The organism is Streptomyces sp. SID9727 (assembly GCF_010550605.1).
Taxonomy (GTDB): Bacteria; Actinomycetota; Actinomycetes; order Streptomycetales; family Streptomycetaceae; genus Streptomyces.
In genome coordinates, this window is record NZ_JAAGNI010000524.1 from 1 (window position 1) to 45,407 (window position 45,407).

The 45,407-nt window shown below is 72.8% G+C and carries 44 protein-coding genes; 23 read left to right on the forward strand and 21 right to left on the reverse strand.

Annotated elements, in window-relative coordinates; all coding sequences use genetic code 11:
- Nucleotides 1–10,980: non-ribosomal peptide synthetase (locus G3I41_RS35440; RefSeq protein ID WP_164404623.1), on the reverse strand; the 10,980-nt coding region annotated here is incomplete at its 3' end.
- 387 nt (nt 10,981–11,367) lie between these two features.
- The gene (locus G3I41_RS35445) at nt 11,368–11,586 is read right to left on the reverse strand and encodes an MbtH family NRPS accessory protein (RefSeq protein WP_164404624.1); all 219 of its coding nucleotides are present in this window, start codon (nt 11,584–11,586) and stop codon (nt 11,368–11,370) included.
- 558 nt (nt 11,587–12,144) lie between these two features.
- Between G3I41_RS35445 and thpR the strand changes: the two genes are divergently transcribed.
- Nucleotides 12,145–12,774: an RNA 2',3'-cyclic phosphodiesterase gene (gene thpR, locus G3I41_RS35450; protein ID WP_164404625.1), complete on the forward strand. Its 630-nt coding sequence runs from the start codon at nt 12,145–12,147 to the stop codon at nt 12,772–12,774.
- Nucleotides 12,775–12,912: 138 nt separating this feature from the next.
- Nucleotides 12,913–13,473, forward strand: a complete 561-nt coding sequence (locus G3I41_RS35455; RefSeq protein WP_164404626.1) for a hemerythrin domain-containing protein — start codon at nt 12,913–12,915, stop codon at nt 13,471–13,473.
- Nucleotides 13,474–13,484: 11 nt separating this feature from the next.
- Here the strand turns inward: G3I41_RS35455 and G3I41_RS35460 are convergent, their stop codons facing one another.
- Nucleotides 13,485–14,012 (reverse strand): hypothetical protein, encoded by a 528-nt coding sequence (locus G3I41_RS35460; RefSeq protein ID WP_164404627.1) that lies wholly within the window; start codon nt 14,010–14,012, stop codon nt 13,485–13,487.
- Nucleotides 14,013–14,154: 142 nt separating this feature from the next.
- On the opposite strand from G3I41_RS35460, the gene G3I41_RS35465 reads away from it, so the two are divergent.
- Nucleotides 14,155–15,708, forward strand: a complete 1,554-nt coding sequence (locus G3I41_RS35465) for an FAD-dependent oxidoreductase (protein WP_164404661.1) — start codon at nt 14,155–14,157, stop codon at nt 15,706–15,708.
- Nucleotide 15,709: 1 nt separating this feature from the next.
- On the opposite strand, the gene G3I41_RS35470 is transcribed toward G3I41_RS35465, so the two are convergent.
- From G3I41_RS35470 to G3I41_RS35480, 3 genes are all read right to left on the reverse strand, one after another.
- A complete protein-coding gene (locus G3I41_RS35470; protein ID WP_164404628.1) occupies nt 15,710–16,831 on the reverse strand; it encodes a peptidoglycan bridge formation glycyltransferase FemA/FemB family protein in 1,122 nt (373 codons plus the stop codon).
- 91 nt (nt 16,832–16,922) lie between these two features.
- Nucleotides 16,923–18,299 (reverse strand): MFS transporter, encoded by a 1,377-nt coding sequence (locus G3I41_RS35475; RefSeq protein WP_164404629.1) that lies wholly within the window; start codon nt 18,297–18,299, stop codon nt 16,923–16,925.
- Nucleotides 18,296–18,949 carry a TetR/AcrR family transcriptional regulator gene (locus G3I41_RS35480; RefSeq protein ID WP_164404630.1) on the reverse strand — a complete coding sequence of 218 codons (654 nt, stop codon included), beginning with the start codon at nt 18,947–18,949 and terminating at the stop codon, nt 18,296–18,298. The genes G3I41_RS35475 and G3I41_RS35480 overlap by 4 nt, the downstream gene beginning before the upstream one ends.
- Before the next feature lie 124 nt (nt 18,950–19,073).
- Here G3I41_RS35480 and G3I41_RS35485 point away from each other — a divergent pair, with 124 nt between their 5' ends.
- From G3I41_RS35485 to G3I41_RS35535, 11 genes are all read left to right on the forward strand, one after another.
- Complete coding sequence (locus G3I41_RS35485) at nt 19,074–19,394, forward strand: gas vesicle protein (RefSeq protein ID WP_164404631.1); 321 nt, start codon at nt 19,074–19,076, stop codon at nt 19,392–19,394.
- Nucleotides 19,395–19,427: 33 nt separating this feature from the next.
- The gene (locus tag G3I41_RS35490) at nt 19,428–19,868 is read left to right on the forward strand and encodes a gas vesicle structural protein GvpA (RefSeq protein ID WP_164404632.1); all 441 of its coding nucleotides are present in this window, start codon (nt 19,428–19,430) and stop codon (nt 19,866–19,868) included.
- Nucleotides 19,869–19,871: 3 nt separating this feature from the next.
- Nucleotides 19,872–20,621, forward strand: coding sequence for a GvpL/GvpF family gas vesicle protein (locus G3I41_RS35495; protein ID WP_164404633.1), 750 nt, complete (start codon nt 19,872–19,874; stop codon nt 20,619–20,621).
- A gap of 1 nt (nt 20,622) precedes the next feature.
- Nucleotides 20,623–20,877 carry a gas vesicle protein GvpG gene (locus G3I41_RS35500; protein WP_164404634.1) on the forward strand — a complete coding sequence of 85 codons (255 nt, stop codon included), beginning with the start codon at nt 20,623–20,625 and terminating at the stop codon, nt 20,875–20,877.
- 7 nt (nt 20,878–20,884) lie between these two features.
- Nucleotides 20,885–21,775, forward strand: a complete 891-nt coding sequence (locus G3I41_RS35505; protein WP_164404635.1) for a histone protein — start codon at nt 20,885–20,887, stop codon at nt 21,773–21,775.
- Nucleotides 21,776–21,781: 6 nt separating this feature from the next.
- A complete protein-coding gene (locus tag G3I41_RS35510) occupies nt 21,782–22,873 on the forward strand; it encodes an SRPBCC family protein (RefSeq protein WP_164404636.1) in 1,092 nt (363 codons plus the stop codon).
- A complete protein-coding gene (locus tag G3I41_RS35515; protein WP_164404637.1) occupies nt 22,866–23,216 on the forward strand; it encodes a gas vesicle protein in 351 nt (116 codons plus the stop codon). The genes G3I41_RS35510 and G3I41_RS35515 overlap by 8 nt, the downstream gene beginning before the upstream one ends.
- Before the next feature lie 19 nt (nt 23,217–23,235).
- The gene (locus tag G3I41_RS35520) at nt 23,236–24,030 is read left to right on the forward strand and encodes a GvpL/GvpF family gas vesicle protein (RefSeq protein WP_164404638.1); all 795 of its coding nucleotides are present in this window, start codon (nt 23,236–23,238) and stop codon (nt 24,028–24,030) included.
- A gap of 2 nt (nt 24,031–24,032) precedes the next feature.
- Complete coding sequence (locus tag G3I41_RS35525) at nt 24,033–24,260, forward strand: gas vesicle protein (RefSeq protein ID WP_164404639.1); 228 nt, start codon at nt 24,033–24,035, stop codon at nt 24,258–24,260.
- Nucleotides 24,257–24,535: a gas vesicle protein K gene (locus G3I41_RS35530; RefSeq protein ID WP_164404640.1), complete on the forward strand. Its 279-nt coding sequence runs from the start codon at nt 24,257–24,259 to the stop codon at nt 24,533–24,535. The genes G3I41_RS35525 and G3I41_RS35530 overlap by 4 nt, the downstream gene beginning before the upstream one ends.
- A gap of 140 nt (nt 24,536–24,675) precedes the next feature.
- On the forward strand, nt 24,676–25,125 hold the full coding sequence (locus G3I41_RS35535) for an Asp23/Gls24 family envelope stress response protein (protein WP_164404641.1): 450 nt from the start codon (nt 24,676–24,678) through the stop codon (nt 25,123–25,125).
- Nucleotides 25,126–25,153: 28 nt separating this feature from the next.
- On the opposite strand, the gene G3I41_RS35540 is transcribed toward G3I41_RS35535, so the two are convergent.
- Together G3I41_RS35540 and G3I41_RS35545 are read right to left on the reverse strand one after the other, a co-directional pair.
- Nucleotides 25,154–26,035 carry an RNA polymerase sigma factor SigF gene (locus G3I41_RS35540; RefSeq protein ID WP_164404642.1) on the reverse strand — a complete coding sequence of 294 codons (882 nt, stop codon included), beginning with the start codon at nt 26,033–26,035 and terminating at the stop codon, nt 25,154–25,156.
- A gap of 144 nt (nt 26,036–26,179) precedes the next feature.
- Nucleotides 26,180–26,782 (reverse strand): NAD(P)H-dependent oxidoreductase, encoded by a 603-nt coding sequence (locus tag G3I41_RS35545; RefSeq protein WP_164404643.1) that lies wholly within the window; start codon nt 26,780–26,782, stop codon nt 26,180–26,182.
- Between the two features lie 195 nt (nt 26,783–26,977).
- Between G3I41_RS35545 and G3I41_RS35550 the strand changes: the two genes are divergently transcribed.
- Nucleotides 26,978–27,148: a hypothetical protein gene (locus G3I41_RS35550; protein ID WP_026171501.1), complete on the forward strand. Its 171-nt coding sequence runs from the start codon at nt 26,978–26,980 to the stop codon at nt 27,146–27,148.
- 128 nt (nt 27,149–27,276) lie between these two features.
- A complete protein-coding gene (locus tag G3I41_RS35555; protein ID WP_164404644.1) occupies nt 27,277–28,470 on the forward strand; it encodes a PP2C family protein-serine/threonine phosphatase in 1,194 nt (397 codons plus the stop codon).
- 12 nt (nt 28,471–28,482) lie between these two features.
- Here G3I41_RS35555 and G3I41_RS35560 read toward each other — a convergent pair whose 3' ends face one another.
- Both G3I41_RS35560 and G3I41_RS35565 read right to left on the reverse strand, forming a co-directional pair.
- Nucleotides 28,483–30,519: a CocE/NonD family hydrolase gene (locus tag G3I41_RS35560; RefSeq protein ID WP_164404645.1), complete on the reverse strand. Its 2,037-nt coding sequence runs from the start codon at nt 30,517–30,519 to the stop codon at nt 28,483–28,485.
- A gap of 35 nt (nt 30,520–30,554) precedes the next feature.
- Nucleotides 30,555–31,868 (reverse strand): ATP-grasp domain-containing protein, encoded by a 1,314-nt coding sequence (locus G3I41_RS35565; RefSeq protein ID WP_164404646.1) that lies wholly within the window; start codon nt 31,866–31,868, stop codon nt 30,555–30,557.
- A gap of 292 nt (nt 31,869–32,160) precedes the next feature.
- Between G3I41_RS35565 and sigJ the strand changes: the two genes are divergently transcribed.
- A complete protein-coding gene (gene sigJ / locus G3I41_RS35570; RefSeq protein ID WP_164404647.1) occupies nt 32,161–33,117 on the forward strand; it encodes an RNA polymerase sigma factor SigJ in 957 nt (318 codons plus the stop codon).
- Here the strand turns inward: sigJ and G3I41_RS35575 are convergent.
- Entirely contained in the window at nt 33,099–33,623 is a 525-nt protein-coding gene (locus tag G3I41_RS35575; RefSeq protein ID WP_164404648.1) for a DUF488 domain-containing protein, read from the reverse strand. The two genes, sigJ and G3I41_RS35575, sit on opposite strands and share 19 nt — an antisense overlap.
- A gap of 11 nt (nt 33,624–33,634) precedes the next feature.
- A complete protein-coding gene (locus G3I41_RS35580) occupies nt 33,635–33,841 on the reverse strand; it encodes a DUF2945 domain-containing protein (protein ID WP_164404649.1) in 207 nt (68 codons plus the stop codon).
- Nucleotides 33,842–33,971: 130 nt separating this feature from the next.
- Between G3I41_RS35580 and G3I41_RS35585 the strand changes: the two genes are divergently transcribed.
- Both G3I41_RS35585 and G3I41_RS35590 read left to right on the forward strand, forming a co-directional pair.
- Entirely contained in the window at nt 33,972–34,742 is a 771-nt protein-coding gene (locus tag G3I41_RS35585; protein ID WP_164404662.1) for a uracil-DNA glycosylase, read from the forward strand.
- A 203-nt stretch (nt 34,743–34,945) separates the two neighbouring features.
- Entirely contained in the window at nt 34,946–35,557 is a 612-nt protein-coding gene (locus G3I41_RS35590) for a DUF4232 domain-containing protein (RefSeq protein WP_343242287.1), read from the forward strand.
- Between the two features lie 27 nt (nt 35,558–35,584).
- Here G3I41_RS35590 and G3I41_RS35595 read toward each other — a convergent pair whose 3' ends face one another.
- From G3I41_RS35595 to G3I41_RS35605, 3 genes are all read right to left on the reverse strand, one after another.
- Nucleotides 35,585–36,208: a cysteine hydrolase family protein gene (locus G3I41_RS35595; RefSeq protein WP_164404650.1), complete on the reverse strand. Its 624-nt coding sequence runs from the start codon at nt 36,206–36,208 to the stop codon at nt 35,585–35,587.
- Between the two features lie 98 nt (nt 36,209–36,306).
- A complete protein-coding gene (locus G3I41_RS35600; protein WP_164404651.1) occupies nt 36,307–37,299 on the reverse strand; it encodes a helix-turn-helix domain-containing protein in 993 nt (330 codons plus the stop codon).
- A gap of 83 nt (nt 37,300–37,382) precedes the next feature.
- Nucleotides 37,383–37,526 carry a hypothetical protein gene (locus G3I41_RS35605; protein ID WP_164404622.1) on the reverse strand — a complete coding sequence of 48 codons (144 nt, stop codon included), beginning with the start codon at nt 37,524–37,526 and terminating at the stop codon, nt 37,383–37,385.
- Nucleotides 37,527–37,652: 126 nt separating this feature from the next.
- On the opposite strand from G3I41_RS35605, the gene G3I41_RS35610 reads away from it, so the two are divergent.
- On the forward strand, nt 37,653–37,841 hold the full coding sequence (locus G3I41_RS35610) for a DUF6381 family protein (RefSeq protein ID WP_164404652.1): 189 nt from the start codon (nt 37,653–37,655) through the stop codon (nt 37,839–37,841).
- 17 nt (nt 37,842–37,858) lie between these two features.
- On the opposite strand, the gene G3I41_RS35615 is transcribed toward G3I41_RS35610, so the two are convergent.
- The 6 genes from G3I41_RS35615 to G3I41_RS35640 all read right to left on the reverse strand — a co-directional run bounded on the left by G3I41_RS35615 (nt 37,859) and on the right by G3I41_RS35640 (nt 41,882).
- Nucleotides 37,859–38,266 (reverse strand): DUF6221 family protein, encoded by a 408-nt coding sequence (locus tag G3I41_RS35615; RefSeq protein ID WP_164404653.1) that lies wholly within the window; start codon nt 38,264–38,266, stop codon nt 37,859–37,861.
- A gap of 98 nt (nt 38,267–38,364) precedes the next feature.
- On the reverse strand, nt 38,365–38,811 hold the full coding sequence (locus G3I41_RS35620) for a nitroreductase family deazaflavin-dependent oxidoreductase (RefSeq protein ID WP_164404654.1): 447 nt from the start codon (nt 38,809–38,811) through the stop codon (nt 38,365–38,367).
- Nucleotides 38,812–38,927: 116 nt separating this feature from the next.
- Nucleotides 38,928–39,641: a DUF4230 domain-containing protein gene (locus G3I41_RS35625; protein WP_164404655.1), complete on the reverse strand. Its 714-nt coding sequence runs from the start codon at nt 39,639–39,641 to the stop codon at nt 38,928–38,930.
- 80 nt (nt 39,642–39,721) lie between these two features.
- On the reverse strand, nt 39,722–40,237 hold the full coding sequence (locus G3I41_RS35630) for a DinB family protein (RefSeq protein ID WP_164404656.1): 516 nt from the start codon (nt 40,235–40,237) through the stop codon (nt 39,722–39,724).
- 42 nt (nt 40,238–40,279) lie between these two features.
- Nucleotides 40,280–41,062, reverse strand: coding sequence for a DUF4389 domain-containing protein (locus G3I41_RS35635; RefSeq protein ID WP_164404657.1), 783 nt, complete (start codon nt 41,060–41,062; stop codon nt 40,280–40,282).
- Nucleotides 41,063–41,216: 154 nt separating this feature from the next.
- Entirely contained in the window at nt 41,217–41,882 is a 666-nt protein-coding gene (locus G3I41_RS35640) for a VanZ family protein (RefSeq protein ID WP_164404658.1), read from the reverse strand.
- 129 nt (nt 41,883–42,011) lie between these two features.
- On the opposite strand from G3I41_RS35640, the gene G3I41_RS35645 reads away from it, so the two are divergent.
- The 3 genes from G3I41_RS35645 to G3I41_RS35655 form a co-directional block, all read left to right on the forward strand.
- Entirely contained in the window at nt 42,012–43,541 is a 1,530-nt protein-coding gene (locus G3I41_RS35645; RefSeq protein ID WP_164404659.1) for an SDR family oxidoreductase, read from the forward strand.
- 67 nt (nt 43,542–43,608) lie between these two features.
- Complete coding sequence (locus G3I41_RS35650; protein ID WP_164404660.1) at nt 43,609–44,982, forward strand: deoxyribodipyrimidine photo-lyase; 1,374 nt, start codon at nt 43,609–43,611, stop codon at nt 44,980–44,982.
- 23 nt (nt 44,983–45,005) lie between these two features.
- The coding region (locus G3I41_RS35655) for a YoaK family protein (protein ID WP_164404664.1) at nt 45,006–45,407 on the forward strand (402 nt) is incomplete at its 3' end.

Here is a 45,407-nt window from a genome sequence, read left to right on the forward strand (position 1 = left end):
GGCCGCGTCCAGGAACGCGGCGGTGCGGACGCGTCCACCGGGGTCGGCGGCGAGCGAGGCGAGCAGGCGGGTCAGGCGGGCGGCGAGGGCGTGCGCGGTGGCGGGGTCGAACAGGTCGGTGGAGAACTCCAGGTGACCGTCGAGCCCGGTGGGCCGGCCCGCGTCGTCGCGGGTCTCCGTGAAGGTGAAGGTGAGGTCGAACTTGCTGATCCCGGTCCGCACGGGCTGCCCGGTCACGGTGAGACCGTCGAGGCCGAGCGCGGTGTCCGCCTGGTTCTGGAGGACGATCATGGTCTGGAAGAGCGGGTGGTGGTCCTGGGCCCGGTCCGGGGCGAGGGCGTCCACCAGGCGCTCGAACGGCAGGTCCTGGTGGGCGTAGGCGGCCAGGTCGAACGCCCGGACCCGGTCGAGCACTTCGGTGAAGGCGGGGTCGCCGGTCAGGTCGGTGCGCAGGACGAGCGTGTTGACGAAGAAGCCCACCAGGTCGTCCAGGGCTTCGTCGGTGCGTCCGGCGACGGGGGTGCCGAGGGGGATGTCCTCCCCTGCCCCGTGCCGGGAGAGCAGAACGGACAGGGCCGCCTGGAGCACCATGAAGAGGCTGCATCCCCGGGCGCGGGCCAGCTCGGCGAGCGCCCGGTGCGTGTCCGCGTCCACCGGGAACGTGAAGGCGTCGCCCCGGTAGGTGAGGACGGCGGGGCGCGGCCGGTCCAGGGGCAGGGCGAGCAGTCCGGGGCTGCCGGCCAGGGCGGTGCGCCAGAAGTCCAGTTGGCGGGCGGCCCTGCTGTCCGCGTCGTCCTCGTCGCCGAGGAGGGCGCGCTGCCAGAGGGTGTAGTCGGCGTACTGGACGCGGAGTCCGGGCCGGTCGGGCGCCTCGCCCCGGCTGCGGTGGCGGTAGGCCTCGCCGAGGTCGCGGGCCAGCGGGGCCAGGGACCAGCCGTCGCCGGCGATGTGGTGGACGAGGAGGACGAGCACGTGGGTCTCGGCGCCGAGGCCGAGCAGCCGGGCTCGTACGGGGAGGTCGGCGCTGACGTCGAAGGCGTGCGCCACCTCGGCGGCCAGCGCCTCGTCCAGGCCGTCCGGGTGGACGGCCCGGGGGGTCAGGTCCAGGTCGGCGTGGTCGGCGGCGAGGACGAGCTGACGCGGCACACCTCCGGTCTCGGGGAAGACGGTGCGCAGGCTCTCGTGCCGCTCCACGACGTCCCTGAGGGCGCGTTCCAGGGCCGGGGCGTCGAGCGGCCCCTCCAGGCGCAGCACCATCGGCACGTTGTAGGTGGGGCTGGGGCCCTCGAACCGGTTGAGGAACCACAGGCGCTGCTGCGCGAAGGACAGCGGCAGCGGGTCCGGGCGGTGCGGGGTGCGCACCAGCGGCAGGGCGGCGGCTTCGGCGCCGTCGAGGGCGGCGGCGAGCGCGGCGGGCGTGGGGTGCTCGAAGACCGCCTTGACCTGCACCTCGACGGCGAGCGCGGTCCGGATGCGGGCGACGAGCCGGGTGGCGAGCAGGGAGTGGCCGCCCAGGGCGAAGAAGTCGTCGTCGGCGCCCACGGCGGGGAGGCCGAGGACATCGGCGACGAGACCGCAGACGATCTCCTCGCGCGCGGTGCGGGCCGCACGCCCGCGTGGCGCGGTGTGCTGTGCGGGGGCGGGCAGCGCGCGCCGGTCCACCTTGCCGTTGACGGTCAGCGGCAGCGCGTCCACCAGGACGAACGCGGAGGGGACCATGTAGGCGGGCAGGGACCGGCCGACGGCTTCGGCGAGGTCGGCCGGGTCGGGGCGGGCCGACCCGGCGGGCACCACGTACGCGACGAGACGGCGGTCGCCCGGGACGTCCTCGCGGACGACGGTGAAGGAGTCGGCGACCCCGTCGCAGCAGGCGAGGACGGACTCGATCTCGCCGGGTTCGATCCGGTAGCCGCGCAGCTTGACCTGGCTGTCGGCACGGGAGACGTAGGCGATCTGCCCGTCCGGGGTCCACTTCACGAGGTCGCCGGTGCGGTACATGCGCCCGCCGTCCGGGTCGAAGGGGTCGGCGACGAACCGGGTGGCGGTCAGGGCGGGCAGACCGGTGTAGCCCCGGGCGACGCCGCGTCCGGCGAGGTACAGCTCGCCCGTGACACCCGCCGGGACCGGGCCCAGCGAGCCGTCGAGCACGTACAGCCGCATGCCGTCCAGGGGCCGGCCGATGGGCGGCGGGCCCGCCGGCAGGTCGGCGGCCACGTCGTAGCGGGTGGCGAAGGTGGTCGTCTCGGTGGGGCCGTACACGTGCAGGACGCGGACACCGGGCGCGGAGCCGGCGACCCGCTGCATGGCGTCGGGCGAGGCGAGTTCGCCGCCCGCGCAGACGAGGCGGAGTCCGGCGAAGGCGCCGGGGTCGGTGTCCGCGATCACGTTGAGCAGGGCGGTCGTCAGGAACACGGCGGTGACGCCCTGTTCGCGGACCGCTTCGCGGAGCGTCCCGGCCTCCAGGACGCCCTCCGGTGCGACGACGACCGTGCCGCCGCGCAGGAGGGGCGCCCACATCTCGAACGTGGACGCGTCGAAGACGTACGCCGAGTGCATCAGGACCGCGTCGGTCGCGCCGTCCCTCCAGGCGGAGTCCTCGGCCAGCGCCGCCACGTCGGCGTGGCTGACCCCGACGCCCTTGGGCAGACCGGTCGAGCCGGAGGTGAACATGACGTACGCGAGCGAGTCCGGGCCGGGCACGGCGGCGGTCCTGCCGGGGGCCGGTGGCGCGCCGCGCAGGACGCGGCCGGTCCGGTCCACGACGAGGACCGGGATGCGGTGGGCCGCCTCCGTGACCCAGGCGGACTCGGCGGCCGGCTCGTCCACGACGAGGACCCGCACGTCCGCCACGTCGGCGACCTGGTCGAGCCGTTCCCGGGGCCAGCGCGCGTCCATCGGCACGTACGCGGCGGCGGCGCGCACGGCGCCGAGGGACGCGGTGACGACGGCCGGTGACCGGGAGAGCAGGACGCCGACGCCGGTCTCAGGGGCCGCTCCGAGGCCGGCGAGGGCGCGGGCGAGCTCGGCGGTGAGGGTGTCGAGCGCGGTGTACGTGAGGGTGGTGTCGTCGCCGGTCACGGCCACGGCGTCCGGGGTGCGGTGGACCTGCGCGGCGAAGAGCGCGGGCAGGGTGGTGTCCGGTGCGGGGGCGGGCAGTTCGCGGCCGGTGCCCCGGTGGGCGGTGCGGTCGCGCTCATCGGGTGTGAGCAGGTCGTAGTCCGCGAGGGGCCGGGCGGGGTCGGCCGCCACCTGTTCCAGCAGCCGCAGCAGGCGTGCCGCCAGGGCCTCGACGGTGACACGGTCGAAGAGGGCGGTGGCGTACTCGATCCCGGCGGTGAGTCCGCCCGCGCCCCGCTCCTCGCCGAAGGCGAAGGTGAGGTCGAACTTGCTCAGGCCGTTGTGGACGAGCCGGTCCTCGACGTCGAGCCCCGGCAGCTCGGGGCGCACGGCGTCCTGGTTCTGCAGGACGAGCATGGTCTGGAAGAGGGGGTGGTGGTTGCGGGCCCTGACCGGGTTGACGCTCTCGACCAGCCGCTCGAACGGCACGTCCTGGTGTGCGTAGGCACCGAGGTCGAACTCCCGCACCCGCCTCAGGAGTTCGGTGAAGGTGGGCGCACCGGACAGGTCGGTGCGCAGGACGAGGGTGTTGACGAAGAACCCGACCAGGTCTTCCAGCGCCTCGTCCGTGCGGCCCGCGACGGGCGTACCGAGGGGGATGTCGTCGCCCGCGCCGTGCCGGTGCAGCAGCGTGGCGACGGCCGCCTGCAGCACCATGAACAGCGTCGTGCTCGACTCCCTTGCCACGCGCATGAGTCCGGCGTGCAGCGCGGGTGGTACGTCGAAGGCGTGCACGCCCCCCGAGGGGTCGGTGGTGGCCGGGCGCGGGCGGTCGAGCGGCAGGTCGATGAGCCCGGGCAGTCCGGCGAGCGCGGTGTGCCAGTGGTCCAGCTGTCCGCGCAGCACGCTGCCGGGGGCGTCCGGGTCACCCAGGACGGCCTGCTGCCACAGGGTGTAGTCCGCGTACTGGATCCCGTCGCCGGTCTCGGGCTCCCGGCCGGCGAGGCGGGCCCGGTACGCGTCGCCCAGGTGGCGGGCGAGCGGGGCGAGGGACCAGCCGTCACCCGCGATGTGGTGCAGGACCAGCACGAGGACGTGGTGGCCGGGCGCGGTGCGCAGCAGCCTGCCCCGCAGCGGCGGATCACTGGCCACGTCGAACGGCTCGTCCACGGCAGCGGTGACGGCCGCCTCCAGCCGGGCCGGGGCCGTGCTCGCGACAGGCAGCCGGGGCGCGACGACATCCGCGGACAGCACCGACTGGTGGGGCACGCCGTCCCGTTCGGGGAAGACGGTGCGCAGCGCCTCGTGCCGTTCCACGACGTCCCGGAGGGCGGCGCGCAGGGCGTCGGTGTCCAGTGGCCCGGCGATGTCGAGCACCAGCGGGATGTTGTACGAGGAGCTGGGGCCTTCGAGCCGGTTCAGGAACCAGAGCCGCTGCTGCGCGTACGACAGCGGCAGCGGGTCGGGCCGCTGGGCGACCGGCAGAACCGGCGGGCGGGACGCCCCCTGGCTGTCCAGGGCCCGGGCGAGCCCGGCGACGGTCGGGTGCTCGAACAGGGTGCGTACGGCGAGGTCGGCACCGAGGACCGCGCGGACCCGGCTGACGACGCGCATCGCGAGGAGCGAGTGGCCGCCCAGATCGAAGAAGCTGTCGTGCGGGCCGACGGCGGGGCGGCCCAGCACATCGGCGAGGATCCCGGCGAGGAGGTCCTCGCGCGGGCTGAGCGTGCCGGAGCCCTCAACCGTGTGCGCGGGCTCGTCGTCCGGCGGGGGGAGGGCGCGCCGGTCCGCCTTGCCGTTGGGCAGGAGCGGCAGCTCGTCCAGGACGACGACCGCGGCGGGCACCATGTAGTGCGGCAGCGCCTCCGCGAGGGCGTCGCGGAGGGCGGCGGGCCGCGGTCCCTCGTCCGTGGTGACGGCGTAGGCGACGAGACGGCGGTCCCCCGGCGCGTCCTCCCGGATCACCGCGCAGGCGGCGGTGACCCCGGGACGGGCGAGCAGGGCGGCCTCGATCTCGCCTGGTTCGATGCGGAAGCCACGCAGCTTGACCTGGTCGTCGGCGCGGGACACGTAGTCGAGCAGCCCGGCCGCGTTCCACCGGACGAGGTCGCCGGTGCGGTACATGCGGGCGCCGGTGCCCTCGAAGGGGTCGGCGACGAAGCGGGCGGCGGTCGGCCCGGGCCGGTGCAGGTAGCCGCGGGCGAGGTTGGGGCCCGCGAGGTAGAGCTCACCGGTGGTCCCGGGCGGGACGGGCCGCAGCCGGGGGTCCAGGACGTAGGCGCGCATGGTGTCGACGGGCCGGCCGATCGGCACGGTCTCGTACGCGGTGTCCGGCGTGGCGGGCACGCGGTGGGCGGTCGCGTCGATGGTGGCCTCGGTCGGGCCGTACAGGTTGTGCACCTCCGTGTCCCACCGCGCGGCCGTCTCCTCGGCGAGGGCGCGCGGCAGCGGCTCGCCGCCGCACAGGACGGCGCGCAGACCGGGCAGGGGTGCGGCGTCGGCGGCCTCGGACAGGACGAGGGCGAGGTGCGAGGGCACGAACTGGGCGAGGGTGACGCCGAACCGGCTCATCCAGGACACCAGCGTGTCCGGTTCCGTGTTGGCTCCGGACGGCAGCACGCACACCTCGGCGCCCTGCGTCAGCGGGAGCCACACCTCCCACACGGAGGCGTCGAAACTGGTGGACGTCCTCGCGAGGACCCGGTCCTGCTGGGTGACCGTCAGGTGTCCCGCCATCCAGGCCATGTGGTTGGCCAGGGCGGTGTGGGTGACGACCACGCCCTTGGGGCGGCCGGTGGACCCGGAGGTGTAGATGACATACGCGGGATCCGCCGGGTGCGGCGCGTACGGGAGCGGAGTGGCGGGCTGCTGGTACGGGGCGTCGATGGCGAGCCGGGGAATGCCGCCCGTGGGTACGTCGCCGGTGGTGAGGACCAGGACGGGCCGGGCGTCGTCCAGCATGTGGCGGATGCGGGCGGGCGGGTAGGCCGGGTCGACCGGCAGGTACGCGGCGCCGGACCTCAGCACGGCCAGCATCGCGACGACGGTGTGCACGGAGGGCCGGGCGGCGATGGCGACCCTGGTCTCCGGGCCCGCACCGCGCTCGCGCAGCGTGTGGGCGAGGGCGTCGGCCCGGGCGTCGAGCTCGGCGTAGGTGAGGTGGGTGTGCGCGTCGCGCACGGCCACGGCCCCGGGTCTCCGCAGGGCCTGTTTCCGGACCGCTTCGGGGGCGGTGAGCACCGGCAGGGGGCGGGACGCGCCGTGTCCTCGGGCGAGGATGCCGTCGCGCTCGGCGGCAGTGAGGGGGTCCAGGTCGCCGATGGGGCGGCCGGGGCCGGTGACGGCCTGGGTGAGGACGTGGGCGAAGCGGGCGCAGAGGGCGCGGGCGGTGGCGGCGTCGAAGAGGTCGGTCGCGTATTCCAGGTATCCGCCGATGCCCCCGGGTGCCTCTGCGCCCTCTGCGGTCCCGGCGGTTTCGGTCAGCGAGAAGGTGAGGTCGAACTTGCTGCCGCCCTGGTGCCGGGACCGGTCGCGGACGGTGATGCCCGGCAGCTCCGGTTCGGCCCGGTCCTGGCTCTGGAGGACCAGCATCGTCTGGAAGAGGGGGTGGTGGTCACCGGAACGCTCCGGGTTGAGGGCCTCCACGATCCGTTCGAAGGGCAGGTCGCTGTGGGCGAAGGCCGCGATGTCGGACTGCTTGACGCGGTCGAGGAGTTCGTGGAACGTCGGCTCGCCGGAGAGGTCGGTCCGCAGGACGACGGTGTTGACGAAGAAGCCCACCAGATCGTCCAGCACCTCGTCGGTGCGTCCGGCCACCGCCGTACCCAGCGGGATGTCGCTGCCCGCGCCGTGGGCGCCGAGCGTCACGGCGAGGGCCGCCTGGAGCACCATGAACGGCGTGCACCCCGCGGTGCGGGCGAGCCGGACGAGCGCGGCGTGCGCCGGGGAGGGCAGGTCGAAGGGGACGGACGCTCCCCGGTGGCTGGGCACGGCGGGGCGCGGCCGGTCGAGGGGCAGGTCCAGCAGGCCGGGGGCGCCGCGCAGCGCCTCCTGCCAGAAGGCGGCCTGCCGGGCGGCGAGGCTGTCCTGATCGGCGGCGTCGCCGAGCAGCCGGTGCTGCCAGAGGGTGTAGTCGGCGTACTGCGCGCGCAGCGGCGCCCAGGCCGGGGTGCCGGTGCCCCGCGTCCTGGCCAGGTAGGCGGCGGAGAGGTCGCGGCAGAGCGGGGCGAGGGACCAGCCGTCGGCGACGATGTGGTGCAGCACGAGGACCAGGACGTGCCGGGCGGGCCCGCGGCGGAGCAGGTGGGCGCGGACGGCGGGGTCCCGGCTCAGGTCGAAGGGGGCGGTGCTCAGCCGGCGTACCGTCGCCGTCTCCCAGGCGTCCGCGTCCCCGTCCGCCGGAGGGTGTTCGACGGTGAGGGGGACGAGCGTCGCGGCTTCGTCCGCGTCGACGACGCGCTGGCGGGCGACGCCGTCGTGCTCGGCGAAGACGGTGCGCAGGCTCTCGTGCCGGACGGCCACGTCGGCTATGGCGCCGCGCAGCGCTTCGGTGTCCAGCGGGCCGTCGAGCTCCAGGACGAGCGGGACGTTGTAGGTGTCGCCGGGCGCCTCGGACCGGTTGAGGAACCAGAGGCGCTGCTGCGCGAAGGACAGCGGCAGCGTTTCGGGCCGGGGCTGCGGTACGAGGGCGGGCCGGGCGGCGCCCGCGGTGTCCAGGGCGGCGGCCAGGGAGGCGACCGTGGGGTGGTCGAAGAGCGTGGCCAGGGCGAGTTCGACGCCGAGGGCGGCCCTCACCCGGCCGGTGAGGCGGGTGGCGAGCAGCGAGTGGCCGCCCAGGGCGAAGAAGCTGTCGTCCACCCCGACCGCGCTCACGCCCAGGACGTCGGCGAACAGCCCGGTGAGCACTTCCTCGTACGCGGTGCGCGGCGCGCGGCCGGTGCCGGTGGCGGTCCGGGGCGCGGGCAGGGCGCGGCGGTCGACCTTGCCGTTGGGGTTGAGGGGCAGGGCGTCGAGGACGACGAAGGCGGACGGCACCATGTACGCGGGCAGCGTGCGCCCGACGCGGCGGGCGAGCGCGGAGGTGTCGGTGCGGGCACCGGGCGCGGGCACCACATAGGCGACGAGTCTGCGGTCGCCGGGGGTGTCCTCGCGGACGACGACGCAGGCGCCGCGCACGTCCGGGTCGGTGAGCAGGGCGTGCTCCGTCTCGGCCGGTTCGATGCGGAAGCCGCGCAGCTTGACCTGGCCGTCGGCGCGCCCGACGTACTCGATGTCGCCCGCGGCGGTCCAGCGCACGAGGTCGCCGGTGCGGTACATCCGGCTGCCGGGCGCCCCGTACGGGTCGGCGACGAAGCGGGCGGCGGTGAGCGCCGCGCGCCCCTGGTAGCCGCGGGCGACCCCGTGCCCGCTCACGTACAGCTCCCCCACCGCGCCGGGCGGCACCAGGGCCAGGGTGCCGTCGAGGACGTACAGGCCCATGCCGTCCAGCGGGCGGCCGATGGGCGGCGCACCGGAGGTGTCGGCGGTGACGGGGTGGCGGGTGGCGAAGGTGGTGGTCTCGGTGGGGCCGTACACGTGCAGGACGAGCGTGCCGGGCGAGGCGGCGGCCACCCGCTGCATGAGGCCGGGGGTCGCTGCCTCACCGCCGGCGGCGACCGTGCGCAGCCCGTCGAAGACCGCCGGGTCCGTCTCGGCCATCACGTTGAAGAGGGCCGTCGTCAGGAACAGCGCGGTGACGCCGTGCCGTTGCACCGCCTCGCGCACGACGCGCGCCTCCAGGACGCCACCGGGGGCGACGACCACCCGGCCGCCGTTGAGGAGCGGCACCCAGAGTTCGAAGGTGGAGGCGTCGAAGACGTACGCCGAGTGCATGAGGACCGCGTCGGACACCCCGCCGGTCCAGGCGCTGTCGGCGGCGAGGGCCAGGACGTCGGCATGGGTGACGCCGACGCCCTTGGGCAGTCCGGTGGATCCGGAGGTGAACATGACGTACGCGAGCCGGTCGGGTCTGCTGATCCGGGGCAGCGGTCCGGGCCCGTCCGGCGCACCGTCGAGCACCCGGCCGCACGCGTCCACGACGAGGAGCGGCAGCTGGGCGGCCGCCTCGCGGACCCAGGGCTCGCGGGCGGTGCTCTCGTCGGCGACCAGGGCGCGGACGCGGGCCGACTCGGCGACGCGGCCGAGCCGTTCGGCGGGCCAGGCCGCGTCCATGGGGACGTAGGCGGCGCCCGCGGCGACGGTGGCGAGCGTGGCAACCGGCACGGCGGCCGAACGCCCCAGGAGCACCCCGACGCCGTCCTCGGCACCGATGCCCCAGCCGGTCAGCGCGCTCGCGAGTCCCTCGGCCGCCCGGTCCAGCTGCCGGTACGAGAGGGTGTGCGGTCCGTCCACGACGGCCGGGGCGTCCGGGGTCCGGCGCGCCTGGTCCCGGAACGCTTCGGGCAGGGTCCGCGCGACGGCCTGCTCGGGCAGTTCGGTGCCGAGTCCTCGGGCGCGCAGGGCGGGGGCGGTGGCTTCGTCCACGAGTGGCAGGTCGCCCAGGGGCAGGCCGGGGTCGGCGGCCGCCAGGGCGGAGACGAAGGACACGACGGCCTGCTCGTGCAGCCGCACGTCCTCGGGCCGGTAGAGGTCGGGCCGGGCGTCGAACCCGATCAACGGCCCCTTCCCCTCGGCGCGTTCGGAGACGAAGAGGGACACGTCGTCCACCGGGCCGACCGACAGCACCCGGGAGGGCGCGGGGATGCCGGCGAAGTCCCGGTCGTAGTCGTAGCCCATGATGTTGACGACGATGCCGGTGAGGCGGGCCGCGTCGTCGCCCGTGTTCAGTTCGCGGGCGAGCTGTTCGCGGGAGAAGCGGCGGTGGCGCAGGGCGCCGCGCATCTCGGCCGCGGCCGCGCGGACGAGGTCGCCGACGGACATGGCGTCGGTGGGGGCCAGGCGCAGCGGGAGGATGTTGGCGGTCATGCCGACGATGTGCCGCAGCCCGCCGTGCCGGCCGTTGGAGGCGAGGCCCACGGTGACCTCGCGGGTGCCGGTGATCCGGGCGGTGTACGCGGCGACCGCGGCGACCAGGACGGCGCTCCAGGTGGTGCGGTGGGCGGCGGCGAGCCGGCGCAGGTCCTCGAAGACCTCGGCGGACAAGGACTCGCCGGTGTGCAGCCGGGTGCCGGGGACGGCCGGGGCGTCGGGCCCGGCCGGGGCGGGGAGATCGGTGCGGCGGCGGATGAGCGTCCTGCCGCTGTGCGTGTCGTCGCCCGCGGCGTCGGGGGCCGGGTCGGCGAACCGGGCGGTCCAGTAGGCGCGGTCGGTCTCGAAGCGGCCGGATTCCCGGTAAGCGGTCTCGTCGGCGACGAGTTCGCGCAGGGGTGCCGCGGGCAGTGTGGCCTCGGCGAGGTCCTCGCCCCGCACCGCGCGTCCGTAGAGGTCGGCCACGGTGCGGGTGAAGACGGCGCCGCCGAGACCGTCCACGGCTATGTGGTGGAAGCGGACGTACCAGTAGGACAGCCCGTCGCCGGCGCGCAGCAGGGCCATGTGGTGGCGGGGGCGGTGCAGGCTGTCGGGCGTGGCCATGTCCGTCGCGAGGTAGCGCTCGACCTCGGCGGCGGGGTCGGCGGCCCGGGACACGTCCACGATCCGGAGCCGGCGGGCGCCGGGCTCGCGGACGACCCGCTGGAGCAGGACGTCGCCCTCCGTGACGAACTCGACGTTGAGGCTGTCGCACAGCTCGCAGGCCCGGTCGACGGCTGCGGCGAATAGCGCCTCGTCCAGGTCGCCCCGGATCTCGAAGCATTCACCGACGTTGTATTTCGGGCTGTCGGGGTCGACGAGTTGTCCGTACCAGACGCCCTGCTGGGCTGTGGTAGTCCCGAAGAACTCTTCGGGAGAGGGAGCGGTTCGCGGGGAGGCGGAGCCGTTTTCGCGCATGCCGGGACACACCTTCGGGGAGAGCTTGCGGGGGACGAAGAGGGCAGGACGAAGCCGGCCGTGCCGGTGTGACGTCCATGGACGTCAACGGGCGGGAAATAGCGAGGAGAACATCACCGCGCCCATGACGTCGGGCACCACGGAGCGACTTCCCGTCACGAAACCCGGAAGAGGCTCGGTTTCCTTCACTTGCCGAGGACGGGCCGATACACAGTCCATCAATGAGGAAAACAAGGCCGCGTGACAGCGGCATGAACTTTCCCCGCCGAAGCGCGATCGATCACTGCGCCAATCTGATCGAATTTGCCCGGACAGGAACGACGTCGATCGAATGAGGCAGGAGTGTGTCTGCGGACCGAGCTGGTCCGCAGAGACACGCGCCACGGCCTACCCGGCGTCGGACTCCATCGCCCGCACCAGTCCGGCGGGCCGCATGTCCGTCCACGCGGCCTCGATGGCATCGAGACACTCCTGCCGCGAACCCTCCGGGCCGCCGGCGCTCCAGCCGCCCGGAACCTCGATGTGCGCCGGCCACAGCGAATACTGGCCCTCGCCGTTCACCAGCGTCACGAACCGACCCGACTCGTCATCGAAAGGATTGGTCACGACCGTCCCCCCACTTGTTTTTCCACATGCCACCGCATGTTCTTCAGATATATGCGGGCCAGCCGCACGGATTCGCCGTTCCCCCGCCGCCGGTCCGCCCACCCCTACCGCGCAAGCCCGGCCGCGCGGGACGGAGATACGTTACGCCTCGGGATACCGACGGAACGCCGATGGCCGGCCGGCCATCCGGCTTCGCCCGTTCACGCCAATCACCATAGAGGACCACCGACGGCCCAAGAGACGAATTCGGACCATTACTTATCGGCCCGTACGGCCGCGATGTGCGAGAAGGCCGGCCAAGGACATATGCCAAGCTCAGTCACCCGGAAATTTTCAGCCACTCGATGTCCCGATTGTGCACATTTCACTAAATACGACCCGCGCACATTCGGATATCCGCCGGCGTACACCCCCTCATCCACGGGCACGCGCCGAACTCATCGCGCTCCCGTGCGCCGGGTGCGCGCCCCACTCGGAATCAATGGCCATTCCCCTCACCCTGTGTGACGTTCCGGGCCGTGGTGCGGGCGGCCACCCGGCGGGAGCGGTCGGCACCGCATGCGATACGAATGCCGTGTGACCGAAGAGACCCCGCCCGCGACCGTGCGCGTGTTCATCGCCCTCGCTCCGCCCGACCCGGCGAAGGACGAGCTGACCCGGGAGCTGCGCCCCGTCTACGGCACGCACCCGCAGGTGCGGTGGAACCGGGTGGAGGACTGGCACATCACCCTGGCGTTCCTGGGCGCGCTCCCGGTGGACACCGTTCCGCTGCTGCGTCCGCCGCTCGCCGCTCTCGCCGCGTCCCACCCCGCGCCCCGGCTGGCGCTGCACGGCAGCGGCACGTTCGACGAGCGGGTGGCGTGGAGCGGGGTCGCCGGCGACCTCGACGGACTGCACCGGCTGGCCGAAGGCGTCCGGAGCGTCGTCCGGGACTGCGGTATCGCCTTGGAGGACCGGCCGCTGCGGCCCCATCTGACCCTCGCCCGGGTGCGCCGGGGCGACCACACGTCGGCCGGGGAGATCGCCGCGCGACTCACCGGGTTCCGGGGCAGCCCATGGCCCGCCGAGCGCCTGCATCTGGTCGGGAGCGACGCGGGCCGGGGCACCGGGCAGATCCGCTACCGGGACATCGAGGCATGGCCGCTCGGCCCGGCTTCCGGTGTCGCCGTGCCGCCCGCACGCCCCTGAGACGGGCTCGCCCGGACCGTTACGCCAGCCTGACCGGAGTGGGACGCGGCTCCGTGTGTTGGTGAGGTTCGGGGGTACCCCTGTGGAACGGTGAGCTGACTTCGGCTCGCAGCACACACAGCGGAGAGGGTTGCACTGATGGGACACGGCGGAAACGTGATCGCGGAGCTCACCACGGACCACCGCGAGGTCGATGAACTGTTCGCGAAGATCGAGGCCCAGCCGGTCGGTGACGAGCAGCGCAGGAAGCTCGCCGACGAGCTGACGATCGAGCTGGTCCGGCACTCCGTGGCGGAGGAGATGCACCTCTACCCGGCGGTGCGGCGGTTCGTGGACGACGGCGACGACATGGCCGACAAGGAGCTGGAGGACCACGCGAAGGTGGAGCAGCACCTCAAGGAGCTGGAGGGGCTGCCGGCGGACGACCCGCAGTTCGACCACCTGGTGGCGAAGCTGAAGCTCGAGGTGAGCGAGCACGTGCGCGACGAGGAGAACCGGCTGTTCCCGCTCCTGGCGGCGGCCGTCTCCCCCGAGGCCCTGGACGAGCTGGGCGAGAAGGTGCGCACGGCGAAGAAGACCGCCCCGACGCGTCCGCACCCCTCCGCCCCCGACACCCCGCCCGGCAACAAGATCCTCGGCCCCGGCGCCGGCCTGGTCGACCGGGCCCGCGACCTGCTCAGCGGCCGCGGCAAGGGCTGAAGCCGCCCGGTTCAGCAGGCGCGGGCCGGGCCGAGGCGCAGGCGGTCGAGCAGGTCCGCGTGGTGGAGGCGGACTATCGGCTCCAGCAGGTCGGGGTGGCGCAGCAGTGCGGTGGCGGCGAGGTCGTGCGCGCTGGGCTCCGTCAGGCGGCGGAACTCGGCGGGTCCGGTCACCCCGTGCTCCGTCTCGTCGAGCGCCTTCACCGCTTCCCTCGCCGCTTCCGGCGCGGTGAGCAGATGGGCGGCCCAGCTGGCGACCACCTCGTCCACCCAGGTGCGCCAGGCCGAGTCCGCGGGGCCGGCCGCCGGCCGTCCGTGGCCGCCGGTGACCTCGTCCAGGCGGGCGGATCCGCCGGGGCCGGTCAGGACCACGAGCGCGGCGTCCAGATCGGTCGGGTAACGGAGCCAGGTGGCGACCGTGACGGCCTGGCGGGCCTGGGCCTCGGCCAGCGCACCGGTGAGCGGGCCCCCGCCGGCCGGGAACGCGCGCGTCAGCCACCGGGTGGTGGCGGCGATGAGCGGGGCAAGGTCTGCGGGCATCGGGGCGTCCCCTCGGGTGCTGGATCGCCGTGCAGCGTACTGCGCCCTTCCCCGGCCCCCGTATGACGCAGAGCACCTTCCGGCCGTGGTGTGCGTCATGACCGGCGGACACCCCGGCCTCGAACGATTGGGAGAGCAGACGATGAACCACCCCCGCCCTCTTCCGGGGCTGGACGAATCCTTCTGGATGGACAGCACCGACGCACCCGAGCACCCGCCCCTGGCGTCGGACACCGATGCGGACGTCGTCGTGATCGGCGGCGGCATCGCGGGCCTGAGCACGGCGTGGGAGCTCAGCCGGGCCGGCCGGAACGTCGTGGTCCTGGAGGCGGACCGCATCGCCGCCGGGGTGACCGGCTACACGACGGCCAAGGTCTCCGCCCTCCAGTCGCTGGTGTACGACCGGTTGCGGCGGACCCGGGGCGCGGACGCCACCCGGCTGTTCGCGGCCTCGCAGTTGGACGCGGTGGACCGGGTGGCCGGGATCGTGGAGGAGCTGGATATCGCGTGCGACCTGGAGCGGGTGAGCGCGTACAGCTACGCGGCCGGTGCGGAGTCCCGGCACCTGGTCGAGGCGGAGGCGCGCGCCGCCGCCGACGCGGGGCTCGATGTCGCGTACGTCTCCGATACGGAACTGCCGTTCGCGATCGGCGGGGCGGTCCGTGCGGACGGCCAGGCCCAGTTCCACCCGCGCAAGTACCTGCTGGCGCTGGCCCGGGATCTGGTCGCACGGGGCGGCCGCGTCTTCGAGCGCAGCCGGGTGACCGGGCTGTCCGAGGGGACTCCGTGCCGGGTGACCACCGAGTCGGGGCGGAGCGTGACGGCCCGTGACGTGGTCGTCGCGACGCACTACCCGGTCTTCGACCGCGCGATGCTGTTCGCCCGGCTCTCGCCCCGGCGGGAACTGGTGGTCGCCGCCCCCATCCCCGCGGACCTGGCGCCGAAGGGCATGTACATCACCGAGGACGAGGGGAAGCGCTCGGTGCGCTCCACCCCGTTCGACGACGGCCGCCGCCTGCTGATCGTGACCGGGGAGAGCTTCACTCCGGGCACCGGTGACCCCTCCGAGCGGTTCCGGCGGCTGGACGCCTGGATGCACGAGCGGTTCCCGGCGGCCGGTCCGACCGCGTACCGGTGGGCGGCGCAGGACAACGACCCCAGCGATACGGTCCCGTTGATCGGGCCGTTCCACATCGGGGCCCGGCACACGTATGTGGCGACCGGGTTCGGCGGCTGGGGGATGACCGGCGGGGTGCTCGCCGGCCGGCTGCTGACCTCGCTCATCGCGGACGGCGTGCCGCCACTGCCGTGGGCGGAGCTGTACGACCCCCGGCGGCTGGGGAGCGCGGTGCGCGAGGCCGGGTCGCTGCTCGGGGCGCAAACGGAGGTGGCGAAGCACTTCGTCGGCGACCGGCTGCGCGTCAGCCACCTGGACTCGGTGAGCCAGGTGGTTCCGGGCACGGGGGCGGTGGTCCGGGTGGAGGGGCGTCGCTGCGCCGTGTACCGGGAGCCGGACGGCACGGTACGGGCGGTCTCCGCGCGGTGCACGCATCTGGGGTGCCTGGTCGCGTTCAACGAGGCGGAGACGGCGTGGGAGTGCCCGTGCCACGGTTCGCGCTTCGGCGTCGACGGCGCGGTGCTCCAGGGCCCGGCGGTACGGCCGCTGGAGGTGCTTGACCCCGGCGACGGGACGTGAGCTACCGCCGCGCCATGTAGAGGCTGAACGCCTTGTGCAGGACCTTGTTGAGCGGGTAGTCCCACTCGCCGACGTACTCGGCGGCCCGGCCCCCGGTGCCGGCCTTGAAGCGGAGCAGGCCGAGCAGGTGGTTGCCCTCGTCCAGGGTGTCGGTGGTGCCCCGGAAGTCGTAGACGTGGGCGCCCATGGCGTGGGCGTCGCGGATCATCTGCCACTGGATGGCGTTGTTGGGCTGGACCTCGCGCCTGCGGCTGGTGGACGCCCCGTACGAGTACCAGACGTGACCGCCGACGGTGAGCATGGTGGCGGCGGCCAGTACCTCGCCGTCGTGCGCGGCGAGGTACAGCCTCATCCGGTCGGGGTGCTCGGCGGTGAGCGCCTTCCACATGCGCTGGAAGTACGCCAGGGGGCGGGGGATGAACCGGTCGCGCTCGGCGGTCTCGGTGTAGAGCGTGTAGAAGGTGTCCAGATCGGCGTAGTCGCCCTGGACGACTTTGACACCGGCCTTGTCCGCCTTCTTGATGTTGCGGCGCCACAGTTGGTTGAACCCGGCCAGGATGTCGTCGGGCGAGCGGCCGGCGAGCGGGAGCTGGAAGACGTAACGCGGCTGGCCGGCGGCGAATCCGTCCGCGCTGTCGCCGCCGGACCGCTGCCAGCCCATGTCCCGCAGACGGTCCGTCAGCGCGAAGGCGCGCGGGTCCTGTGCGGTGGGTGCGACCTCGCCGAGGCGGTGGGCCGACGGGTCGGCGATGGCCTCCTTCACGGTGGCCGCGTCCCAGCGGCGGGCGACGACGGGCGGGCCCATCCTCACGGTGAACGCGCCCTGCCCCTTGAGGTGGTCCAGGAGCGGGTCGAGCCACCGGCCGAGGTCGTCGTCGTACCAGTCGATGACGGGGCCCTCGGGGAGGTAGGCGAAGTGGCGCTTGATCTTCGGCAGCGGCCGGTACAGGACCAGGGCGGTGCCGGTGATCCGGCCGGAGCCGTCGGTCCAGCCGAGGCTCTCGGCCCGCCAGTCGGGCTTCACGTCGCCCCAGGACGGCACCTGCAGGTGGCTCGCGGACGGCAGACTGTCCACGTACGCCAGGTGCTCGTCCCGGCTGATCGTCCTCAGTCGGAGGTTCATCGGTCTGCTCCTCGCCCACGGGTCGTGATCCTTCGGCAGCCTACTGGCGGTCGCCTCGGCCCACGACGCGAGCGGGCGTTCGAGCGAGGGCTCACCGCCGGGGCAGCAACGACGCCGGGACCAGGCCCAGCGCGGCGAGCGCCGCCACCGCGGGCAGCGCATGGGCCAGGGCGAGGTCCGTTGCCGGAAGGGCCGGGTGGGCGGGGGCGGTGACGGCCGACGGGGTGAGCGGCATCAGTCCGGCGGCCACGGCGATCCCGAGGGCGGGGCCCACGTTCATGGCGGTCTGCTTGAGGCCGCCGACCACCCCGGCGTACCCGGGCGGCGCGTCCCCGACGACGGTCCCGGTGGCAGTGACCATGACGGCGGTGAAGCCCGCGCCCAGCACCGCGAGGACGAGACCGGTCTGCCACGCGGGCCCCGGGCGGGAAAGGCCCAGCACCGCCAGGACGACGCACAGCTGACCGGTGGTCGCGGTGCGGCGCGGCCCGAGGCGGCCGAGCGCGGCCGAGGCCGCGGGCGCTCCGGCGATCATGAGCAGGGTCAGCGGCAGGCAGCGCAGCCCGGTGGTGAGGGGATCGAGGCCGAGCCCCTGCTGGAGGTGGAACGTGACGACGAACAGCGCGCCGAACAGGCCGCCGGAGGTGGTGAGGAGCAGCGCCATCGAGGCCGTCACGGGCACCGAGCGCGTCACCGCCGGGGGCACGACCGGCTGGGCGCTGCGGCGTTCGTACGCGATGAGCGCCGCCCCGAGGAGCAGGCTCAGCAGCAGGCCGAGCCCCGTCCGGGTGCCGGTCCATCCCTCGTCGGGGATGCCGGCCAGGGTGTGGACGAGGGCGGCGAGCGCGGCGGCGAGCAGGGCGCCGGCGGCGAGGTCGAACCGCCGGTGCGCGGCGCGCGGCACTTCGGGGGTCCGCACGGTGAGGGTGAGCGCGGCGATGACCAGGGCGGCCGGGATGTTGATCAGGAAGACGGCGCGCCAGCCCCAGTGCGTGACGAGGGCTCCGCCGAGCACCGGACCGGCTGCCGCGGCGACTCCGATCGCGCTGGTGCGGGCGGCGACGGCCCGGCCGAGGCGGTCGGCGGGCTGGACGAGCCTGAGCAGGGCGAGCGTCGCCGGTTGCAGGAGCGCGCCGAACACCCCCTGCACGGCGCGCAGGGCGATCACGAGTCCGATGCCCTGGGCGAGCGCGATGCCGGCCGACGCGGCGCCGAAGCCGAGCACCCCGACGCACAGCAGCCGCCGGTGTCCGTACCGGTCCCCGAGCCGTCCGGCGATCACCAGGAGGGCGGCGACCGCGAGGAGGTAGGCGGTGCTCGTCCACTGCACCTCGGCGACGGTCGCCCCGAGGTCGCCGCGCAGGTCCGGCTGGGCGACGAGCAGCACGGTGCCGTCCAGGGCGACGATCATCGCGCCCGCCACCGAAGCGAGGAGCGCGGCGCGGGGCCGTGGGGCGGTGAGGGTCACGCGTCCGCCCGGCCGAGGTGGGCGTCGAGCGCCGCCGCGACGAGCTGGTCCGGTCCCTCGGCCGCGCCGGGAAAGGCCAGTTGGAGGCTGCCATTCGCCCGGAGCACGGCGATGCCGTGCAGGTTGGTCCAGAGGGCGGCCGCGGTCAGGGCCGGCGGCGGGGCGGAGTCGTACGAGGGTCCGGTGCCGTGCTTCGTCCGGTGGGCGCGGTCCTGGGCGACGAGCTCGACGAGCCGCGCGAACAGCGGCAGGGTCGACTCGCGCAGACGCGGGCCGGGCACGTCCGCGTCACTCGCATGGGCCTCGCTGTCGAGCAGGTCGTGGCGGAACATCAGCTCGAACATCCCGCCGTACTCCGCCGCGTAGTCCAGGAACGCGTCGGCGAGGCTCCGTAGCTGGTCACGCGGTGTCCCGGCGTCTTCGGCCGCCGCCGCGAACCGGGCGGCGAGGTCGGTGAAGCCGCGCCGGGCGATGGCGGAGAGCAGGGCGTGGTGGGTGGGGAAGTAGCGGCGCGGGGCGCCGTGGGAGACCCCGGCGCGGCGGGCGATCTCACGCAGGCCGAGCGACGCGGATCCTTCCGTCATGACGAGGTCGACACCTGCGTCGATCAGGCGTTCGCGCAAGGAGTGGGCTGGGTGTCCTTGATTCATAGACACTGTCTACCAGGCCTGCGTAGACAGTGTCTACACCTTGCGCGTGGCACCACCGCGGGGCGCGCACCCCGATGCGCTCGCCCAAGATGCGGGGGCGGCGGGAGTGAGCAGACTGGGTCCCATGGCAGATCAGCGGCGCTCCCAGGCGGGAACCACGAAAACGGCGACCAAGCGGCGTGCCCCGTCCGCACGGGGCCCCGAGCACGCGGCCCGTGCTGCCATCCAGAGTCTGGAAGGCCTCATCGACCACCACGCGGAGGGCGTGTCCGCCGTCCGGCGCACCGACGACGGCTGGTGCGTCGTCGTGGACGTTCTCGAAGTGCCCCGGATTCCGGACACCACGAGCCTCCTCGCCTCCTACGAGGTGCAGCTCGACCGGTCCGGCGAGCTCCTGGAGTACCGCAGGGTCCGCCGGTACCGCCGGGGCGCCGCCGACGAATGAGCGGCGTCCACTCCCCTGCCGGAAGGACTTTTCATGACCGCGACCACCTACTCGGACGAAGTCGTCGCCTGCCCGCCGCGCGCCGGCACCCTGTACGACGTCCTGGAGCTGATCCTCGACCGGGGCATGGTGATCGATGTCTTCATCAGGGTCTCCCTGGTCGGCATCGAGATCCTGAAGATAGACGCGCGCATCGTCGTCGCGAGCGTGGACACGTATCTGCGGTTCGCCGAGGCGTGCAACCGGCTGGACCTCGAACGGGACTCCGGCAGCACCACGGTTCCGGAGCTGATCGGCGGCGGTGCCGTCAAGTCGATCGGCAAGCGGAAGGTGCGCAGGGCCGCCGAGTCGGTGGGCGACACCGTGCGCAAGGCGGTCGGCGGGGACGACGACGAGGAGCCGGAGGAGCGGCCGAAGAAGCGGCGCGCCCCGGCGCGCGGCAGCGAGAGCCGGCGCCGCCGAGCGGAGGCGTGAGCGGTGACGGCCGACGGTGTGTACGTGTACGCCATCACCCGGGCTGGGATCACCCTCCCGGACGGGCAGGGCGGTGTGGGCGGTCCGCCCGCCCGTCTGCGGACCGTCCGGCAGGGCCGGCTCGCCGCCGTCGTCAGCGACGCTCCCCCGGACCTCCGGGCGCGCCGCCGCGATCTGCTCGCCCATCAGGACCTGCTGCTGCGCTTGATGGACGAGGGGCCCGTGCTGCCCATGCGGTTCGGCATGGTGGCTCCCGACCAGGCCACCGTCGAGCGGCAGTTGACCGCCGGTGAGGACGGCCATGTTGCGGCCCTGGAGCGGCTCGTCGGATGCCACGAGATCAACGTGAAGGCGCTGGCGGCCGAGGACGCGCTCGCCGACGTGGTCGCCGAGGACGGCACCGTACGCAAGCTGCGGGAGGCCGCGCGCCGGCGTCCGGGCTATGAGGCGAGTCTGCGGCTGGGCGAGGCGGTGGCCGCCTCCCTCGCGCGGCGGGCCGCCGACGCGGGGCGGCGGGTGCTGCGGGAGCTGACGCCGAGGGCCCGGGCGGTGGCGTCCGGTCCGGAGGTCCAGGGGTGCGCGCTCAATGTGTCGTTCCTGGTGGAGCGCGAGGCCAGTGACGCGTTCCTGGCGGATGCGCGCCGGTTCGCGGGCGACAACCGCGGTCATGTGCAGCTCCGCCTCGCCGGGCCGCTGCCCTGTTACAGCTTCGTCTCCGCCGAGGCCCGGCCGGTCCCCGCGGGCGGTGGCTGAGATGGGCCTCATCACCGGTCTGCTGACGCTGCCCGTCGCGCCCGTGCGGGGGGTGGTGTGGGTGGCGGAGAAGCTGAACGACGCCGCCGAGCGGGAGCTGCGCGACCCACGCGTACTCCGCACACAACTGGCTTTACTCAACCAGGAGTTGGAGGCCGGAGACATCACGATCGAGGAATTCGAACGGGAAGAGGAGCGGCTGCTCGACCGGCTGCACGCCGTTCGGGCGGACCGAGTGCCAAACGATCGAAGGTGACGTGCTCATGGATGACGAAGCCAAGGTAGCGCTCGCAGCCGCGGTGGTCGGCGGCTACGTGCTGGGCCGGACCAGGAAGGGCCGGATGGCCCTGACCGTCGCGACCTACCTGGCGGGCCGGAGGTTCGGGCTCGAACCCCGCCAGCTCGCCGCCGAGGGCGTGCGCCGCCTCGGCGGCGTCCCCCAGGTCGCGGAGCTCCAGGAACAGTTGCGGGGCGAGGTCATGGACGCGGGCCGCAAAGCCGTGACGGCGGCGGCGAACCGCGGCATGTCCTCGCTTGCCGACGCGATCGGCGACCGCACCGCCCGGCTCACCGAGGGCCGGCGCGAGGAGGACGAGGACCAGGACGAGTACGACGACGAGCCGTACGAGGACGAGTACGAGGACGAAGAGGAAGAGGAAGAGCAACCGGAGGACGAAGAGGAACCGTACGAGGACGACGCCGAGGACGAAGGCGAAGACGAGGACTACGGGGACGAAGACGAGGACGAGGAGGACGAGGAGGACGAGGAGAACGACGAAGCCCCCGAGCCCCCCGCGAAGAAGGCGTCACCGAAGAAGGCGCCTTCCAAGAAGGCAGCCGCCAAGAGGGCCCCGGCGAAGAAGCAGGCCGCCAAGAAGCAGGCCGCGAAGAAGCCCGCCCCGGCCAAGAAGGCGGCGCCCGCCAAGAAGACCGCGGCGAAGAAGAGCGCGGACAAGAAGCCCGCGGCGAAGAAGGCGGCACCCGCGAAGAAGGCGGCCCGGGCCAAGAAGGCGGCGCCGAAGAAGTCGGCGCCTGCGAAGAAGGCCGCGGCCAAGAAGACCGCCCCGGCGAAGAAGTCCGCAGCGAAGAAGACATCGCCGTCCAAGTCGGCGTCCAAGCGGACCGCTTCCAAGCGCAGCGACCGTCGGAGGTAGTGAGCCATGGCCAGCACAGAACAGGACGAGTCCGGGGCGCGGGAATCGGGTCTCGACCGGCTCCGTGAGGAGCTGTCGGGCTTCGTCAGCGCGAAGATGGAGGATCTCGCGGGCAAGGCGAGCGGCAAGCTGACGGATGTCGCGCAGCAGCTCACCGATTCCGCGGAGGACGGCGGCTCCCTGCCCGCCGTGGCCTCCCGGGTCCTCCAGGGCGAATCGCCGCTGAAGTCGTTCGTCTCGGAGAAGGCAAAGGGCGTGAAGGACAACGTCACGGAGAAGGCCAAGGAGGCGTTCGGCGGCGGCAAGGGGAAGAGCAAGTCGAGCGGTGGCGGCAAGTCGATGAACATCGTGGAAGTCCTCGATGTCGGCGTGCCGCTGCGTACGGCGTACGACTACTGGACCCAGTACGACAAGTTCAGCAGCTTCGCGAAGGGCGTCCAGGACGTCTCGACGGAGGACGAGGCCACGAGCGACTGGAAGGTCAAGATCGGCCCGTCCTCGCGCAGCTTCAAGGCGACCGTTCAGGAACAGGTCCCCGACGAACGCATCGTCTGGACCTCGGAGGGCTCCAAGGGCACGACGCGCGGCGCCGTCAGCTTCCATGAGCTGACGCCGAACCTGACCCGCATCGTGCTGGTGGTCGAGTACTACCCGTCCGGGTTCTTCGAGAAGACGGGCAACCTCTGGCGGGCCCAAGGGCGCCGCATCCGCCTGGACTTCAAGCACTTCCAGCGCTACGTCACCCTCACCGACGAGGAGCCCGACGGCTGGCGCGGAGAGATCCGCGACGGCGAGGTCGTCGTCTCCCACGAGGACGCGGTGGCCGAGGAGGAGGAGTCCGAGGGCGACGAGGAGCAGCCGGAGGACGAGGACTACGACGCCGAAGGCGAGGACGACGGGGAGGACGAGGACGACGAGGAGGGGGAGGCCCAGGAGGACGGGGAGGACGAGGACGACGAGGACGAGTGGGAGGACGACGAGGAACCGGAAGAGGAACCGGAGGAAGAAGAGGAAGAAGAGGAAGAGGAAGAGGACGACGAGGAGGACGAGGAGCCCGCCCCGAGCAGGCGGCGAGCCCGGAGGTCGCGTCGTGACTGATCTCGACTTCCGGCAGGACGCCGGCTACGCGCCCGCGGGTCCGCACACGACCAACCTCGCCGACATCCTCGAACGCGTCCTGGACAAGGGCATCGTCATCGCAGGCGACATCAAGATCGATCTGCTGGACATCGAGCTGCTCACCATCCGGCTCCGCCTGTTCGTCGCCTCCGTCGACACGGCGAAGAAGGCCGGGATCGACTGGTGGGAGACCGATCCCGCGCTCAGTTCGCACGCGGCGCGCAACGCGCTGCAGGACGAGAACCGGGAGCTGCGGGCCCGCCTCGACGCCCTTGAGTCACAGGCGTCCGAGCCCACGCGGTCGTCACAGCCGAGAAACTGAGCCGAGGAGACCCCTGCCCATGACCGAGGACACCCGCGCGTCCGCGGATGCCCGCGCCGTCTACGTCTACGCGGTGTGCCGCACCGAGGAGCAGCCGGACCCCACCGGTCCGGCGGGCGTCACCCGCGAAAGCCCCCTGCGCGCCCTGCCGCTGGGCCCGGCGCTCACCGCGGTCGTGCAGACCGTGCGGGCGGCGGACTTCACCGACGAGGCGTGGCAGGCCCGGCTCGCCGACGAACCCGAACTCGAACGGTACGCACGGGCTCACCACGAGGTCGTGTGCGCGATGGCCGCCCGGCACCCGACGGTGCCCCTGCCGCTGGCCACCCTCTACCACGACGAGGAGCGGGCCCGGGCCGCGCTGGACAAGGAGGCGCGGCGCTTCCACGCCGCGCTGGAGCGTACGGCGCACCACTCCGAGTGGGGCGTCAAGGTGTACGTGGCCGACGCACCGCCCCGGGAGTCCGCCGAGGCCGCCCCGCAGCGACCCGCGTCCGGGGCCGGCCGGGCGTATCTGGACCGGAAGCGGACCCTGCGGGACCGGCGCGAACGGCACCGGACGGACGGGCTGCGGATCGCCGAGGTGGTGGACGCGGACGTGAGCGGCCTGGCCACCGCCTCGCGCAGGCTGCCCTTCCACGGCCCCCGGGTGCCGGACGAGCGGCGCACCCAGGTACTCAACGCGACGTATCTGGTGGCCGAGGACCGGGCGGCGGAGCTGGCGCGGCTGGCGCGGAGCCTCCGCGAGCGGACCGGGGCGCACGTCGAACTGTCGGGGCCCTGGGTCCCGTACTCCTTCGTGGGTGAGGTGTAGCCGTGGAGCGCGCCATCGTGCCGTGGGACGAACCGGAGCCGCTGAGCGGACCGATCGGGGTTCCCCTGGTCGATCTGCTCGACCGGGTGCTGGCGACCGGGGTGGTCATCAGCGGGGACCTGGTCATCGCGATCGCCGATGTGCCTCTCGTCCGCCTGTCGCTGCACGCGCTGCTGTCGTCGGTCAGCGAGCGGGTGCCGGCGCCCTGGGCGGACGGGGGGCCGCTGTGACGGACGCGCGGGTCGATCTGGACTCCGGCAAGGTGGGCCAGGATCTCGTCACCCTGGTGCTCACCGTGGTGGAGCTCCTGCGCCAGCTGATGGAGCGCCAGGCGATCCGGAGGATCGACGAGGGTGACCTCACCGAGGAGCAGACCGAGGAGATCGGCACCACGCTGATGCTCCTGGAGCAGCGGATGACGGAGTTGTGCGAGCAGCACGAGGTGCGACCCGAGGATCTGAATCTCGACCTCGGGCCGCTGGGTACGCTGCTGCCGCGCGACTGAGCCGGCAGGGGGTCTCCCCGGGCGCCGTGATCACCCGAATGGCGGGGGCGCGGAAGCCGGAGGAGAGTGGGATGAGGGGCGGAACGGCTTCCGCCGGGCAGCCCCTCATCCCACCCCAGCTCATTCCGTGTGAGGAACTCATGGCGACCAACGAAAGCGTCGGCGGCACCAGGCTGGAAGGCGGCGCGGCGGGCGGCGCGCGAGGGACGACGACCATCGCGGACAACGTGGTCTCGGCCATCGCCGGTATCGCGGTCCGGGAGACCGACGGGGTGTATTCCGTCGGCAAGGGCCCTTCCCGCGCGCTCGGAGCCGTCAAGGACAAGGTCTCCCGCTCCAGTGACCCGGGGCGGGGCGTCAAGGTGGAGGTCGGCGAGAAGCAGACCGCCATCGACGTGGACATCGTCGTGGAGTACGGCGCCCCCATCCTGGACACCGCGCGCAGCCTCCGTACCGATGTCACGGACGCCGTCGAGACGATGACCGGTCTCGAGGTGGTCGAGATCAACATCAACGTCACCGACGTCCATGTGCCGGGTGCGGACGACGACGAGGACGAGGACGGGACGTCCGCCTCGCGCGTCCGGTGAAGCGGGCCGCGGCTGTCCCGTGAAGGGCTCAGTCCTCGGTCAGGATGCCTTCGCGAAGCCTGCGCAGAATGCGGGCGATCAGCCGTGAGACGTGCATCTGGGAGAGACCGAGGCGTTCACCTATCTGGGACTGCGTCATCTCCTGGCCGAAGCGCATCTCGACGATGGCGCGTTCTCGCTCGTCCAGCGTCTCCAGCAGGGGCGCGAGGGCGTGCAGGTTCTCGACCAGCTCGATCCCCGGGTCGCACTCGCCGGTGATGTCGGCGTGGGTGCGGCTCACCCCGCTCGGGCTGTCGGACTCCGCTCCGTCGAGGGGGACGTCCAGCGAGTGCGCGGTGTAGCCGTTCGAGGCGACCAGGCCCTCGATGACGTCCTCCTCGCTGATGCCGAGGCGTTCGGCGAGTTCGGCGACGGTGGCCTCCCGGCCGAGCGAGGTGGCCAGTTCCTCCTTCGCCTTGGCGAGGGTGACCCGGAGTTCCTGGAGCCGCCGGGGCACGTGGACGGACCAGGTGGTGTCCCGGAAGAAGCGCTTGATCTCACCGACGATGTAGGGAATGGCGAACGAGGTGAATTCGACTTCCCTGCTGAGTTCGAAGCGGTCGATCGCCTTGATCAGGCCGATCGTCCCCACCTGGATGATGTCCTCCATCTGGCCGTTGCCGCGATTGCGGTACCGGGCCGCGGCGAAGTGCACCAGGGTGAGGTTCATCTCGATGAGGGTGTTGCGGGCGTACTGGTACTCCGGCGTGCCCTCTTCGAGGGTCTGCAACCGGTCGAAGAACAGTTTGCTGAGCGCCCGGGCGTCCTTGGGCGCGACCTTCAGCGGGTCGGCGATCTCCGGGAGTTCGGCCGGCGCACCTGTCGTGGTCCCCGGCACCTGCGCAGATACGGATGTCGACATGGCGATCATTCCCTTCCGTCGGACAGCGGCTGCTTACGCATACGCGAAGCAGCGACTACCCGGAGCCATGCGTTCCACACACGCGTGCGACAAAATTCGTGGCGGTTTCGTCGTCCGGTGTGTCGGCGGAGGCGCGGCCCTTGCAGGAAGGTGTCAGCGCGGGGGGTAGGGCGAGTCGGCGAGGACCCGGGCGAGGTGCGCGGCGTTGAGGGCCATCTGGTGGGTGGTGGACCTGACGACTTCGGGTGTCTCCTCCAGGTCCCGGTAGTCGGTGCCGTGCATGGCCTCGCCGACCCAGTAGCTCACCGCACCGGGGGCGAGGGTGAAGCCCAGGTCGTTGAGTCCCTGGAAGAGGTCGGCGCTCACCTTGTGGGCGCCGTCCTCGTTGCCGACGACGGCCACCATGCCCACCTTGCCGTACGGCAACTGCCTGCCCTCTTCATCGGTCTCGGAGATGTCGGCGTTCAGCCGTTCCAGTACGCGCTGGCAGAGACTCGCCGGGTGCCCGAGCCAGATCGGCGTGGCCAGCAGCAGGATGTCCGCCGCCATCACCTTCTCGCGCAGCCGGGGCCACTCGTCCCCGTCGCCCATGTCCTGGGCGATCCCGGGCCGTACGTCGTGGTCGGCGATCCGCACCGTCTCCCCCTTCACACCCAGACCGGCGAGTTCGGCCATGATCTGGTCGGCCAGCAGCTGGCTGCTGGACGGCTTGGGCGACGGGGAGAGGGTGCAGACGAGCGCGAGTGCTCGGGTCATCGGAAGGCTCCTCACGGTGTGGGTCGCGCGGCCCGGGTGTTCCGGCGCCCTTCCCACTATGGGAGGTCCGCACGGAGTGCGCCCGGCACCACCGGGTCAGGAATCTCTTTCCCGTTCTTCCCCGGGAAAGTCTGGAACTTCTTCAGGAATACCGGGGGAAGGCCGGGGCATCTGATGCTTCGGAGGTTGATACCCATGGTTCCCGTGATTCTGGTTCTTCTGCTTGCACTCATTCTCTTCGGGGCGGGTTTCGCCCTGAAGGCCCTGTGGTGGATAGCCATCGCCGTACTCGTGGTGTGGCTGCTCGGGTTCGTCGTCCGCCCGGCAGGCGGCGGTGGAAAGCGGGGCCGCTGGTATCGCTGGTAGATCTGACCGGGCGATACGTCGCAGCGGCACATAAAGTGAGGGTCGGCCGGGATTTTCCCGGCCGGCCCTCACTTTTTCGTATGGCATTTCTTCGGTGCGCGCACATCTGCCGGACGGGTGATACCCCCATGACACACTCCCCCACCAGTGACGGCGAGCGTCTGCTGCACGGGCTTCTGGCGGAAGTGCACGCCACCGCGCCGACCGATCTGCCGGCTCTCCTCAACCGGTACGCCGGGCTGCTGGGACTGCGCCGGGTGGAGATCTACATCGTCGACCTCCAGCAGCAGTGTCTCTCCCCGCTCTCGAGCGAACCGCGGCTCCACGTGGACGCTTCCCTCGCCGGTTCGGCCTTCCGCTCGCTGGCGCTGCGCGTCGAGACGACGGACACCGAGACGCTGATCGCCTGGCTGCCGCTGGTGGACGGAGTGGAGCGGCTGGGGGTGATCGGCGTCGAGGCGGACTCGCTGGACAGGACACTGCTGGAACGCTGCGCGAGTCTGGCGTCCGTCCTGGCCATGGCGATCACGTCGAAACGCGCGTTCAGCGACCGGTTCGTGCAGCGGGCCCGTACGGAGACGATGACACTGCCCGCCGAGATGGTGCGGAACCTGCTGCCCCCGCGCGCGGTCGGCGAGGACCGGGCGCTGTCCACGGCGGTGCTGGAACCGGCGTACGAACTGGGCGGCGACGCCTTCGACCACTCGCTGACGGAGTCGACGCTGCACGCGGTCATCCTCGACGCGATGGGCCACAATCTGGCGTCCGGGATGACCAGTGCGATCGCGATGGCCGGCTGCCGCAGCGCCCGGCGCAAGGGGTCGGGGCTCCGGGAGCTCGTCAGGACGGTGGACGACGTGCTGGCCGAATGGCTCCCCGACCAGTTCAGCACCGGCATCGCCCTGCAACTGGACATGTCCAGCGGCATCATGAGCTGGATCAACTGCGGCCACCCGCCGCCGCTGCTGATCCGCGAGCACCGCGTCCTGGACAACGCCCTCGACCGCCCCAGCGAACCGCCCCTGGGCACCCCGGGCGTGCTCTCCGCGGCGGAACGGGTGGTCCACGAGGTGCCCCTGCTCCCCGGTGACCGGGTCCTGCTGTACACGGACGGGGTGACCGAGGCCCGCATGGCGGACGGCACCCAGTTCGGCCTGAACCGCTTCACGGCCTCGATCATCCGCGCCACGGCCGCCGGGGAGCCCGCGTCGGAGGCCCTGCGGCAGCTCATCCACTCCATCCGCGAGTACCAGCACGACCGGCTGAGCGACGACGCCACGATCATGATGCTGGAGTGGCGTCCGAGCTCCCGGAAAAGCTAGGGCGTCACGGGCTCAGAGGCCCGACCTCGGCACGCTCTCGTTCCAGGTGCGCGAGAAGACCCGTCGGCCGTCCTCGTAGCCGTCGAGCGTGGCGTCCACGTGGAACGCGGTGTCGTCCGAGGTCAGCATGGTGCGGGTCTCCACACGAACGTCCCAGCCGGTACGCCGGAACCGCATGGTCCAGGCGGACTCGCCGCCCACCGAGCCGAAGTCGTCCGCGACGGAGGTGTACCTCTCGCGGGCCCGCAGCCCCACCTCGATGCCGTTCTCCTCGAACCGCTGGAGCCCCCGGTCCTTCACGATGTCCAGCGTGGAGTGGTAGTCGACCAGGTTCCTGGACACCGTCCACGCCTGCTCGGGTTCGGTGAGCTGGGTGACCTCGGGCGGCGCGCACCCCTCCGGCTCGCCGAAGGGCACCTCGGGCATCCCGTCCGGTTCCCCGGCCGGGCGGACCGGCAGGGTGAGGCGGCTGCCGCTCTCGTACACGCTCAGGCGGGCGGGAGCGGCGGCCGGCCAGACCAGCGGCCAGTACGAGGTGGAGAGCGAGAGGCGGATGCGGTGGCCCGCCGGGAAGACCTGGGCGACCCCGTTGAGCGGCACCCGTACGGGGTATGCCTCGCCGGGCTCCAGCGGTTCGGGCCGGTCCGCGCCGGAGCGGTGGGCGAGGTTGAGCACGCCGTAGGTGACCCGGGTCGCCCGTCCGTCGGGGGCCACGTCGGAGAGCCGCACCGCCACCTGCCCGGTCTCCCGGGACGAGGAGACGAGCAGGTCCACCGAGGGCGCGCCCAGGATCTCGACGCGTTCGGACAGCGGCGCGGTCTCGAAGACCAGTGAGCCGCCGTCCTCCTCGCGCTGGTCGTAGGGCAGGTCCGGCGGGGCGTTGTACGAGGCCCACTTGCCGGCGAACTGGCCCACGGACAGCGGTGACTGCACGGTGTGGACGCGCTCCTCCGCCCCGGTCGCGGTTTCCTCGTCGCCGCGGACGATGCGGTGGTCCCGGAGGGGGTGGGGCACCTCCTCGATGTGGGGGGACGGCCAGCTCGGCTCCCCCACCCAGCGGCCGGGGCGCTCCTGGTAGGAGGTGGAGGGGGGCACGCTCTCCTGCATCCAGGCGCTGATCATGGGCCCGTCCATGACGCCGTTCTCGACGCCCTTGAGCCAGTGGTCCCACCACCGCACGACCTCCTGGAGGTAGCCGATGGCCGGTCCGGGCTCCCCGAGGTGGGGCAGCTTGTGCGACCAGGGCCCGATGAGGCCCTTGCGCGGGACGTCGACGCGGCTCAGGAGCCGGGTGACGGCGTTGGAGTAGCCGTCGGCCCAGCCGCTGGACGCGAGTACGGGGCATCGCAGCGCCTGGTAGTCCTCGCTGAGCGAGGCGTGCCGCCAGTAGTCGTCGCGTTCCTGGTGGCGCAGCCATTCGAGGACCCAGGGGCGTGCGGCGTCCAGCCGTTCGTGCCACATGTCCCGCCACCGGTCGCCGACGGCGGCGGGGTCGGGCGGGCAGGTGGAGTAGGCGAACATGGTGCCCGCCTCGGCCAGGTTGTCGGAGAGCATCGCGCCGCCGACGTAGTGCATGTCGTCCGCGTACCGGTCGTCCGTGAAGGACGCGATGACGATGGCGCCGAGGCTCGGCGGACGGCGGGCGGCGACCTGGAGCGCGGCGAACCCGCCCCAGGAGATGCCCATCATGCCGGTCTTCCCGTCGCACCACGGCTGGTCGGCCAGCCAGGCGAGGACCTCCTCGGCGTCGCGCTGTTCGCGTTCCAGGTATTCGTCCAGGAGGACGCCCTCGGACTCGCCGGTGCCCCGCAGGTCGACGCGTACGCAGGCGTAGCCGTGGCCCGCGATGTAGGGGTGGTGGATCGCGTCGCGGGTGGAGGTCAGGTCGTTCTTGCGGTAGGGGACGGCCTCCAGGATCGCCGGAACCGGTTGGCGGTCGGAGGTGGTGGGGCGCCAGATCCTCGCCGACAGCCGGACTCCGTCCGACATGGCGATGGTGACGTGGTCCTCCTGGCTGACCTCGTACGGCAGTCGGTCGACGTGTCGCATACCTGTGTTCTGCTCCTTCCTCTTCGCGGCCCGGATCACGACGCCTTGACGTCACGGCCGCCCGGTGCGGTGTCCTCGAAGGTGAGGCCGAGCGCGGCGACGCACTGGTCGAACTTGCGCCGCAGGCCCTCCTCGTCGTCCGCTCCGGTGAAGATGTGGGCGATCTCGTAGCTGTAGCTGTCCTGCTGGGGGACGGTGGAGAGCTTCTGGCCCTCGGACGGCACCATGTCGATGCGTACGCCCGGTATCTCGCGCTCGATGGCCGCGATCCGTTCCGGGGTGGGGACCTCGTGGACCGTTCCCTCGCCGAACCAGCGGTAGTACCACTTGGCGGCCATCCGGTACGGGCCGTCGCCGCCGCGCACCACGGGGTCCTCGCCGAGGGCGAGGCGGATCATCCGGTGGTGGTTGGGTACCCCGTCGACGTACTGGAACAGCTCCGCGTGGGACTGGGAGTGGCGCGGGTTGATCTCCAGCAGACGGACCCGGCCGGTCTTCGGATCGTAGAAGTACTCGATGCTGAACGTCGCCGCGTCCATGCCGATCCGGCGGATGGTCCGCTCGCTGACCTCGTGGAGCTGGTGGACGACGTCCGGGGGCAGGGTGCTCGGGTACTGGTGGCGCAGGAAGCACGGGGAGTCGGGGTAGTTGATGGAGTCGAGCACCCCGTAGACGGTGACCTCGCCGTCGTTCGCGTAACCCTCGACGGCGACCTGGATGCCGGTCATGGCTTCCTCGGCGAGGCAGACCTGTCCGCCGATCCCCTCCATCTCCGGCGGCAGGTCGACGAGTGCCAGCACCTCGTCGAAGGGTTTGCCGACCCGGCCGATGCCCTTGCGTATGGTCTCCACGGCGGCCCGGAACTCGGCCATGTCCTGGACGCCGTAGGCGAGTTCCGAGGAGTAGGCGAGGGCGGGCTTGAGCCACATGGGGAATCCGACGCCTTCGGGCGGCTGCGGGTCGTCGCTGTCGAGGTCGACCCGCCCGAAGGCGGGCAGGGCGTCGGTGGCCTTCTCCTGTTCCAGTCGGCTCCAGTACTTGTGCTCGCACTTGACGACGGATTCGAGGCTGGTGGTGCGGGTGCCGTACTCGCGGCCGAGCATCGGCACGAGCGTGCTGACGGGGAAGTCCCAGTAGCCGACGATGGCGTCGACGGAGCCGTCGTGGGCGTCGAGCACCGCGCGGGCCCGGTCCATCAGGGCGGCGACCGACACCTCACCCCCCTGCAGCTCCTCGATGGTCAGCAGGGGGTGGAACCGGTAGGTGCCGGCGTCGGGCACGGCGTTCAGGGACGGCAGGTTCGCCTCGTCCAGACCGAGTACGAAGATGTTCTTGCGCGGCAGGGACACGCGTCGTCCTTTCGTGGGGTCCCCGGCGCGTACCCGGCATCGGCGGGATCAAGGGCGGCGGCGGTCCCTGGCCGCCGGGCCGCCGCGCTGGGACCGGCCCGAGGCCGCCGCCTGTACGGGCGTGGTCCCGCTCGGGGCGGCCCTGACACGGTCCTCTCCTCCGCCTCGCGGCAGTGGACCGGTACTGTCTCAACGGTCCGACGACGTGGAGCCACGGAATGTGAGACCGCTCTCCCCTCACATCCGGGCGCGCTGTTCGGAACGGACATGACAACCAGGGGCGGTCACGTACATGAGCACATCTTCCGAGCCCGACCTCGACGCCGTCATCGGTGAGCGCCGCCAGTTGACGAACCTCGCCTACCGGATGCTCGGTTCGGTCGCCGAGGCGGAGGACGCCGTACAGGAGACGTATGCCCGCTGGTACGCCATGTCGCCGGAGCAGCGGGACGCCATCGCGTCGCCGGGGGCGTGGCTGACGACGGTGGCCAGCCGGGTCTGCCTCGACGTGCTGGGCTCGGCGCGGGTCAGGCGGGAGCGTTACGTCGGCGAGTGGATACCGGAGCCGTTGCCGGACCGTTCCGAGTGGGTCGGCGGGCGCGCCGACGGCGGCGGCGAGCCGGCGGACCCGGCGGACCGGGTCACCCTGGACGAGTCCGTGAACATGGCCTTCCTGGTGGTGCTGGAGTCCATGACCCCGGCCGAGCGGGTGGCGTTCATCCTGCACGACGTGTTCCGGTACCCCTTCGCGGAGGTCGCAAAGATCGTCGGCCGCAGCGCCCCGGCGTGCCGGCAGCTCGCCGCCTCGGCCCGCCGGCGCCTCCGGGACGCCCGCGCCGAGGCGGGCCCCGCGGCCGGGCAGGCGGTCCTGGTGCGGGAGTTCAAGGACGCCTGGGAGGCCAAGGACATCGGGGCGCTCATCGGTCTCCTCGACCCGGAGGCCGCGATGATCACCGACGGGGGCGGTCTGGCCGGGGCGGCCCTGCGCCCGGTCGAGGGCGCCGAGCGGGTCGCCCAGTACCTGGCCCACTTCGCGGACAGGGTGCCCGGGCTCCTGCTGCTGGAGCGCACGGTGAACGGGCGGCCCGGCCTGGTCGCCCAGCACGCCGGGGTCACCGTGACGGTGGCCGCGTTCGGTCTCGCCGGGGACCGGGTGCACCGCATCTGGGCGGTGCGCAACCCGGAGAAGCTGCGGCCGTGGCCCGGGCACGGTGGGTCCGGGGCGGCGTCTCAGTCGTGGGGCGGGTAGGTCAGCCGGCCGTCGCGGACCCGCGCGTCCTTGTTCAGGACCGCGGGCCGCGTCGAGGTGGGCGACAGGATGTCCACGACCTCGGCGCCCGCGACGATCAGCGCGTCGGTGATGAGTCTGCGGTGGCAGCGCCACGGCACGGCCTCGCTGCACATGATCGCGGGATGGGTGTCCTCGGCGAGCTCCAGCAGTTCGTCGAGCCCTTCCCGGAAGGCGTCCGTCGCCATGTAGTCGGCGTAGTCGCGGAACGCCTTGACCCGCCAGGCGCCGTTCTCGGTCGGGACTCCCTTCGGGGTGTGGCGGCGGCCGCCCAGCTTGGGGAGCCACCGGTATCCGATGCCGGACGGCAGGGAGTCGATGATGTTCCGCTGGTTCCACTGCGGGAGTTTCCGGGACGACGGGTACGAGCGCACGTCGGCCAGCAGGGTGACGTCGTTCCGGCGCAGCAGCTCCACCAGTTCGCCGAACTCCCTGGTCGAGTGGCCGACCGTGCAGATCCTGTTCACCGTGCCGCCCGTCAGGCCTTCTTCAGCGCGCTGCCCTTGTGCATGGCGAGGTGGCCGGTCTTGTCGCTCTTGATCTCGTACTGCGGTTCCTCCTTGCTGCAGCGCCGGGTGCGGCCCTTGAATTCGACGTCGCTGGTGTGTTTCCCGGTGATGACGCCTTCGACGTGACCGGCTTCGGAGTTCCATCGCACGTGGTCCCCGACGGCGAAATCCTTCATGGCGCGGTTTCCTTTCGTCTGTCGTCGCGGGCGGGGCCGTTTCACGGCCATGGTCCCTTTCGCCCTGGGTACGCTCATTTCGGTGAGCACGCCACCGGACGGGAACCAGGAACGTGGAAGCGGGTCGATCATGTGCACCGCCGAGGACTACCCCGTGCGGGCCGCCGCCCGCTCCCGCACGCTGGCCGAGCTGGACGAGCGGCTGGTCGCGTGCCGTTCCTGTCCCCGCCTCGTGGAATGGCGGGAGGAAACGGCCCGGACCAAGCGCCCCGCGTTCCGCGACTGGGAGTACTGGGCCCGCCCCGTACCCGGTTTCGGGCCCCCTGACGCCTCTCTGGCCGTCACGGGTCTGGCGCCCGCCGCGCACGGCGGGAACCGGACCGGCAGGATGTTCACCGGCGACCGGGCCGGAGACCTGCTGTACGCCACGCTGTACGAGCTGGGCCTGGCCTCCCGGCCCACGGTGACGGACCTGGCCGACGGGCTCGAACTGCACGGGGTCAGGGTGACGTCCCCCGTGCACTGCGCGCCGCCCGCCAACCGCCCCACGCCGGGCGAGCGGGACACGTGCCGGCCGTGGCTGGCCCGCGAGCTCCAGTTGCTGCGGCCCACCGTGCGCTCGGTCGTCGTGCTCGGCGGCTTCGGCTGGCAGGCGACCCTGGCCGCCCTGGAGCGGGCCGGGCGGCGGGTGCCCCGGCCCAGGCCGGTGTTCGGCCACGGCGCCCGTACGACGCTGGAGCCGGCCGACGGGGCGGGCGACCCGCTGACGGTGTTCGGCTGCTACCACGTCAGCCAGCGCAACGTCTTCACCGGCCGCCTCACCCCGGCGATGCTCCGCGAGGTGCTGGCCGAGGCGGCGGAGACGGCGGGACTGCCGGTCGTCCGGCCCGATCCGGAGTGACCGGGGCGTCGTAACCGGCCGGTCGCCCCGGGCGGACCAGTTTTTACCAGATCATCAGGTTGGGTCGACAGAAAATCGAGCACGCGTCCGTTATGGGCTCACTTTCTCGCACCACCGCCACCCCCGCACCGCTCGGACACGCGCCCCGTCCGCGAGGGCGCGAGTCGGCCGGGAGAGCGCGCACGCTCCGCCGACGCCTCCTCGTGCCCGTCGCGATGATGTCGTTCGCCCTCGTCGCGGCGGGCTGCAACGACGACGGCTCCGGATCGGACGGGGCGGCCTCGCCCGCGGCCCACGCCGGGACGACGGGCCCCGCCGGGACCTCGCCGCAGCCGTCCGACCCCGCCTCCTCGGCCCCCGCGACGGCACCGTCCTCCCCTGCCGCGCCCAGCGAGTCCGAGGCGGGCGCCTCCGGTCCCGGCCGCTGCACGGCCGAGGGCCTGGGCATGAGCGTGAAGCGGGGCGACGGCGGCGCCGGGCAGGTCTACTACGAGCTCACGTTCGTGAACAAGTCCGGGCGCTCCTGCGCCCTGAACGGCTTCCCTGGTGTGTCCCTGATCCAGCGCGACGGCGCCGTCATCGGCGCACCGGCCAAGCGCGACGGCACCTCGCACGGGGCGACGGTGCTGGCTCCCGGCAGGACGGCGCACGTCGTGCTGCACACGCTGAACCAGGGCATCGCGGACGGCGGCTGCTGGAAGCAGGGCGACTACCTGCGGGTGTACCCGCCGGGCTCCAAGGAGGCCCTGACCCTGCGGGACCCGCAGATCCGCGTCTGCGGCGACCGCTTCACGACCACGTCGGTCGAGCGCTGACGACTCCGCCCCGCGGGGCGGACGCGGTCAGGCGGGGAGGTCGTCCACCGTCGGGGCGACCGGGGCGAAGAGGTCGGCCACGGCGGTGAGGGCGGCGGTCTTGAGAGCGGCGGCCGGGACGACCGTGCCGTCGGGCGCGGGCAGGCTCCGGGTGGCCGTGGCCTCGGCGACGACGGCGGGCCGGTAGCCGAGGTTGAACGCGCCCTGCGCGGTGTGGGTGACGCACATGTGGGCCATGAACCCGGCGAGCACCAGGTCCTTGCCGCTGCCCGGCTCCGCGCCCAGGGCGGTGAGGGTCTTCTCCAGCTCCGTGTCGTGGAAGGAGTTCGGGAACCGCTTGACGACCACCGCCTCCCCCTCCCGGGGCGCCACTTCGTCGCTGAGGGCGCCGATGTGCTCACGGATGTCGTACGGGGAGCCCTCGCCGCCGTCGTGGACGACGTGGACCACCGGCGTGCCGGCGGCCCTGGCCCGGTCCAGCAGCCGGGCGCAGGCCGCGACGGCCTCCTCGGCGCCCTCCAGCGCCATGATGCCGGTGCGGTAGGTGTTCTGGACGTCGATCAGGATCAGGACGGACTCGCTCAGCCGGGGCAGCCGGGCGTCCAGGCCGGAGACCTCGCGGAGCGTGGCGGAGGGCTGAATCGTGGTCATGGTGGATGCCTTTCTCAGGGTGTGCGGGCAGGGCGGAGCCGTCCGCCGTGCCCGGTACGGGGATTCGGGGATTCGGGGTGTCGGGGTGTCCGGAGCGGTCAGGCCGCGTGGGTGCGGAAGCGGCGGCGGTAGGCGGCCGGTGTGGTGGCGATCTGCCGCCGGAACACACGGTGCAGGGTCTCCGCCGACCCCAGCCCGGCGGCGGACGCCACCCGGTCGAGCGGGTCGTCGGTCGTCTCCAGGAGCCGGCGGGCCGCCTCGACGCGGGCGGACTCGACGTAGGCGGCCGGGGAGACTCCGGTCTCCTGTTTGAAGACCCGGGCGAAGTGGCGCTCGCTCAGACACATCCGCGCCGCGAGCACCGGTGCGGACAGGTCCTGGTCGAGGTGGTCCGCGATCCACAGCCGCAGCACGTCGATCTCGCGCCGGGAGGCCGCCGGCCTGCTCAGAGGCACGGAGAACTGGCTCTGACCGCCCTGCCGCTTGAGGTACATCACCAGCTGGCGTGCCACGGCGAGCGCGGTGTCCTCGCCCAGGTCCTCGGCCACCAGGGCGAGCGCGAGGTCCAGGCAGGCGCTGATGCCGGCGCCGGTCCACACCCGGCCCCGGTCGGCGCGGACGAAGATCGGGTCCGCGTCCACCGTGACCTCGGGGTGCGCGGCGGCGAGCTGGGCGGCGGTCGACCAGTGGGTGGTCGCCGTCCTGCCGTCCAGCAGCCCGGCGGCGGCGAGCAGATGCGCGCCGACACACACGGACGCCACCCGGCGGGCGTGCGGGGCGGTCTCCTTCACCCAGGCCACGATGTCCGCGTCGAGCCGGGCGACGGGCCCGTCGTCGGTGACGTCGACGGCGCCGGGCACCAGCAGGGTGTCCACCTCCCGGCCCACCTCGCCGAAGGTGAGGTCGGTCAGCAGCCGCACCCCCGCCGAGGTCCGGACCTCGCCCGCCTCGGGCCCGGCGAGCCGGACCTCGTAGCGGTCGTGGCCCTCGGACACCCTGTTGGCCAGGGCGAAGACCTCGGCGGGGCCTGAGACGTCGAGCAGGTCGACGCCGGGAAAGACCGCGATGACGACGCGGTGTGCGGTGGACATGACTCCATCCTGGCCAACCGCTCCGGTGGCCGCAATGACGGTTACCTGTCACATTCGGACATCGGTGCGGTCGGGCAGCCGGGTCAGCCGGTGACCGGCCATTCCAGCGGCTCCCTGGTGAAGCCCTGGCTGAGCCGGACAGCGGCGGCCTTCTGGCCTTCCGGGATGAGGAACGCCTGGCAGATCTTCTCCGACCGGCCGGTGCGCGGCTTCTTGCGTTCGAGCATCTGATCCCGTCAGAACGGGTTCGCCCACGGGCGCGGGGCCCGACCGCCCCGGTGCCCGAGATGCGGGCGCGCGGGCGCGCTGGTTCGCTGGGATGGACGGCTCTCCACCGAGAACCTGGAGTGATCATGAGCGTTGCGGACGAGACCGGCGGCCGGGCCGAGCGCATCCGGGCGAAGGCCGAGGAGATGCGGGAGACCGCCGAACGCACATCGGATCCGCAGGAGCGGCAGCGCCTTCGGGACAAGGCCCGCCGGCTCCAGGAGCGGAGCGACCAGGTGACCACCAAGGGCGACCACGGGACGAACGTGCTCTGAGCCGGCGGCCCCTTCCGCTACTGGGTGAACCGGGGCAGCCACTTCACCAGGTAGTCGGGGTGCCCGGCGTTCTCGGCGGCCAGCTGCCGGACCACGAAGCCCAGGCCGAAGGCCCGGCCGGACGCGAAGTCGCGCTGCGGGCGGTCCACGTCGAGCGCCGCGACCTCGGCGTACTCGTCCAGCAGGACCCGGTGGGTCTCGATGCGCTGGAGCGTCCGGGCCGGGTCCTGGCGGACGATGTGCCGGTCGTAGGCGTGCGCGTGCGTGCGCAGGGTGAAGGCGATCGCGCCGCCCCGGTCGTGGATCTCGCCGGGCGACTCGGCCGGGCACCGCCACGCCTCGCCGCCGGCGGCCCGCGCGAGGTCCTCTTCCTCGTCGAGGCGCGCCCTGACGAAGGCGACGAGGTCGGAGTTGTCTGTCGTCATCTGGTTTCGCATCCTTCCGCTCGGCCCCACCCCCTGGGGGCCGAGCTGGACACTATCCCGAGGGCGGGTCGCAGCGTCCCGTCGTACGCCCGAGCGCCTCAGTGGCTCCCGTCCACCGGCTCCAGTACGAACACGGGGATCTGCCGGTCCGTCTTCTTCTGGTAGTCGGCGTAGTCGGGGAACGCCTCGACCGCGCGCTCCCACCACTGCTCCTTCTCCGCGCCGGTGACCTCACGCGCCGTCATGTCCCGGCGCTCGGGGCCGTCCTGGAGCTCGGCGCGCGGGTCGGCCTTGAGGTTGTGGTACCAGACGGGGTGGGTGGGGGCTCCGCCCTGGGAGGCGACCACCGCGTACCGGCCGTCGTGCTCGACGCGCATGAGGGGCGTCTTGCGGATCTTCCCCGACTTGGCGCCCACGGTCGTCAGGACGATGACGGGCATGCCGCGCATCGTCGTCCCTTCCGTGCCGCCGGAGCTCTCGTACTGCTCGACCTGGTCGCGAACCCACTGGGAGGGGCTCGGCTCGTACTCGCCCTGGAGAGGCATGCGTTCTTTCCCGTCGTCGGTCTGTCCGGCCGTGGCCCATCGCCGGCCGCGGCATCTCATCATGGCTTCAACGACTTCCGCAGCCGGGCTCATCCGCCCGTGCCGTCGTGTCGCGGTCAGGAACGGCCGGTGGCTCCGGTGCCGTAGCGGACCGTGACCGTCTCGAAGCCCAGGGATCCGAGAAGGCCCTTGAGCATCGCGGTCGTGTTCTTCTCGGCGCGCCGCGCCAGACCGCTCTCCTCGGCCGCCTCGCCGATGTGGCGCGCGGCCAGCTTGTTGACGGCCTGCTCGCTGCCGGGGTTGTCGGAGAAGAAGTCGCCGAGCCGGTCGAGGAGGCCGCGCTGCTTGGACACCGCGTAGGAGCGGTCGGGGTCGAGCGCCGGCTTGCCCAGCACGGCGTGCGGCAGCCGGAGTTCGGCGGCGGTGCGGTCCTCGTTCACGACGACTCCCCCGCTCGTCACCCGCCCGAGGTCGACGTAGGCGGAGACGGTGCCGGCGCCGACGTACAGCGTGCGGCTGCCCCGGATCACGTCGGGAACGTACTTGGTGTCCTTCTCCAGGTCGACCACGACCTGGAAGTTGCCGGCCGCCGCCTCGTACCTGCTCATGTCCTGGATCGACTTGAGCACCGCGGGGCCCGAGCGGTCGTGGGTCTCCTCGCCGAAGATGTCGCCCAGGCCGGGGAGCAGGCTGAGGCGGGTGCCGAGGAGCAGCAGGGCGAGCGCGGCCGCGATCAGGGCGGCCGCGCGGCCCCAGCGACGGCGGCGCCGGCCGTCGTCGGCCGGGCCTGGCTTCGTGGACGGTTCTGTCGCCGGGTCGGTGGAGGTCATACGGTCCGTATGACCCGGCCCGCCGGGTTCACGCAGGGGGCGGACCGCCCTTGCGCCGTCTCCCGGGCCCGCGCAGCCCCTCAGGCCCCGGTGACCCCGTCCAGCCGCTCCCGCACCAGGTCGGCGTGGCCGATGTGACGCGCGTACTCCCCGATCATGTGGACGTGGACGAGGCGCAGCGAGTACACCTCCCCGTTGTGCGTGAAGGTGTCGTCCAGCGAGGCACCGGCGACGATCTCGTCGGCGAGTCGGCACTCCTCGATCAGCCGGGCGTAGTCCTCGGCGGCCGTGGCGGGGTCCAGGTCCTCGAAGTCCGCGTCCTTGCCCTTGGCCGGGTCGTACATCGGCTCCAGGTCCTGCCCGGCGAACCGCTGCCGGAACCAGGTGCGTTCGACCTTCGCCATATGGCGTACGAGCCCCAGCAGGGACAGGTTCGAGGGCTCCACCGTCCGTTCGGCGAGCTGTTCACCGGTGAGCCCGGCGCACTTCTGGAGCAGGGTCGAGCGGAACCAGCCGAGATAGCCGGTGAGCATCTCCCGTTCGGCGGCGACGAGCGAGCCGGGCGTACGGATGGCTGCGGGTGCGGTCCAAGTCATCGGGCGATCATGCACCCTGAACGACTGTTCGTACGAGTCGTTTTACGCGCCCATGCCGTAGTCGTCGCCGTCCGAGGCGGAGCGGGTCACGGATGTCGTGGCACCGCCGACGAGTCCGAGGACCAGGAAGAGGACCAGCAGCGCCTTGCCCGCGTTGCTCATGACCAGCGGCCGGGTGGCGGAGCGCGGCCGGCCCTGCGGTACGGAGAGGGCGTCGTCGCCGAAGAGCCCCTTGGGGTAGGCCGGGCTGAGCAGCGAGAAGTAGGCGGAGACCCGCATCTCGTAGCGCAGGGTGGCCGCCGTGGCCTCGAACAGCGGGCGGGGCATGCGCCCCAGGGCGAGGGTGATGAGCCACCACAGGACACCCAGGGCCGACCAGCCGGATGTGACGAGGCCCTGCACGACCGCAGCGGGGACGACCAGGATCAGCCGGAAGAACACGGCGAGCCGGTTCAGCCGCGTCGGGCGGACGTCGATGCGCACGGGGTGGTCCGGCGGCTGGGCCAGGCTGAAGGGCGGGTAGCGGTCCACGAGGAGCATGGCGCTCGCGCCGACCCGGGTCCGGTAGGCCAGGACCTGGGCGAGGAAGCGGTAGACGGGGCCGGGCAGCCGGCCGAGCGCGAGGGCGGCGAACCAACCGAAAACGAGGGTGAAGAAGGCCGCGATCTCCAGGAAGAACAGCACCACGAAGTGCGGGATCAGCAGGAGCAGCCGGAAGAGGACGGTGAGCCGCCGCTGACGGGCGGGCGCCACGACGTCCAGCACGGGCCGGCACTCGTCGGCGTCCCCGGCGCGCGGCCCCGGGCTCCACTGGGCGTCGGTCATGTAGCTCCTCCTCGGCGGTGACCGCGCGCCGGACCCGCGGTCCTGGCCACCGGGAGCGCCGGTGCGCGGCGCTCCCGGTGGCCTTCCACCGTGGGCCCCCCGGATACGGCCCGCAATCGGCCACGGGCCGATCGGGTAGCCGTACCGCCGCAGGTCAGCGCTTCCGGGACCGGCCGCGCGCGGCCCTGCGACGGACGCCGTGGCGCAGCCGGGACCAGGCCGACGCGGGCCGCCCGGTGCGCCGGGACGTGGCCTTCGGACGAGGCTCCGGCTCCGTACGCGGCGCTTCCCCGGGGCGGTCCGCCGGCACGCGCTCGGGGTCTTCGGCGAGGACGTGGTAGCGGTGGCTCAGCCGACGCCCCACCAGAAGGTAGGCCAGGAGGGCCCCCGCCGTGTTGAGGATGACATCGTCCACGTCGAAGGCCCGCCCCCGTACGACCGCTCCCTGCACCAGCTCCACGAGGACGATGACCGCCACGGTCAGCAGGAACATGCGGAGCATCCGGAACCGTCGCGGGACGAAGATGGGCAGCAGGATGCCGAAGGGCATGCCGAGCACCAGGTTGCCCCCGGCCTGCTTGCACGCCGCGAGGAACGTGTAGTCCTCGGCGTACTGCCGCAGGGAGCGGCCCGGGTGCAGGTTCGACTTCACGAGTTCCTCGGAGGCGGGCGACGGGGTGAGCGTCACCTTCGCCAGCACCACCGAGAATCCGACCATGGCCGCGAAGGCCAGGACGAGGATGGCGACGCGCAGCAGGAGCCGCCCCCATCCCTTCCGCCGGGCCGTGCCGCGCTGGTGTCCTGCCGCCGCTGCGTCCATGGGCCACGGATGCCCCGGAAGCGCCGGACCACACCCGCGCGCCGTGCGGGGCGGGCGTCCCGGCGTCAGACTGGTCGCGGCGGGCCGGTCGCGCGGGGCCGGCGCATCCGGACCCGATGCGGAGGTCTCATGACGGGCGACCATGCCAACACTCCCCTGAACTGCCTGGTCACCGGTGCCAGCGGCTACATCGGCGGCCGCCTGGTCCCGGAGCTGCTGGCGGCCGGGCACCGGGTGCGGTGTCTGGCCCGTACCCCGGAGAAGCTGCGCGACCATCCCTGGGCGGGCGAGGTGGAGACCGTACGGGGCGATGTCACGGACGCGGCCTCGCTCGCCCCGGCGATGGACGGCATCGACGTGGCGTACTACCTGGTGCACGCGCTGACGACCGGGGCCGGCTTCGAGGAGACCGACCGGCGGGCCGCCACGGCCTTCGCCGAGCAGGCGCGGGCCGCCGGGGTCGGCCGCATCGTCTATCTGGGGGGTCTCACCCCGGAGGGCGTCCCCGAGCGTGAGCTGTCGCCGCACCTGCGCTCCCGGGCCGAGGTCGGGCGCATCCTGCTGGACTCCGGCGTGCCGACGACCGCGCTGCGCGCCGCCGTCATCATCGGCTCGGGTTCCGCGTCGTTCGAGATGCTGCGCTACCTCACGGAACGGCTGCCGGTGATGGTGACGCCGAGCTGGGTGTCGACCCGCATCCAGCCGATCGCCGTACGCGATGTGCTGCGCTATCTGGTGGGCAGTGCCCGCATGCCCCGGGACGTGAACCGCGCGTTCGACATCGGCGGCCCCGACGTCCTCACCTACCGGGACATGATGCAGCGTTACGCGGAGGTGGCGGAGCTGCCGCACCGGCTGATCCTGCCCGTGCCGATGCTGTCACCGGGCCTGTCCAGCCACTGGGTCGGGCTCATCACGCCCGTGCCCGCGTCGATCGCCCGGCCGCTCGCCGAGTCCCTGCGGTACGAGGTGGTGTGCCGGGAGCACGACATCGCGGGCTACGTCCCCGACGGCCCGGGGCAGCCGTTCGCTTTCGACACGGCGCTGCGCCTGGCGCTGCAACGGATCCGGGAGGCCCGGGTCACCACCCGGTGGTCCTCCGCGTCGGTGCCGGGCGTGCCCAGCGACCCGCTGCCCACGGACCCCGACTGGGCGGGCGGCAGCCTGTACACGGACGAGCGGGAGCGCGAGGTGAACGCGTCGCCGGAGGCGCTGTGGCGGGTGGTGGAGGGCATCGGCGGGGAACACGGCTGGTATTCGTTCCCGCTGGCCTGGGCGGTGCGCGGCTGGCTCGACCGGCTGGTGGGCGGAGTCGGCCTGCGGCGCGGACGGCGCGACACCGACCGGCTCCGGGTGGGTGACTCGCTGGACTTCTGGCGGGTCGAGGAGATCGAGCCGGGGCACCTGCTGCGGCTGCGCGCGGAGATGCGGCTGCCGGGACCGGCCTGGCTGGAGATGTACGTCGAGCGGGACGGGGAGGGCCGGTCCCGCTACCGGCAGCGGGCCCTGTTCCATCCGCGCGGACTGCTCGGGCACGCGTACTGGTGGAGTGTCTCGCCGTTCCACGCCGTCGTGTTCGGCGGGATGGCGCGCAACATCGCGCGGGCGGCGGAGAGCCGGACATCACCCGATCGGGCGGTACCGGCGGTGTCGCCCTGAGCGGTGCGCTCCGGCGCGGCGGGGTAACGGCAGCATGGCTGTCCCCGCCCCCCTCTGGAGTCGCGCCATGACCGTTGCGGTCGTCCTGTTCACCGCCGACCTGCGTCTGCACGACCATCCGCCGCTGCGCGCGGCGCTCGCGTCGGCCGACGAGATCGTGCCTCTGTTCGTCCGGGACAGCGCGATCGGAGCGGCCGGCTTCGACGCCCCGAACCGGCGCGCGTTCCTGGCGGACTGCCTGCGCGACCTCGACGCCGGACTGCGCGACCGGGGCGGCCGGCTGGTCCTCCGGTCCGGGGACGCGGCCGGCGAGGTGCGCCGGGTCGCCTCGGAGGCCGGCGCCGACGAGGTGCACGTGGCGGCGGGCGTCAGCGCGTACGCCCGCCGCCGCGAGGAACGGCTGCGCGAGGCGCTGGAGGCGGACGGGCGCCGGCTGCGTGTCCACGACGGGGTGGTCACCGCGGTGGCGCCCGGCGCGGTGACGCCCGCCTCCTCGGACCACTTCGCCGTGTTCACCCCGTACTTCAGGCGCTGGTCGCAGGAGCGGCTGCGCGACGTGTTCGGCGCGCCGCGTACGGTCCGGGTGCCGGAGGGGCCGCGCTCCGAGAAGGTGCCTTCGCGTGGTGACGTCTCCGGTGTGTCGGAGGGGCTCGCGGAGGGCGGCGAGCAGGCGGGGCGCAAGGCGTTCACGGCCTGGCGGCGGCACGGGCTCGCCGCGTACGAGGACCGCCACGACGACCTGGCGGCGGACGGCACCTCGCGCCTCTCGCCGCATCTGCACTTCGGCACCCTGTCCCCTGTCGAGCTGGTGCACCGGTGCCGGGACGCGGGCGGCGCGGGGGCCGAGGCGTTCGTACGGCAGCTGTGCTGGCGGGAGTTCCACTACCAGGTCCTCGCGGCCCGGCCCGCCTCGTCGCACGAGAACTACCGCGACAAGCACGACCGGTGGCGGTCCGAGGCGGACGCGGCCGACGAGGTCGAGGCGTGGCGGCAGGGGCGCACCGGCTATCCGATGGTCGACGCCGCGATGCGCCAGCTGCGCCACGAGGGCTGGATGCACAACCGGGGCCGGCTGCTCACCGCTTCCTTCCTGGCCAAGACGCTGTACGTGGACTGGCGGGTCGGGGCACGCCACTTCCTGGATCTCCTGGTGGACGGCGACATCCCCAACAACCAGATGAACTGGCAGTGGATGGCCGGCACCGGCACCGACAGCCGCCCCAACCGGGTGCTCAACCCCGTCGTGCAAAGCAAGCGGCTCGACCCGGACGGGGAGTACGTCCGTCGCTGGGTGCCGGAGCTGTCGCCGGTGTCCGGGTCCGCCGTGCACGAGCCGTGGAAGCTGCCGGACGGGGAGCGGGAGCGCCTGGACTATCCGGAGCCCGTGGTGGAGCTGGCCGAGGGCCTGGCCCGGTTCCGGCAGGCACGTGGGCTGGAGTGAGGGCGCGGGAGCGCGGCGCGCTGGTGCTGCTGTCGGCGGCGTCCGGGGCGGCGGACGCGTTCGTCTTCCTCGGTGTCGGCCAGGTCTTCGCCGGCGTGATGACCGGGAACCTGGTGCTGCTGGGCGCCTCGGCCGCCGGGGCGGGCGAGGAGGGCGTCGCGCTGCGGGTGGTCGCCGCGCTGGTCTCGTACGCCTGCGGGGTGGCCGGTGCGGCGCTGGCCGGTGAGCGGATGTGGCGGCGGGTGCCGTTGATGCTGCTGGCCGAGGTGGCGCTGCTCGCGGCGGGGGCGGGGCTGTGGGCGGCCCGGCCGGCGCCGTCGGACGCGGACCGGCTGGGCCTGCTGGTGCTCATGGGGCTCGCGATGGGCATCCAGGGCCGGGTGCGGGCGACGCCCACGAACTACTTCACCGGGACGCTGACGTCG

What these genes read in the sequence shown, in the direction of transcription:
- thpR (WP_164404625.1), top strand. Translation starts at nt 12,145, where the DNA reads ATGCGATACGAATGCCGTGTGACCGAAGAGACCCCGCCCGCGACCGTG.
- G3I41_RS35455 (WP_164404626.1), top strand. Translation starts at nt 12,913, where the DNA reads ATGGGACACGGCGGAAACGTGATCGCGGAGCTCACCACGGACCACCGC.
- G3I41_RS35460 (WP_164404627.1), bottom strand. Translation starts at nt 14,012, where the DNA reads ATGCCCGCAGACCTTGCCCCGCTCATCGCCGCCACCACCCGGTGGCTG.
- G3I41_RS35465 (WP_164404661.1), top strand. Translation starts at nt 14,155, where the DNA reads ATGAACCACCCCCGCCCTCTTCCGGGGCTGGACGAATCCTTCTGGATG.
- G3I41_RS35470 (WP_164404628.1), bottom strand. Translation starts at nt 16,831, where the DNA reads ATGAACCTCCGACTGAGGACGATCAGCCGGGACGAGCACCTGGCGTAC.
- G3I41_RS35480 (WP_164404630.1), bottom strand. Translation starts at nt 18,949, where the DNA reads ATGAATCAAGGACACCCAGCCCACTCCTTGCGCGAACGCCTGATCGAC.
- G3I41_RS35485 (WP_164404631.1), top strand. Translation starts at nt 19,074, where the DNA reads ATGGCAGATCAGCGGCGCTCCCAGGCGGGAACCACGAAAACGGCGACC.
- G3I41_RS35490 (WP_164404632.1), top strand. Translation starts at nt 19,428, where the DNA reads ATGACCGCGACCACCTACTCGGACGAAGTCGTCGCCTGCCCGCCGCGC.
- G3I41_RS35500 (WP_164404634.1), top strand. Translation starts at nt 20,623, where the DNA reads ATGGGCCTCATCACCGGTCTGCTGACGCTGCCCGTCGCGCCCGTGCGG.
- G3I41_RS35505 (WP_164404635.1), top strand. Translation starts at nt 20,885, where the DNA reads ATGGATGACGAAGCCAAGGTAGCGCTCGCAGCCGCGGTGGTCGGCGGC.
- G3I41_RS35510 (WP_164404636.1), top strand. Translation starts at nt 21,782, where the DNA reads ATGGCCAGCACAGAACAGGACGAGTCCGGGGCGCGGGAATCGGGTCTC.
- G3I41_RS35520 (WP_164404638.1), top strand. Translation starts at nt 23,236, where the DNA reads ATGACCGAGGACACCCGCGCGTCCGCGGATGCCCGCGCCGTCTACGTC.
- G3I41_RS35535 (WP_164404641.1), top strand. Translation starts at nt 24,676, where the DNA reads ATGGCGACCAACGAAAGCGTCGGCGGCACCAGGCTGGAAGGCGGCGCG.
- G3I41_RS35540 (WP_164404642.1), bottom strand. Translation starts at nt 26,035, where the DNA reads ATGATCGCCATGTCGACATCCGTATCTGCGCAGGTGCCGGGGACCACG.
- G3I41_RS35545 (WP_164404643.1), bottom strand. Translation starts at nt 26,782, where the DNA reads ATGACCCGAGCACTCGCGCTCGTCTGCACCCTCTCCCCGTCGCCCAAG.
- G3I41_RS35550 (WP_026171501.1), top strand. Translation starts at nt 26,978, where the DNA reads ATGGTTCCCGTGATTCTGGTTCTTCTGCTTGCACTCATTCTCTTCGGG.
- G3I41_RS35555 (WP_164404644.1), top strand. Translation starts at nt 27,277, where the DNA reads ATGACACACTCCCCCACCAGTGACGGCGAGCGTCTGCTGCACGGGCTT.
- G3I41_RS35560 (WP_164404645.1), bottom strand. Translation starts at nt 30,519, where the DNA reads ATGCGACACGTCGACCGACTGCCGTACGAGGTCAGCCAGGAGGACCAC.
- sigJ (WP_164404647.1), top strand. Translation starts at nt 32,161, where the DNA reads ATGAGCACATCTTCCGAGCCCGACCTCGACGCCGTCATCGGTGAGCGC.
- G3I41_RS35580 (WP_164404649.1), bottom strand. Translation starts at nt 33,841, where the DNA reads ATGAAGGATTTCGCCGTCGGGGACCACGTGCGATGGAACTCCGAAGCC.
- G3I41_RS35585 (WP_164404662.1), top strand. Translation starts at nt 33,972, where the DNA reads ATGTGCACCGCCGAGGACTACCCCGTGCGGGCCGCCGCCCGCTCCCGC.
- G3I41_RS35595 (WP_164404650.1), bottom strand. Translation starts at nt 36,208, where the DNA reads ATGACCACGATTCAGCCCTCCGCCACGCTCCGCGAGGTCTCCGGCCTG.
- G3I41_RS35600 (WP_164404651.1), bottom strand. Translation starts at nt 37,299, where the DNA reads ATGTCCACCGCACACCGCGTCGTCATCGCGGTCTTTCCCGGCGTCGAC.
- G3I41_RS35605 (WP_164404622.1), bottom strand. Translation starts at nt 37,526, where the DNA reads ATGCTCGAACGCAAGAAGCCGCGCACCGGCCGGTCGGAGAAGATCTGC.
- G3I41_RS35610 (WP_164404652.1), top strand. Translation starts at nt 37,653, where the DNA reads ATGAGCGTTGCGGACGAGACCGGCGGCCGGGCCGAGCGCATCCGGGCG.
- G3I41_RS35615 (WP_164404653.1), bottom strand. Translation starts at nt 38,266, where the DNA reads ATGACGACAGACAACTCCGACCTCGTCGCCTTCGTCAGGGCGCGCCTC.
- G3I41_RS35620 (WP_164404654.1), bottom strand. Translation starts at nt 38,811, where the DNA reads ATGCCTCTCCAGGGCGAGTACGAGCCGAGCCCCTCCCAGTGGGTTCGC.
- G3I41_RS35625 (WP_164404655.1), bottom strand. Translation starts at nt 39,641, where the DNA reads ATGACCTCCACCGACCCGGCGACAGAACCGTCCACGAAGCCAGGCCCG.
- G3I41_RS35630 (WP_164404656.1), bottom strand. Translation starts at nt 40,237, where the DNA reads ATGACTTGGACCGCACCCGCAGCCATCCGTACGCCCGGCTCGCTCGTC.
- G3I41_RS35635 (WP_164404657.1), bottom strand. Translation starts at nt 41,062, where the DNA reads ATGACCGACGCCCAGTGGAGCCCGGGGCCGCGCGCCGGGGACGCCGAC.
- G3I41_RS35640 (WP_164404658.1), bottom strand. Translation starts at nt 41,882, where the DNA reads ATGGACGCAGCGGCGGCAGGACACCAGCGCGGCACGGCCCGGCGGAAG.
- G3I41_RS35645 (WP_164404659.1), top strand. Translation starts at nt 42,012, where the DNA reads ATGACGGGCGACCATGCCAACACTCCCCTGAACTGCCTGGTCACCGGT.
- G3I41_RS35650 (WP_164404660.1), top strand. Translation starts at nt 43,609, where the DNA reads ATGACCGTTGCGGTCGTCCTGTTCACCGCCGACCTGCGTCTGCACGAC.